Here is a 56,620-nt window from a genome sequence, read left to right as displayed (position 1 = left end):
TAAGGAAAATCTTTTATCATTTGAAGAACTTTTTATGTTTGTTAAGGTTTGTATTGATGAGGGGGTTAAAAAAATTCGTATTACAGGTGGTGAGCCTTTAGTAAGAAAAGATTTGCATAAATTTATTGCTATGATTAGTGAGTATAAGCAAGATATAGACTTAGCGCTTACCACTAATGCTTCTTTATTAAAACAACAAGCAAAAGACTTAAAACAAGCAGGCTTAAAAAGAATTAATATTTCTTTAGATACCTTAAAAGAAGAAGTAGCTTTTAAATTAGCCCAAAAAAATATACTTAAAGATGTGTTAAATGGTATTAATGAGGCTTTAGAATTAGGCTTTAATATTAAATTTAACACCGTAGCTCTTAAAGGGATTAATGATAGTGAATTTATCGATCTTTTAGAATTTGCCAAAGCACGCAAAAGCCAAATTCGCTTTATAGAATTTATGGAAAATTATCATGCTTATGGAGATTTAAAAGGCTTAAAATCAGCAGAAATTTTAAATATTATTGCTCAAAAGTATTCTTTTAAACAAGGACAAAAAAGTCCAAATGCACCTGCGACTATTTATGAACTTGAAGATGGATATGAGTTTGGCATCATTGATCCACATAGTCATGATTTTTGCGATAGTTGTAACCGTATAAGGCTTTCAGCCGAAGGGCTTTTAATACCTTGTTTGTATTATGATGAGGCTTTAAGCATTAAAAAGGCTATACGTAATAAAGACATAGTAGGTGCTTGTGAAGTTTTAAAAACCGTGATAAAAAACAAATCAGAAAAAAATAGATGGGCAGAAAATGAAGCCAATCAAAGTTCTACAAGAGCTTTTTATCAAACAGGTGGATAATGGAAGTTGTTGAAACTTTTTTAAGCTTGCAAGGTGAGGGAAAATATAGTGGAAATTTGGCTATATTTGTAAGGTTTGCTGGGTGTAATTTTAACTGCACAGGCTTTGGGGTAAAAAAAGAAAAAGATTCTAAAATGCTTTTGGGCTGTGATACTATAAGAGCTGTCTTTACCAAAGAATTTAAAACTTGTTATAAAACATATACTTCAACAAAGCTTTTTGATGAGGTTTTAAAACTAGCAAATTCACGCAAAGCTATAGTTGTCATTACCGGCGGTGAGCCTTTATTAAATTATCAAAATAAAGATTTTTTGTGTTTTGTTAATTTACTTTTAGAAAATGGTTTTAAGGTGCATTTTGAAACAAATGCAAGTATTGAAATTGACTTTGAAAAATACCCTTTGTATAAAAAATGCTATTTTGCTTTGGGTGTGAAGCTTAGCAATAGTGGTGTAAAAAAAGAAAAAAGGATTAATGAAAAAGCTTTGAAAGCTTTTAAACGCTATGCTAAGGATAGTTTTTATAAATTTGTTTTAGATAAGGATTTTTTACAAGAAAATAAAGCCTTAGGCGAAATCAATGAAATTTTACAAATTTGTGAAAATGAGGTGTTTTGTATGCCTATGGGGTCAAATGAAGAAGAAATTTCTAAAAATGCCTTAAGTGTTGCTGAATTTTGTATAAAAAATGGATATAATTACTCTGATAGATTGCATATTAGAATTTGGGGAGATAAAGAAGGCGTATGATTATTAGAAAAATGTTTGAATTTGAAAATGCTCATATTGTTAGATTTTGTAGCTCCAAGCGATGTAAAACAAGCATACATGGCCATTCTTATAAGGTAGAAATTTTACTTGAGAGTAAATACCTTGACAATGCTGGAATGGTGTATGATTTTGGCTTGTTAAAAGATGAGATAAAACAAATTATTGATAGTTTTGATCATGCTATTACGCTTTTTAAAGATGATGATAAAGTTTATTTAGAAGATATGAAAAAACATTCACAAAGATGGGTAAGTTTACCTGTGAATGTAAGTGCGGAAAATTTTGTACGCATATTTTTTATTTTGATAGATACCTTGCTTTTAAAGACTAAGATGGTCAATGGTGAGCAAGGTGTTAGTTTAAAAAGTATTATTGTGCATGAAACAAGAACAGGCTATGCACAAGGTTTTAGAGAAGATGCTTATAGTGAGTTTTTACCAAAGATTAATCTAGCAGATATTGAATTTTCACAAGCTATAAGTGACGAATGGAAAGATAAAGATTTTTTTAAAAAACTTCAAGATTCAAATTTTGTTTTTGTCAATCAAAAGGAGGTATGATGAAAAAGGTTTTATTGATTGTGCCATTATTGCTTTTTATAGCTTGTTCAAGCCAAGAAAATACAACCACAAAAAAAGAAGTACAAACTGAGCAAGTTCAAATTGAGCAAAGTGATTCTAATGTTATTATAGATGATGAAACGCTTCCTATACCCGTAGATGATGATATCAAAGATGAAAATAATACACAAGGACAGTGATGGATCAAAGTTATGAGTTTTTTTTAGCATTGCATGTGTATAGCCTATATGCAAATGGCTTTTTAATGTTGTTTTATTTATATCTAACTCAAAGTAGTTTTTCACAAGAGTTTATTTTTATAAAAAGAATTCGCCTATTTTTGCCAATTTATTATTTATTTTTAGCAATTACACTTTTTACAGGAAGTTTGCTTTGGGCTTTAAAGCATTTTGAGCTAAATCTCTATATACTTTCTATGTGGTTTTGCTGGATTTTGATTTTTGCTTTGGCTATTTATCAATTTGTTTTATTTAAAAAAGCAAGATTGTTTAAGCGTTATGCTAAATTTAGATTTTTAAGCTTTTTTATTTTGTGTTTGGGAATATTTTTACTTTTTGTGCCTTATTTGCTTCAAAGGTTTTATTTTTAATGCGATTTTTATATCACCCACAAAGTGGTGCTTTAAATTTAGAGCTAGAAAATGAAGCTTTTTTACACTTAAAAGCTAGAAGAATTAAAGTAGGTAATAAAATCATATTAAAAAATTTAAAAGATTTTTTTGCTTATACTTATGAATGCATAGAGCTTTCTAGACGCTCTTGCGTATTAAATTTACTTGATAAAAAAGAAGAAAAACAAGAATTAAAAACGCATTTGCATTTAGCTTTAGCGGTGATTGATCCAAAGATTATAGAAAAAACCTTGCCTTTTTTAAACGAGCTTGAAGTGGCAAAGCTTTCTTTTGTGTATATGGATTACTCACAAAAGAATTTTAAATTAGATTTTAAAAGAATGGAAAAAATTCTTATAGAATCATCCCAACAATGCGGTCGTGCTTCTTTAATGGAGCTTGAAAGCTTTGATGATTTTAAAAAATTTCAACAAGCTTATGAAAATATTGTTTTAATAGACTTTGAAGGTGAAGATTTGATGAGTTTTGAACCTAGTAAGCATGTATTTTTAATAGGCGCTGAAGGTGGATTTTCGCAAAAAGAAAGAGAAGAGAATTTAAAAAAAGCAAAATTACAAGCTAATTTCATACTCAAAGCGCAAACAGCTTTAGTAGGGGTTGCTTCAAAATTCATAATTTAAAAACGCGCTTAAATTTAGCTATTTTTTATATAAAAATCTATATAATTACGCCTTAATGTTTTGAAAAAGGATAAATAATGAAAAAAGAAATTCACCCAGAATATGTAGAATGCAAAGTTAGTTGTGCTTGTGGAAATTCTTTTACTACTAAGTCAAATAAACCAGAAATTAAAGTTGATATTTGCTCAAGTTGTCATCCGTTTTTTACAGGTAGTGAAAAAATCGTAGATGCTGCGGGTCGTGTAGAGAAATTTAAGAAAAAATACGCAATGCAATAATGTTATATTTTATTCCTACACCCATAGGAAATTTAAACGATATTTCTTTTCATTCTTTAGAAATTTTACAAAAATGCAAACTCTTTTTATGTGAAGATACGAGAGTTTGCAAATCTTTAGTCCATCTTCTTAATGAAAAATTTAATTTAGAAATAAAACCTGATAAATATCTAGCCTTGCATACTCATAACGAAAAAGATTTTTTAGCAAAAATAGATGGCGATTTTTTTGAACAAGATATTGCATATTTAAGTGATGCGGGTATGCCAGGTATTAGCGATCCGGGGCAGTTTTTAATTGAATATGCCATTAAAAATAATATTGATTATGAAGTCTTGGCAGGGTCAAATGCTGCTTTACTTGCATTAGTTTCAAGCGCGTTTTGTAAAAAAGAATTTATTTTTATGGGTTTTTTGACTAATAAAAATCCCCAAAGACAAAAAGATATTGAAAATTTAATGCTTAATCCTTATCCTAGTATAGTTTATGAAGCACCCACTAGAATACTTAATTTAGTAGAAGAAATTAGTAAAATTGATCCTTTAAGAGAAATTTTTATCATAAAAGAAGCAACAAAGAAATTTGAAACTAAATTTAGAGTAGGAGCCTTAGAGGTTTTAGAAAAATTAAAAACAATGGATTTGCGCGGTGAATGGTGTGTAGTCGTAAGTGCTAAAGAAAAGCAATTTCATCAAAATACCTTGTGTGAGCAAGATATTTATGAACTTGATTTGCCTTTAAAAACAAAGGCAAAACTTCTTTCAAAAATCAATGCAAAATCTCCAAAAGAAAATTATCAAAAACTGCTTTTAAGTTGAATTTGGTTATTATTTAAAAATGATAGTTTATGGTAAGCAAGTGTTTTTTTATATCTTAGAAAAGCACAAAGAAAAAATTAAAGAAATTTATTTAGCAAAAGAATGTGAAAAAGCTGATTTTTCAAAAATAGCAAAAGCTTCAAAAAAAATTAAAAAGCTTGATTTTAAAACCGCACAAAGCTTAGCAAGAGGTGGAAATCATCAAGGTTTTTTAATGGAAATCGATGAGTTTGAATTTAGCTCTTTTGAAAGTTTAAAAGAAAAAGATTTTATAGTTATTTTATATAATATTAGCGATGTTGGAAATATCGGAGCTATCGTGCGTAGTGCTTATGCTTTGGGTGCTGATGGGGTTATTTTGGTAGCTAAAAGTGTAGCTATGGATGGAGTAATCCGTGCAAGTAGTGGGGCGGCTTTAGATATGAAAATAGTTTTAAATGATGATATTTTAAGCATGATAAATGAATTAAAACAAAAAGGTTTTTATATCTATGCTAGTGCAAGCGGAGGTAGTGATATACATACTATCAAGGCCAAAGATAAAAAAGTTTTGATTATGGGAAGTGAAGGTTTTGGCATAGCGCCAAAGGTGCTTAAAAAATGCGATGAGTGCGTAGGTATAAAAATGCATAATGATTTTGATAGTTTAAATGTAAGTGCAGCATTTGCAATACTTTGCGATAGGATGAAAAATGGATAGTTGGAAAAAATTAGAAGATTTAAATTTATTAGAAGTTCAAAAAAGAACACAAATAGAAATAGCTTGTCTTGAATATATCATTAAAAAAGATTTTAAGTCTTTATCTCGCTTTAATGTAAATGGTTTTATTAAAATTTTACAAAGAGAGTATGAGCTTGATTTTTCTAATTTTTTAGAAGAATATCATGCTTATTTAGAGGAAAATGGTATTGAGAAAAAAAATCATGTGTATATTTCACCTAGAATGAACTCATATACCAAAGAAAGTTCGAGTGTATGGTATATTGTGATTATAGTAGTAGTGCTTTTGATAGTGGCTTTAGCTTGGGGTGTTTCAAGATTTTTCCAAAGTTCTACACTAGATGAGAATACTACTAACGTATTAAATCAAGAGCAGGTTGTTTTAGAAGAAAAAGTTGATGAAAATGAAACCCCAATTGTTAATTTTTTTGCTGATGATGTTATAGAAAATAATGAAACAAATACAACTATTTTAGAGCCAATAGATGAGAGTAATAATACTATAGAAGAAACATTAGAGGATAATGCTAGTTTAAATATGCCTGAAGAAAATATGGTTTTGCTTAAAGAAAGTATTATAAAACCAAGTGCAGAGCTTTGGCTTGGTATGGTGGATTTAAAAACTTTTAGAAAAAGTTCTTTAACTATTAAAAACGATTATGTTTTATCTTTAGATAAAGATATGCTTATTACCACAGGTCATGCTGCTTTTAGTTTGAATGATGAAAATAACAATACTTTAGAGTTTAAAAATGGTGTGTCTAAGTTTTTAATGATTAAAGATGGTAAAATTAAACAAATTACAAAAGCTGAGTTTATAAAAGAAAATAGAGGAAAATTATGGTAAGAATTTTAATATTTTCCATTTTTTTTACTCTTAATGCTTTTGCACTAAGTGCTTTAGAAGTTGCTAAGCATATTGTTAATGATAATTCTAAAGATGCAAAATTAGAGCTTTTATTTGCAAGAAATGATTATAAAGATGAGCGTGGAAATGTAGATATTTACACTATTTCTCAAATTTTAAAAACAAATTCTTTGGCAAATTTTATATTAAATGAGCCAAAAACTTTAACTTTTAGTTTTAAAGCCCAAGCTGATTCTGTTTTATTTTTTAAAACGATTAATGATACTTTAAACGAGCTAGGCTATGTGTATTTTATACCAACTGAGTTAATTTTAAGAGAAAATTATATTACTTATAAATTAGCTGTAGATTCTCAGTATATGCTTGATCCGGGAGTTTTTTATAAGGCTTTATTAGGTAGTTCTGTTTTTATTAAAGATATTTCTAAAATTTCAGAGCTAAATTATGAATATGAGCTAGATTTTTCAAAAGCAAAACCTAAAGTTAATACTCAAATTCCGCTAAATACTATTACTCAATTAAATAAACCTTTAAGAGAATATATTATTGACTTGCAAGGTGCAAAAAGTATGGAGCTTAGTGCACACAATCTTGATTCTTGGTTTTGTAAAATTCAGTTTTTAGATAAAAATTTAAATTTTATTCAAGGTGTAGAAAATACACACAAGCAAAATGAAGTAAATGTAAATATACCATTGGGTGCAAAATATGCTATTATGGGGGATATGTTTAGCCTTGATAACATAAAAAGGGGTTTAAAAATTTACTTAAGACGCTAAAAGGATGGACGATGTTTGAAGAAATTCATTTTAATACCATAGAAAGACTTCCAAATTATGTTTTTGCTGAAGTTAATGCGATTAAAATGGCAGCAAGAAGAGCAGGGGAGGATATAATAGATTTTTCTATGGGAAATCCTGATGGCAAAACTCCTCAACATATCATAGACAAGCTTTGCGAAAGTGCAAATAAAGACAAAACTTCAGGGTATTCTGCTTCGAGTGGAATTTATAAACTAAGACTTGCAATTTGTAATTGGTATAAAAGAAAATACGATGTTGATTTAGATCCTGAAAGTGAAGTAGTTGCAACGATGGGTTCTAAAGAAGGCTTTGTAAATTTAGCAAGAGCTGTTATTAATCCAGGAGATGTAGCTATTGTGCCTACACCTGCTTATCCTATACATACTCAAGCTTTTATCATAGCAGGTGGTAATGTAGCAACTATGAATTTTGATTTTAATGAAAATTATGAATTAAACGAAAATACTTTTTTTGAAAATTTACAAAAAACACTACATGAAAGCATTCCGCGTCCAAAATATGTAGTAGTAAATTTTCCGCATAATCCTACAACAGTTACAGTGGAAAAAAGTTTTTATGAGAGATTGGTTGCTATGGCAAAAAAAGAAAGATTTTATATTATTTCTGATATTGCCTATGCGGACTTAACTTTTGGTTCTTATAAAACTCCTTCTATTTTTGAAGTTGAAGGTGCTAAAGATGTAGCAGTAGAAACTTATACACTTTCAAAATCTTATAACATGGCAGGTTGGCGTGTGGGTTTTGTGGTGGGTAATAAACGCTTAATTGCGGCTTTGAAAAAGATTAAATCCTAGTTTGATTATGGTATGTATACTCCTATACAAGTTGCTGCTACTATAGCTTTAGATGGAGATCAAACTTGTGTTGAAGAGATTAAAGCAACTTACGCAAGAAGATTAGAAGTCTTGCTTGATTCGTTTTTTCAAGCAGGATGGGAGCTAAAAAAACCTAATGCAAGTATGTTTGTTTGGGCAAAACTCCCTCAAAGTAAGGCTCATCTTGGTAGTATGGAATTTTCTAAACAGCTTTTGCAAAAAGCAAATGTAGCAGTAAGCCCTGGAGTTGGCTTTGGCGAAGCGGGCAATGAGTATGTTAGAATAGCTTTAATAGAAAATGAAAACCGTATTCGTCAAGCAGCAAGAAATATAAAAAAATATTTAAGAGAATAAAATGAAAATAGCGATTTTAGGCTATGGCACGGTAGGAAGTGCCGTTGTAGAAACTTTGTTAAAAAATCAAGATTTAATCAAAGCAAGATGTGATGAAGAAATTATTCCAGTGATTGCTTTAGCAAGAAATCCAAAACCAAATGCATTAATTCCTGTGGTTAATGATATTGATGAAGTTTTAGAGCGTGAAGATATTGATGTATTTGTGGAGTTAATGGGTGGTATTGATTTACCTTTTGAGATAATTTCAAAGATTTTAAAAAGAAAAAAATCAGTAGTAACTGCTAATAAAGCTTTGCTTGCTTATCATCGTTATGAGCTTGAAAAATTAGCACAAGATACGGCTTTTGGTTATGAAGCAAGTGTGGCAGGTGGAATTCCTATTATTAAAATTTTAAAAGAGGGCTTGAGTGCTAATAATATTGTTTCTATTAAAGGCATTTTAAATGGCACAAGCAATTATATTTTAAGTAAAATGACTGAAGATAATGCTAAATTTCAAGAAGTATTAAAAAAAGCTCAAGATTTAGGATATGCCGAAGCTGATCCTACTTTTGATATAGAAGGATTTGATGCTGCACATAAGCTTTTAATTTTAGCAAATATTGCCTATGGATTAAGAGTAAAACCTGAAGATATCTTGATTGAGGGTGTTAGTAAGGTAAGCGATGAAGATATTTATTTTGCAAAGGAATTTGAATACACCATAAAGCATTTGGGTATTGCTAAAATAAAAGATGAAAAAATAGAACTAAGGGTTCATCCTGCTATGCTTAGTAAAGATAAAATACTAGCAAAGGTTGATGGAGTGATGAATGCTATTAGTGTTGATGGAGATATTTTGGGTGAAAGTTTATATTATGGCCCAGGAGCAGGTGGCAAGGCAACCGCAAGTGCTGTTATAGCTGATTTAATCGATATAGCAAGAAAAGAAAAAAATAGTGCTATTTTTGGATATTTAAATGATACTTCTTATAAGCTTTTAAATAAAGATGAAATTTATACAAGATATTATTTAAGATTAAAAGTATTAGATAAAATAGGGGTATTATCAAAAATTACACAATTAATGAGCGAACATCAAATTTCAATCGATACTTTTTTACAAAAGCCAAAAAAAGAAAAGCAAGATTATAGTACTTTATTTTTTATCACTCATCAAACTTATGAAAAAAATATACAAATTTTAATTCAAAAACTTAGAGAACAAGAATTTGTAAAAGATGATGTTTTTATGATGAGAATAGAAGATTAATGGCTTTATTGCAGTATCTTTTTGGTAAAAAAGGAGAGGATTTAGCATGCGAGTATTTAAAAACTCAAGGTTTTGAAATTTTAAAAAGGAATTTTCATTCTAAATTTGGAGAAATTGATATCATTGCTAAAAAAGATAAAATTTTACATTTTGTTGAGGTTAAAAGTACGCAAGGAGATTATGAAGTAGCATATAGATTAGATAATAAAAAATACAATAAAATCATCAAAGCTATAGAGTATTACTTTATGAAACACAAAAGTGATGAGAATTACCAAATAGATTTACTTTGTGTATATAAAGATGATATAAAACTTTTAGAGAACATTGGCTATTAAGAGAATATTTATTCTAATTTAATAAAATGTGAAAAAATAAAGGAGAAAAAAATGGGAAAATATATTGATTTAACTACAGAAAATTTTGCACAAGCAAAAGAAGGCGTAGCTTTAGTAGATTTTTGGGCTCCATGGTGTGGACCTTGTAGAATGCTTGCACCAGTAATAGATGAGCTTGCAAATGATTTTGATGGTAAGGCTAAAATTTGTAAAGTAAATACAGATGAGCAAGGCGATTTGGCTGCACAATTTGGTGTAAGATCTATCCCAACTATCATTTTCTTTAAAGATGGCGAAGTGGTTGATCAGCTAGTGGGCGCTCAATCAAAACAAGCTTTAGCAGACAAACTAAACTCACTTTTATAATCTTAAGCCACTTTTTGTGGCTTTTCTTCATATTTTTTACTATTTAATAATTTTTATTATTTATAATTAAAGAAAAATTTGTATAATACCTATAAATAAAACTACAAGGAAAATATTATGTTAGATTTAGCTATTATAGGTGGTGGCCCTGCGGGTTTAAGTGCCGGTTTGTATGCTACTAGAGGTGGATTAAAAAATGTTGTAATGTTTGAAAAAGGTATGCCTGGTGGGCAGATTACTTCAAGTTCAGAAATTGAAAATTACCCTGGAGTTGCTCAAGTTTTAGATGGAATTTCTTTTATGGCTCCTTGGAATGAACAGTGTATGCGTTTTGGTTTAAAACATGAAATGGTAGGTGTAGAGCAAATTAGCAAAAATGCTGATGGAAGTTTTAATATAAAATTAGAAGGTGGTAAAAACGAACAAGCAAAAGCTGTAATTGTATGTACAGGTTCTACACCGCGTCGTGCTGGTTTTAAAGGCGAAGATGAGTTTTTTGGTAAAGGTGTAAGTACTTGTGCAACTTGCGATGGATTTTTTTATAAAAATAAAGAAGTAGCTGTTTTAGGTGGGGGTGATACAGCTTTAGAAGAAGCATTGTATCTAGCTAATATTTGCTCAAAAGTATATTTAATCCACAGAAGAGATGAGTTTAGAGCAGCACCTTCAACAGTTGAAAAAGTAAAAAATAATGACAAAATAGAATTAATCACAAATGCAGTGATTGATGAGGTTTGTGGCGATAATATGGGTGTTAATAAAATTAAAATAGCATTTAATGATGGCTCTAAAAGAGAGCTTGATGTACCTGGAATATTTACCTTTGTTGGATTAAATGTAAGAAATGAAATCTTAAAACAAGATAATGGTGAGTTTTTATGTGCCATGGAAGAAGGCGGTCAAGTGAGTGTAGATCTTAAAATGCAAACTAATATTGCAGGATTGTTTGCAGCAGGTGATTTAAGAAAAGATGCGCCAAAACAAGTAATATGTGCAGCAGGTGATGGAGCGGTTGCAGCACTTAGTGCTTTAGCTTATATTGAAAGTTTGCATTAATCTTCACATAAATTTCACAAAAACTAATTAAGATTCTCCTATAAAAATTAAGGAGAATCTAAAATGAAAAAAATACTAACTCTAAGCATGGCTTTAGCACTAATGGCTAGTGCAAATATTACACAACAAAATACTAATTCATATCAACAAAATATGCCTCAACATAATCCTTATGCGCAAAATTATTATGGACTTTCTAAACCTATTATGGATAAAATTCAAAGTTCTTTTCCTGGAGCTTTTATTGTAGATGTAGATTGGGAAGAATTTGGATATGAAATTAAATTAAGCAATAATATGGAAATGTTTTTTGATAGAAATGGAAATTTTTTAGGGCAAAAATGGGATGATTAACTAAAAGCGTTATTTGCTTTTAAATAAATAAACGCTACAATTTTCCAAATTCTAAAAAGGCAGATTTTAAAATGATTAATATTGGAATTCATGGAAGTAATGGGCGTATGGGTACTCAAATAAGACTTTGCTTAGAAGATGATGAACAGGCAAAGGCTAGTGCGTTTTTTGATCAAGGATCAAATTATGAAGATTTTTTTAATAAATGTGATGTAATTATTGATTTTTCTACTCCAAAGGGTTGTGAGGATTTGCTTTTATACGCAAGAAGTAATCCTAAGCCTTTGGTGATAGGTACTACAGGTTTAGATGCTAAGCAAAATGAATTGATGCAAAGTGCAAGTATTACTATGCCTATTCTTTATGCAACTAATATGTCTTTAGGTGTGGCGATTTTAAAAAAACTTTCTTATTTAGCTAGCGAGGCTTTGAGAGATTTTGATATAGAAATACTTGAAATGCACCATAATAAGAAAAAAGATGCTCCAAGTGGTACTGCGATGACTTTAGCACAAAGTGTTGCAAAGGCTAGAAATTTAGACTTAGAAAAAGTTAGAGTAAGCGGTAGAGATGGGATTATTGGGCAAAGAAGCAAAGATGAAATTGCAGTGATGAGTTTAAGAGGTGGTGATATAGTGGGTTCACATAGGGTTGGTTTTTACAATGAAGGTGAATTTATAGAGTTAAACCATACGGCCACTTCAAGAGCTACTTTTGCAAAAGGTGCAATAAAATGTGCAAAATGGCTAGTTTCTCAAGAAAATGGCTTATATGATATAGATGATTGTTTAGGAATTTAAATGTGTGCAGTAGTTGGAGTAATTAATTCAAAAAATGCAAGCACGGTGGCTTATTATGCTTTATTTGCAATGCAGCACCGTGGACAAGAAGCAAGTGGGATTAGCGTAAGCGATGGTTTAAATATCAAAACTCATAAAGCTAAAGGTGAAGTAGGACAAATTTTTAATACACAAATTCTAGCAGGATTAAAAGGCGAGATAGCTATAGGACATAATCGTTATTCTACTGCAGGAAATTCTTCTTTGCATGATGCCCAACCTGTTGCAGCTACTTGTTCTTTGGGAGATATTTCTTTGGTGCATAATGGAAATTTGATTAATAAAGAAGAAGTTAGAAAAGAGCTAATTGATAATGGTGCTATTTTTCACTCAAATATGGATACAGAAAATGTGGTACATTTAATAGCAAAAAGTAAAAAAGAAACTTTAAAAGATAGATTTATAGAAAGTTTAACTCAAAGCAAGGGAGCGTATTGCTTTATGCTTGCTAGCAAAAATCAACTTTTTGTAGTAAGAGATCCTTATGGGGTTAGACCTTTATCTTTGGGTAGATTAAAAGATGGTGGATATATTGTAGCAAGTGAAACTTGTGCTTTTGATTTGATAGAGGCTGAATTTATCCGCGATGTAAAACCCGGTGAAATGCTAGTTTTTACTCAAGGTAGTGATGAGTTTGAAAGTATTCAAGTTTTTGATAAGATAGATCCAAGAATTTGTGCATTTGAATATATTTATTTTGCTAGACCTGATAGTATTATAGAAGGTAAAAGTGTATATGAAGTGCGTAAAAAAATGGGCGAAGCCTTGGCTAAAAAATTTAAAGAAAAAGTAGATTTTGTAGTGCCAGTTCCAGATAGTGGTGTGAGTGCTGCTATAGGTTTTGCACAGTATTTAAAAATTCCACTTGAAATGGCAATAGTGAGAAATCATTATGTTGGAAGAACTTTCATAGAACCAACTCAAGAAATGAGAAATTTGAAAGTAAAATTAAAACTCAATCCTATGAAAAAAGTTTTAGAAGGCAAAGATATAGTGGTGATTGATGATAGTGTGGTAAGAGGAACAACTTCTAAAAAAATCATCACGCTTTTAAAACAAGCAGGTGCAAGAAAAATCCATTTGGCTATAGCATGCCCAGAAATTAAATTCCCTGATATTTATGGTATAGATACGCCTACTTTTGAAGAGCTAATCTCAGCTAATAAAAGTGTTGAAGAGGTTAGAGAATATACAGGCGCAGATAGCTTGACTTTTTTGGATATTAATGAATTAGTTTCAAGTATAGGCGATGAAAGAAAATATTCTTTGATTAGTTTTGATGGGGATTATTTTATTAAATAATTCCTATTTGCATTTTAATTGTTTAAAAATTTTATAACTTTGAAAATGAGGTGGTAACCCCACTTCAAATGAAAAATCTTTATAAGTATGCCCTGGTAGATTTTTTGCGATATTAATATTATATGAAGCATCTCTTTGTTGTTGGCTTGCTCTTTTGATACTATCAAAATTTTGTTGATTAAAAATTTCACCACTTACTTCATGTTTTTTATTGTCATCGATTATTCTAAGTTCTAAAAAACATTCTGAAAGCTTAAAATTAGTATCGTTGGTAATTCTACCTTTGACTATAATACTTTCTGTTGCTAAGCGTCTGTAGGTTGAAAAATTACTCAAACTTGCTTTTTTGGTATATTGATCTATAGTTAATAGCAATGAAATGGTCAAAATCAAGGCGAGTATAAAACTCACTATGCAAAAAATAATCATATATTTTTTATTTTGAACTTTTAAGTAAAGTAAAACCCAAGTTAAACCTGTAGAAGCTAGCATAATGAAAATGATTAGAATATGAAAAAAAGTAAAATATCCCATTTAAAAACACTTTGAATGAATTTCGATGTCAAATTTTTGACCTTCTTTAAAATCGGAAAATTTAGTTTTTAAATTAATAGTTTGGTTGGGGTTTATTGTTTTTTCTATAATGGTAGATTTGCTTCTTAGAGGTTTTATAGTGTGTAATAAATTTTTAAAAGTGCTATTATCATCACTTTTTTTAAAGACTTCTACTTTTAATTTACAATATTTAAAACTTTTTTTAGAAGTGTTTGTTAAGCTATAATCAACGCTGAGCGAGTTGTCGTATACAAAAAATTGAGCATTATCTAAGCTGGTTATTCTTGATCTAACTTTAGTATCAATTAAAAAATATCCTAAATACGCAATACTAGTTGAGCATAAAATTCCTAAAAAAATAACCGTAAAAGCAAAGGCAGGTTTATTTCTAATAATTAAAGCAATAAATAAAGTGATAATGAAAAAAAATATAACCAAAGCCATTAGTAAAAAATCAATCAAGTGCAAATGAGTGGTATAAAAAATCATTTGCTCTCGAATGTGCTGGGCGTTCATTATCACTCTTTAATTTTAGTTTGCTACCGAGCTTGTTCTTTTGCTATCTTTACTATCAACCCAAATATTTGGCACAGCTCCACCAGGTGTTAAGAAAATTTTGGCATCTTTGTTAACTTTAAGTGCTTCGTTAAACTGTTTTTGAGTTTCAATTTGTTTTAAATCAAGCAAAGGATTATTTAAACTTTTTGCTATTTCTCTATTTGAATATGCTTGCGCATCAGCTTCTATTTTAACCGCACTTGCTCTACCTTTAGCGCTAATGATGGTTGCATTTGCCTCCCCTTCAGCTAAAGCTGCTTTTTTAAGTGCTTCTTGGTTAGCTCTTTCTACTTCGTATTTAGTTCTTTCAGCCTCTTGTTTGGCAATTTGTACTCTTTCGATTTGTTCTTTTACTTTTATAGGCAAGATGATCTCTCTAAGCTGAACTGCTTGAAGCTCAGCAGGCTCATTTGGTTGACTTTCTATAGTTTTTCTAATGCCTTGATCAATTTGCACGGCTATGGTGTTACGATTTGTTGGAAGCTCTTCTGCGGTATATTGACCTACCACATTTCTTACCACATCTCTTACAACCGGATCAATGATTTTATTTTCCCAATTAAGCCCCCAAGTAGCTATGGTTTGAGGAACTTGCAAAGGATTTAATCTATATTGAACGGTTACATCAATAGATACAGGCAAACCTCTTGAATCAAGTACCGAAATACTATTTTTATTTACAACTCCTGAGCCTATTTGTAAATTTTCATTTACGCCTTCAATAGAAGCATAATTAATTTGTCTTACTCTAGTATCTACTATAGTGATTTTTTGCAATACTGGCATAAAAAAATGAAGTCCTGGTTCAAGCGGAGTAGGGCTGTATTTACCCGTGGTAGATTTGATCCCCATTTCTCCTGAATTAACTATTGCAAAAGGTTTAAAAAGTGCAAAAACTAAAATAATCGCAATCGCACTATAAATTAATGGAGAAAATTTTCCAAAACCTTTGAAGTTAAATTCAGGAGCTTTGAAATTTAAATTTTGCTTATTGTTGTTTTGATTGTTTTTTTTGTTAAAATAATCATTCAAATCAGCTGGCATTTAGTTCCTTTGTTAAATATAAGTTAGCATAGAAGCGTATTTTTCATTGCGTCCATAAACTATATCAAAATACGCATTTTGGAGCTTTGTTGTTAGCTCACCTCTTTTTCCATTTCCTATAATTCTTGCGTCAATATTATTTATCGGAGTTATTTCTGCTGCAGTTCCTGTGAAAAATGCTTCATCAGCCACATAAACTTCATCTCTTGAAATTCTTTGGCGCACTACGCTTATACCCAAATCATGTGCAATTTTTAAAACAGTATCTTGAGTGATACTTTTTAATGAAAAATCATTTGGTGGTGTGATTAATTTTCCATCTTTAACCATAAAAAAGCACTCGCCTGTTCCTTCTGCTACAAAACCTTCTTCATCAAGCATTAAAGCTTCTTCATATCCTGCTTCTATAGCTTCATATTTAGCCATTTGAGAATTTAAATAATTTGCACTTGCTTTGGCTTTGCCTAGGCTAGATTTTACGCTATTTCTAGCAAAAGAAGAAATTTTAACCTTAATACCTTTTTCTAAGCCTTCTTCGCCCAAATAAGCACCCCATTCCCAAGCAGCAATAGCCACTCTCACAGGAGCTTTAGCATGATAAACTCCCATAGTTCCATCACCCAAAAAGATCAATGGACGCAAATAAGTGTTATTTTGAAAATCATTTGCTCTTAACAGTTCAACTTGCGCATTTTCAAGTTCTTCTTGAGAAAAAGGCGAGTTGATTAAAGTGATTTTTGCAGACTCTAAAAGTCTTTTGGTGTGTTCTTTTAATCTAAAAATTGCTAAACCATTTTGTGTTTTATAAGCTCTTGTTCCTTCAAAAACTGCATTTGCATAATGTAATGAATGTGTTAAAACATGAATTTTCGCATCATCAAAATCAATGATTTTTCCATCCATCCAAATTTTTTTTGCCCTAATCATGAGTAAGCCTTTATTGAAAATAAAACTAATTTTATCAAAAATATACTAATAATTGCTAGAATATAGTAAAATTCTTTATTTAAAGCAAGGAAAAACAATGCCTATTATTAATATCAAACTTGCTAAACCAGAATTTAGCAAAGCGCAAAAAGAAGAGTTGATAGCAGATATTACAGAGCTTTTGCATACAAAATATAATAAGCCAAAGCAAAATATAGTCATAATGCTAGAAGATATTGAACCATATAATATTGCTTTTGGTGGTGAAAGTGTAGAAAAATTAAGATTGAAAGGTAAAAAATGAAAGAATTACAAATTGGTGATAAAGCTCCGGTTTTTGAACTTTTAAATCAAGATGGGGTTAAAATTTCTCTAAGTGATTTTTTGGGTAAAAAAATTATTTTGTATTTTTATCCAAAAGATAATACCCCAGGTTGTACTACACAAGCTTGTGAATTTAGTCAAAGTTATGATGATTTTTTAGGGCAAAATGCTGTGATTATAGGTGTTAGTCCAGATAGTGTGAAATCACATGAAAATTTTATAAAAAAATATGATTTAAAACACACTTTATTAAGTGATGTTGAAAAGGAAATTTGTAAACTTTATGGCGCTTGGGGTTTAAAGAAAAATTATGGAAAAGAGTATGAAGGGCTTATAAGATCTACTTTTGTAATTAATGAGGAAGGAAATATCACAAAAATTTATAAAAATGTAAAAGCAAAAGATCATGCTTTTAAGGTGTTAAAAGAATTATGTTAGTTCATATTTGTTGTAGTGTGGATAGTCATTATTTTATACAAGAATTAAGCAAAGCCTATCCTGATGAGAAAATCATCGGGTATTTTTATGACCCAAATATTCATCCATACAGTGAACATGAGCTTAGATTTTTAGATGTTAAACGCAGTTGTGATAAACTAGGCATTAAACTTTATAAGGGTGAATATGAGTATGAAAAATGGCTTGAGAGTGTAAAGGGTTATGAGGATGAGCCTGAAAAAGGTGCAAGATGTCAAATTTGTTTTGATTTTAGAATGCATAAAAGTGTTGAATTTGCCCAAAAAATAGGAGAAAAAAAACTTACAACAACTCTTTTAACATCTCCTAAAAAAGATTTAGAGCAATTAAAATTAGCATTACAAAAAGAATGTGATAAATTTGGCATAGAGTTTTTAGCACCTGATTTTAGAAAAAATGGAGGCACGCAAAGACAATTTGCCCTAGCAAAGCAAGATATGCTTTATCATCAAAATTATTGTGGATGCATTTATGCACTTTCTAAACAAAAGGGTCAAAAAGCTTTTATAGATGAGCTTATGAGTCCTATTAATAAACAAATATTGCCTTCAAGTATAGAGGAAAAAATCAAATTTTATAACCAAGTAAAAAGTTTAGAAAAAAAAGGCATTAAATTTGAAATTCAAAGGGAGAAATTTTTAAATTATCGTTTGTTAAGAGCTTTGATAAAACAAAATAAACAAGCTATAAAAACTCATGTTTTATTTTACTCACATTTTAAAAATTCTTACACTAAATTTAGTATTTTAGATGAGGGTTTAAAGCATTATAAAAGTGCAAAGGATGAGATTAATTTATGGAGTTTTGATTATTTTAATAGCTTATGTAAAATGCGATTTAAAAATTACGAAGATTTTTTACAAAATCCTTTAAAAATAGAGCAAGAAATCAAAATAAGACAAAAGCATTTTGGTGCTTATGATCTTTCACCGGTAATTATTGTTGAAAATATTATTAAAGGTGCTTATGAATTTATGGCAAAAAGTGAAATTTATTTTGATAGCAAAGAAAAGATTGTGAAGTTATAAAACTTAATTAATTTATTAATATTTTTTTTGTAAAATCTGAATTTTGAATATATTTTAAGGCTAAATTTATGATAGATGTAATGCAAATTCAAAAAATTTTACCGCATAGGTATCCATTTTTACTTGTAGATAAAATCGTAGAATTAAAAAACAAAGAAATTGTTAGAGGTTATAAAAATATTAGTATAAGCGATCATGTTTTTATGGGGCATTTCCCAGATCATCCAATTTATCCAGGTGTGTTAATTTTAGAAGGTATGGCGCAAACTGGAGGGGTTTTAGCATTTGAAAGTATGGATGATAAAGTAGATCCAAGTACTAAGGTAGTATATTTTACAGGCATTGATAATGCAAAATTTAGAAATCCAGTGCGTCCTGGCGATAGACTTGATTATGAAATGAGTGTAGTAAAAAATCGTGGAAATATGTGGATTTTCCAAGGAAAAGCTTTTGTAGATGGACAATTAGTTGCAGAAGCTGAACTTAAAGCTATGATAGTAGATAAATGATGAGCAAAATTCATCCAAGTGCAGTTATAGAAGATGGAGCTATTATAGCAGATGATGTTGTAGTAGAAGCTTATGCTTATGTTGGTAAAAATGCTAACATAGGCGCAAATACTATCATCAAACAAGGTGCAAGAATTTTACCTAATGTAACTATAGGTGAGAATTCGAAAGTGTTTTCTTACGCTATAGTTGGAGATATCCCGCAAGATATATCTTATAAAGATGAGATAAACTCAGGTGTTATTATAGGAAAGAACGCGGTTATTAGAGAATTTGTTACTATTAACTCAGGTACAGCCAAAGGCGATGGCTTTACAAGGATAGGCGATAATGCTTTTATCATGGCTTATTCGCACATTGCGCATGATTGTTCTTTGGGAGATCACATCATCTTAGCAAATAATGCTACTTTGGCAGGCCATGTAGAACTTGGAGATTATACTGTGGTAGGTGGGCTTACTCCAATACATCAATTTGTAAAAGTAGGAGAAGGGTGTATGATAGCAGGTGCTAGCGCACTTTCTCAAGATGTGGTGCCATTTTGTTTGGCTGAGGGAAATCGTGCAAGCATTAGAAGCTTGAATTTAGTAGGCATTAGAAGACGCTTTGATAAAGAAGAAGTGGATGTTTTAAGCAAGGCTTTTAAATTTTTATTCAGACAAGGAAATTTAAAAGATAATGCTTTAAGTTTGCTAGAAAATACTTCTAGTGAAAATGTGAAAAAAATGTGTAATTTTATCTTAGAAACAAAAAGAGGAATTCCTATATATAAGGAAAAAAACCATGGTTAAAAGATGTAGTTTTTGCAATGAAATAGAAACAAGTGAAAGAAGAATTTTAGTAAATGATTATAATAATGCCTTTATATGTGAGTATTGTGCTGAAAGTGCTTGCAATATTTTCTTTGGAGAGGAAAAAGAGCTAAAAAATAAAGAAGTTGATAAAGAAAATTTTAAAGATATAACCCCTAAAGAATTAAAAGCATATTTAGATAAATATGTCATCGGACAAGATAGAGCTAAAAAAATCTTTAGTGTAGGTGTGTATAATCACTACAAAAGACTTTTTAGATCTGACTTAGAAGATGATGATACAGAATTAGCAAAATCAAATATTTTATTAGTAGGCCCAACAGGAAGTGGAAAAACTTTGTTAGCGCAAACTTTAGCTAGATTTTTAGATGTGCCTATTGCAATTTGCGATGCGACTTCTTTAACCGAAGCAGGTTATGTGGGAGAAGATGTTGAAAATATTCTTACTCGTCTTTTACAAGCTGCTGATGGAGATGTGCAAAGAGCCCAAAAAGGGATTATATTTATCGATGAGATAGATAAAATCGCAAGAATGGGTGAAAATCGTTCTATTACAAGAGATGTGAGTGGTGAGGGTGTGCAACAAGCTTTACTTAAAATCATTGAAGGATCTTTAGTAAATATTCCGCCAAAAGGTGGTAGAAAACACCCAAATCAAGACTTTATACAAATAGATACGACTAATATTTTATTTGTATGCGGTGGAGCTTTTGATGGTATTAGTGATATCATTAAAAGAAAACTAGGCGATAATGTCATGGGATTTTTTACTGATGATAAAAAGGATGAAAAAGAAGCCTTGCTTCAAAGATTAGAGCCTGATGATCTAGTGCATTTTGGGCTTATTCCTGAACTTATAGGAAGATTGCATGTGCTTGCTTCTTTAGAAGAACTTGATGAAGAAAGTATGGTGCGTATTTTGACAGAGCCAAAAAATGCTATTATTAAACAATATCAAAAACTTTTTGCTATTGATAATGTGGAATTAAAATTTGAAGATGAAGCACTAAGAGAGATTGCTAAGCTTTCATTAGAGCGTAAAACAGGAGCTAGGGGTTTAAGAAGTATTATTGAAGAGATGATGGTAGATTTGATGTTTGATTTGCCAGAGTATAATGGATATAGCATAGTAATTACTAAAGAAGTGATCAAAGAAGGTGCAAAACCTTTATTTATAAAAAATAAAAAAGTTAAAGGCTGAGAATGATTTTAGATCAAATAATTGGATTTTTTTCAAGTGATATGGGGATTGACTTAGGTACCGCAAATACTTTAGTTTTGGTAAAAGATAAAGGTATAGTGATTGATGAACCTTCGGTTGTTGCAGTAGAGCGTGAAAGATATGGTAGGGTTAAAATTTTAGCTGTTGGAAAAGAAGCTAAGGAAATGGTAGGAAAAACCCCAGGTAATATCGAAGCAATCCGTCCTATGAAAGATGGTGTGATTGCTGATTTTGATATGACTGAAAAAATGATCCGTTATTTTATAGAAAAAACTCATAGAAGAAAATCTTTTTTAAGACCTAGAATTATCATTTCAGTACCTTATGGTTTAACTCAAGTTGAAAGAAAAGCAGTTAGAGAAAGTGCTTTAAGTGCGGGTGCTAGAGAAGTATTTTTGATAGAAGAGCCTATGGCAGCAGCTATTGGTGCAAATTTACCAATCAGAGAGCCTCAAGGGAGCTTGGTGGTAGATATTGGTGGTGGTACAACTGAAATTGGCGTTACTTCTTTGGGTGGACTTGTGATTTCAAAATCTATCCGCACAGCTGGCGATAAACTTGATACTAGTATAGTAAATTATGTAAAAGAAAAATACAACCTTGTCATAGGTGAAAGAACGGGTGAGGAAATTAAAATCGCAATAGGCTCAGCAGTTCAACTTCCAAAAGAGCTTTCTATGGTGGTTAAAGGGCGTGATCAAGTAACAGGCTTGTTAAATAGAATCGAACTAACAAGTGAAGATGTAAGAGAAGCTATGCGCGAACATTTAAAAGAAATCGCTGATGCTTTAAAAATCGTTCTTGAAATGATGCCGCCTGATCTTGCAGCTGATATTGTTGAAAATGGTGTTGTTTTAACAGGAGGCGGAGCTTTAATACGCGGGCTTGATAAATATTTATCTGAAATTGTAAAACTTCCGGTATATGTAGCTGATGAGCCACTTTTAGCAGTTGCAAAAGGTACAGGTAAAGCTTTAGAAGAAATTTCATTATTACACCAGCTAACGAATGAAGAGTAAAATTCTTAGCGTTTTAATATTATCTTTTTTAGTATTTATTTCGTTTTATTATGGAGATGTAATAAAACGAAATGTTTTAGATTTAAATATTGCTATTGTTAATCAATTTTCTCAAAGTATTGATCTTTTAAAAAACAAATTCAACGAACATTTTAACCAAGCTGAAGAAATTAGAACTTTAAGAGAAAGAAATGCTGAGCTTGAAAAAAATAATATCTATATGAAAAACTTTGCTAATGAGTTAAATAATATTTTAAGCGATAAAAACTCAAGTTTTTATTATCCTAATGTGAGTTTAGTTAAAGCAACTTCTTATGCGCAAATTAGTGATTATCATAAGGTTTGGCTTGATGTTGATTATAAAGGAAAAATCAAAGGCTTAATTTATAATGGTTATACAGCAGGTATAGTCATAGAAAAAAATGGTAGAGCCTTGGGTCTTTTGCAAGGTGATGAAGAGTGTGTTTTTTCCGTATACATAGGTAAGGAACAAGCACCAGGTATAGCTCATGGAAGAAATGATTATGTTTTAGTTAAATATATTCCTAAATGGCTTGAGCTTAAAATGGGTGATAAGGTTTATACAAGCGGTTTAGATGAGATTTTCTTTTCAGGAATTCCGGTGGGAGAAATTTTTAAAATAGAAGAAGAGGGTGCTTATCAAAATGCTTATGTTAAACCTTATGTTAAAATGAAAATACCAAGTTATTTTTATATGGTAGAAAACTAATTTTTACTTATTTATTTTAAAAATTTCAACTTCTAAAAAACTTATATTTGTTATAATTTGGCTAAAAATTCAGCTTAGGAAAATACATGCCAAAAAGAACAGATATAAAAAATATATTATTAATAGGCAGTGGGCCTATCGTTATAGGTCAAGCTTGTGAGTTTGATTACTCAGGAACTCAAGCAGCAAAAACTCTAAAAGAGCTAGGTTATAGAGTAGTTTTGATCAATTCTAATCCGGCTACGATTATGACAGATCCTGAATTTGCTGATGCAACTTACATAGAACCAATTACTAAAGAAAGTATTTTAAGTATTATCAAAAAAGAAAAAATCGATGCGATTTTACCTACTATGGGTGGCCAAGTTGCTTTGAATGTTGCTATGGAAGTTTATGAAAGTGGCGAGCTTGCAGATGTCAAGTTTTTAGGTGCAAATCCTGAAGTGATAAAAAAAGGCGAAGATAGACAAGTTTTTAAAGAATGTATGAAAAAAATTGGCATGGATTTGCCAAAATCTATGTATGCGTATAATTATGAAGAGGCTTTAAAAGCTGTTGATGAGATTGGTTTTCCTTTGATGATTAGGGCTTCTTTTACTTTAGGTGGTGCAGGAAGTGGTGTAGTGTATAATATGGATGAGTTTGCAGAACTTGCAAATACTGCTTTAGCGCTAAGCCCTATCCATGAAATTTTAATCGAAGAAAGCTTGCTTGGTTGGAAAGAATACGAAATGGAGGTTATTAGAGATAAAAATGATAATTGTATTATCGTTTGCTCTATTGAAAATGTTGATCCTATGGGAGTTCATACGGGTGATTCTATCACTATAGCTCCTGCTTTAACTTTGACTGATAAAGAATACCAAGCAATGCGTAATGCTTCTTTTGCTATTTTAAGAGAAATCGGAGTAGATACAGGCGGATCAAATGTGCAATTTGCTATCAATCCAACTAATGGTAGAATGATAGTTATTGAAATGAATCCTAGGGTTTCAAGATCTTCAGCCTTAGCTAGTAAAGCAACTGGTTATCCTATAGCTAAGGTAGCTACGCTTTTAGCGGTTGGATTTAGTTTAGATGAGATTAAAAATGATATCACAGGAACTCCTGCTTCATTTGAACCAGTAATTGATTATATCGTAACTAAAATTCCTCGTTTTACTTTTGAAAAATTCCCAAATGCAAACACAGAGCTAGGCACTGCTATGAAAAGTGTGGGCGAGGTTATGGCTATAGGGAGAACTTTTAAAGAAAGTATTCAAAAAGCACTTTGCTCGCTTGAGAGAAATTTAAGTGGGTTTGATACTATAGAATGTGATAAAAATGAGCTTTTGGCAAAAATTCGCCAAGCTAATGAAAAACGTTTACTTTATATAGCACAAGCTTTTAGAGAAGGTTTTAGCACACAAGAGCTTTTTGAGCTTTGTAAAATAGATCCTTGGTTTTTAAATCAAATCAAAGAAATAGTGGAATTTGAAAATCAAATTGATATGGATATTTTAAGCAATAAACAACTATTAAGAAAAGCTAAAACCTTAGGTTTTTCAGATAAAAAAATCGCTAGCTTGATTAATCAAAAAGATAATCTTGAGTTAAGCCAAAATGATATTTATTATGCAAGAATTAAACATAAAATCATCGCTCAATATAGTGAAGTAGATACTTGTGCGGGCGAATTTGAAGCATTAACTCCGTATTTATACTCAAGTATTAATGCAAATGAAGCTACACAAGTAAAAGAAAGTAAAGATAAAAAAGATAAAAAAGTGATGATTATAGGTGGTGGGCCAAACCGCATAGGACAAGGCATTGAGTTTGATTATGCTTGTGTGCATGCTTCTTTTGCTCTAAAAGATATGGGCGTAAAAACTATAATGTATAATTGTAATCCAGAAACGGTTTCAACAGATTATGATACAAGTGATATTTTATATTTTGAGCCGATTGATTTTGAGCATTTAAGAGCAGTTATTGATAGAGAAAGACCAGATGGGGTGATAGTGCATTTTGGTGGTCAAACTCCACTTAAATTTGCAAAACGCCTTAGTGCTTTTGGAGCAAAGATCATAGGAACAAGTGCAAGGGTGATAGATTTAGCTGAAGATAGAAAGAAATTTGCTAAATTTATCGAAGATTTAGGCATAAATCAACCTAAAAATGGCACAGCTATAAGCGTTGAAGAAGCGATTATAAAAGCAAATGAGATAGGTTATCCTGTGCTTGTTAGACCAAGCTATGTTTTGGGTGGTCGTGCAATGCGTGTGGTGCATGGTGAGAGCGAGCTTAGACTTTATATGCAAGAAGCCGTAGATGTGAGTGATAAATCTCCGGTATTAATCGATCAATTCTTAGACAATGCAACCGAACTTGATGTAGATGCGATAAGTGATGGAAAAGAAGTTTATGTAGCAGGTATTATGGAGCATATTGAAGAAGCAGGAATTCACTCAGGCGATAGTGCTTGCTCTTTACCTGCTGTAAATATTGATGAAGCTATGCTTGAAATGATTGAGCAAAAAACAAAAGATATTGCTTTAAATTTAGGTGTAGTAGGGCTTTTAAATATACAATTTACTATCCATGATAATAAACTTTATATGATAGAAGTAAACCCAAGAGCTAGTAGAACTGTGCCTTTTGTAAGTAAGGCTACAGGAATTCCTTTAGCTAAGGTTGCAACACGCGTGATGTGGCAAGGAAATTTAAGAGAAAGTTTGAAATTTTATGATACCTTTAAAGTGGTAGAAGAAAAAAACGGAATTTTAAGAGCTAAAAAACCAAAACACATTAGTGTAAAATCAGTAGTATTTCCTTTTGCAAAGCTTAGCGGAAGTGACCTTGAGCTTGGACCTGAAATGCGTTCAACCGGCGAAGTTATGGGGGTAAGCAAAGACTTTGAAAACTCTTATGCAAAAAGCCAACTTGCTTCTTCAAATTTCTTACCAGAAAATGGCAATGTATTTTTATCACTAAGAGAGCAAGATAAAAAATATGCAGTAGATTTAGCTAATGAATACATTAAGCTAGGATTTAAAATCATTGCCACAAGTGGTACTTATAAAATTTTACAAGAAGCAGGTTTGGAGTGTGAGTTTGTGCATAAAATTTCTGAAGGGCGCCCAAATGTAGAGGATAAGTTAAAAAATTCTCAAATTCAACTTGCCATTAATACAAGCGATGAGCATAGTTTTAAAGGTGATACTAAAAAAATCAGAGCAAATATTTTACGCTTTAAAACTCCATATTTTACAAACTTAAGAGCAGCGTATGCAGGTGCTAAAGCGATTAAAGCTATACAAAATAAATCATGCCTTGAAGTAAAGAGCCTACAAGAATACTTAAAAGCATGATTTATCTTGCTCAAACTGATACAACAGCAGGGTTTTTAAGCAAGGACTTAAAAGCCCTTAATACTTTAAAAAAAAGGCCTTTAAGCCAAGATTGTTTGATTACCACAGCTAAATTTAGCGAGCTTAAAAAACTTACAAGAGTGCCAAATCATTTTAAAAACACTATTAGAAAATCCAAAAAAACTACTTTTTTATATCCTAATTCTAAAGCAATACGCGTCGTGAAAGATTGTGCTCATGAGGAATTTTTAAAAGAGTTTGATTGGCTTTATTCTACTTCTGCAAATCTTCATGGAAAAAAATTTGATGAAAAATGGGCTATGCAAAATGCAGATAAAATAATAGACGAAAAGTTTTTTGAGAGTGGAGCCTCAAAGATTTTTAAACTTCGAGGCGTTAAAAAAGTTAAGTTACGCTAATTATTTTCCAAGTGGCCAAAATACTTTTGGTTCTTCGCCGATTTTTGCTTGTCCATGATACATTCCAAGTTTATCTTTAGTCCAAGCATAGCCAACTTTTCCGTTTTTATCTATAGAGATGATTCCACCTGTGCCGCCAAGTTTAGCTACTTGTTTGATAGTTTCTTCGGCTGCTTTTTGTACCGAAAGTTTTTTGTATTTATACAAAGACGCAACTTCATGAGCTGCAGCTACTCTTATGTAAATATCGCCTGTTCCTGTGCAAGAAATCGCTACTGAGTCATTATTTGCATAGTTTCCTGCTCCTATGATAGGAGAATCCCCAATGCGTCCTGTCATTTTATTTGTAGTACCACCTGTGCTTGTACCTGCTGCTAGGTTGCCGTTTTTATCTAAAGCTATTGCACCTACTGTGCCTAAATATGGCTCAGTACTTACACCAAGATGAGCTTTTGCTTTATCACTATCTAATAAAACTTCTTTGCTTTTTTTAGCTTCTTGAAGCTGTTTGTATCTATATTCTGTAAAGAAATATTTTTGTCCTACTATTTCTAAACCATGTTTTTTGGCTAATTTATCAGCACCTTCGCCCGCTATTAAAGTGTGGGGTGTTTTTTCCATAACAAGTCTTGCTGCTTCGATAGGATTTTTAATCGTCCTAGCCATAGCAATTGCACCTGCTTTTAAATTTTTTCCATCCATTAATGATGCATCAAGTTCGTTAAATCCATCAGAAGTAAAAACAGCGCCTTTTCCAGCATTAAATTCGGGACTATCTTCCATGACTTTAATGGCAGCTATAACCGCATCAACCGAGCTTCCACCTTTTTCAAGTATGCTTTGACCTGCTTTTAAAGATTCTTTCATTACTTTTTCTCTTTTAGCAAATTCTTCTTTAGTAAGTCCTAAGCCACTTGTTCCACCATGTATAACGATAATAGGTTCAAAATCTTTTGCAAAAGTATTATTGCTTGTTAAAAAAGCTAAACTAGCTAATACCAATAAAGCCTTTTTGCTACCTGCTAAAAATTTCATATATTCTCCTTTTTTTGTAAACTGACTATTATATTAAATATAAATTAAATAAATATTAATTTATATTAGTAAATGTGCAAATTTAAAACAAATTTTTATTTTTTAAATTAATTTATTAATAAATACTAAGAAATTTTTAATAATTACATTACAATGTTTGTATATTTATGACAAATTTGGAGGTTTATTAATGTTTAAAACTATTATTGCAAGAAGAATATCTATACTTACGGCCTTAATTTTGCTTACAGGCTTTGGAATTTTTGTAGGTATAAATTATCATTCTTCTAAAAGAGATATTTTACAAAGTATTACTCATGGTAAGCAAGAAAGTGTTAAAAACGGAAAAAGTTTTGCTGAGCTTTATTTTAATTCAAGAAAAGAAAGTATTGAGAGAATATCTGAAAGTATTGTAGCTGGTAAAAATACAGACAAAGAGCATGTGGCTCAATTTTTAGAATATATTTTTTCTTTACATTCTTTTACAGCTATTTATGTAGGATATGAAAAAGATGGTAGTTTGATTGATGTTGATATTAATTCTAAAGGTAAGCATTTTATTTTAAATCAAGAAAAAGATGGTTTTGACGCTAGAGTAAGATCTTGGTATAAACTCACAAAGGATACTAGAAAAATCAATATTTCAGATCCTTTTGAAGATGTAGTAACCAAAAAAATGGTTGTATCTATAACAGCTCCCATAGAAATAGATGGAAAATTTATAGGTGTTTTAGCAGGTGAAATTTTTCTTGATGATATGCGAAAAGCTTTTGAGGAGTTAAAAATAACTCCAAGCAACAGTGTTTTTTTAATTAATAGTAATGGAAACTTAATTGCTCATTCTTCTGGGTATATTGATTTAAACAAAGAGACTGAAATAGCAAATGCGATAAAAATGTTTATTAGTGTTGCAAGTTTAATCCCAAATGAGCCAACAAATTTGATCGAGTATACTTTAAAAGGTGATCAGCGTGCAGCAGTATGTATAAATACTGTAAATGAAATGATGTTGTGTTCTGCGAATTCTTTAAAAGATTATGATGAGGTTTTTGATAAGCTCTTGATAACTCAAATTATTTTTGGAGTAATATTTGTATTGATAATTATAGCTATATTGGGTGGTATGATAGATTATTTTCTTAAAAAAATTATAGTGATCAAAAATACTTTAGAAAGTTTTTTTGATAGCTTAAATTATAAAAAGAAAATGGATTTAATAAAAATAGATCTTAAAGGAAATGATGAATTTGCAATTATTGCTCGTGAGATTAGCGAAAGTATTGTAAGCATTCAAAACAATTTACATAAAGACCAAGAAGCAGTTTCTGAAAGTGTGCAAAAAGTTAAAGAAATTGAACTTGGAAATTTATCAGTGAGATTAGATAAAAATCCTATTAACCCTCAACTTATAGAATTGAAAAATATTTTAAATGGTATGTTAAAAGTTTTAGAAGAAAAAATAGGTTCTAATATCAATGAACTTGATAGAGTGCTTGAAAGTTATAAGGCATTAGATTTTTCTATTCAGGTTCAAAACGCAAAAGGTAATGTAGAAATTACAACAAATGTTTTAGGTGATGAAATTAAAAAAATGCTTATTTCATCCTCTACTTTTGCAAAAGAACTAACTTTGCAAAGTGTAAAACTAGAAGAATCTATGCAAAAATTAGTAGATGGGACACACTCTCAATCTCAATCACTTGAAAAATCAATACACGCGGTAGATCAGATCAATATTTCTATGCAAAATGTGGGAGATAAAACAAAAGAAGTGGTAACACAAGCTGAAAATATCAAAGAAATTGTGAATGTAATTAAAGATATAGCAGATCAAACCAATTTACTAGCTTTAAATGCAGCTATTGAAGCAGCTCGTGCGGGTGAGCATGGACGAGGGTTTGCAGTGGTAGCTGATGAGGTACGTCATTTAGCTGAAAAAACAGAAAAAAGCTTAGGAGAGATAGAGGCTAATGTTAATATTTTAGTTCAAAGTGTTAATGATGTTTCTATATCAATGCAAGAGCAAACTCAAAGTATTACACAGATTAATGATGCTATAGTTAATTTAGAAGATGTTACAAAGGAAAATGTAGAAATCGCTAATTTTACAAACGAAGCTACCAAAGCCGTAGGAAACATCTCTCAATCTATATTAAAAGAGGTAGAAAGTAAGAAAATTTAACTTTATAGAGCTTATTGTTTTGTAATTTTAGTTATAATTTGCGCTTTTAAAAAAAGGTAGATTATGATAGAAAGAACAAAAATAAGCTCTAATTTTGGTTGGTTTATGGTTATTTTGGGTGGTTTGGTTGAGTGTTTTTGGGTGAGTGGTTTAAAATACTCTACTGAAATTTGGCATTATGTTTTAACAGCCATTGGGGTTTGTATATCTTTTACATGTTTTTTAAAAGCTTGTGAAAGACTTGAAGTAAGTATTGCTTATAGTGTTTTTGTAGGTATTGGCACGGTTGGTGTGGTGCTTAATGAGATGTTTATTTTCAATGAGCCAACTTCCATTACTAAGCTTGCTTTAATAGCCATTTTGCTTTTAAGTATCATAGGCCTTAAAATCATTAGCAAGGAAGCTAAATAATGGAATGGTTTTTTTTATTTTTAGCGACTGCTTTTGAAATTTTTGGTGTGATTATCATGAAACAACTTGTAAGCACTAAAAATAAGCTTTATCTTTTAGCTTTGATAGTGTGTTTTGCTTTTTCATTTGGATTTTTAAGCCTTAGTATGCAAAGCATTGCTATGAGTGTGGCTTATTCTATATGGACAGGAGCTGGAACTGCAGGTGGGGTTATCATAGGGGTGCTTTTTTATAAAGAAAGCAAAAGCTTTTTAAAGCTTTTTTTGATTGCTCTTATCATTGGTTGCACCGTGGGTTTAAAAATACTTTCATAGGTTTAAAATGAAAATATACATTAGCGGTATAGACACAGATGTTGGCAAAACTTATCTAAGTGCTAGACTTTGTAAGGAATTGGATTTTGATTATTTTAAGCTTATCCAAGCAGGCACGCCAAAAGATAGCGAGGTAGTAGCTGAGTTTAGTCCAAAAACTAAGATTTTTAAAGAAGGTGTGTTTTTACAAACCCCTGCTTCCCCGCACAAAGGTAGGATTTTAGAAAATTTAAGCTATAAAGCCTTTGATATACAAATTCCACAAAGTGATAAACTCATCATCGAGCTAGCTGGTGGGCTTTTTTCGCCACTTGATGATGAAAAAACAATGATTGATTATATGAGTGCGTTTAAGCACCCTACGATTTTAGTCGCAAAAGACTATCTAGGAAGTATCAATCACACGCTTTTAAGTATAGAAGCGCTAAAACAAAGAGATATTAAAATCCTTGCTTTAATCTTAAAAACTCAAGATACTTTTAGCAAGGATTTTATAAGCAATTACGCAAAAATTCCTATCATAGAATTTGATGATAAAGTGTGTGAAAAACTTTCAAAAATCCTTGAAAATCTCTCTTAAAGACTGCATGACATAAGCAATCTCATCTTCATTTATAACATATGGTGGCATGAAGTAAATTGTATTTGCAAGTGGTCTTAAAAGCAATCCTTTTTCTAAGGCTCTTTGAAAGACTTCAAGTCCTGCTCTTTGGTATTTACTTTTTTGTATATCAAATGCACTTACCATGCCTAAATTTCTAAAATTTCCTAAAAAATCAAATTCTTTTAAACTCTCCCATTGAGTTTTTATAAAAGCGCTTTTGATTTTATTTTTTGCGATGATATTTTCTTTTTCAAAAATATCCAAAGTTGCATTAGCCGCTGCACAAGCTAGGGCATTACCCGTGTAAGAGTGAGAGTGTAAAAAGGCCTTTTGGCTCTCATGGCTATCATAAAATTTCTCATAAATTTCATCTTTAGTAAGCACCACTGAAAGTGGTAAATACCCACCCGTGATAGCTTTAGAAAGACATATATAATCAATACTTTGTGAGCAATAATCAAGCGCAAACATTTCCCCTGTGCGTCCAAAACCTGTGGCTATCTCATCAAATATCACTTGCACACCATAATCTTTAGCAAGTTTAACCGCCTCATCTAAATACCCAAGCTCATACATATGCATATTGCCCGCACATTGAAGTAAAGGCTCAAGTATAAAAGCACAAATTTCATGATGATGATTTTTTAAAATACTTTCTAAAATTTCAAGTTCTTTTGCATAGTCCTTGCTTGTTGGCACAGGTGTTGTGATGCTTTTTAAAAGTAAAGGCTCATAGGTTTTTTTATAAAGTGCTACATCGCCAACGCTTAATGCACCTAAGGTTTCACCATGGTAAGAATTGCTAAGTGATAAGAATTTATCCTTTTTAGAGCCATTGTTTAAGTGGTATTGAAAGCTCATTTTTAAAGCCACTTCTATGGCTGAACTACCATTGTCTGCAAAAAAGCATTTATCAAAAGGCAAAAGCTCACAAAGTCTTTGTGAAAGCTTTATGATAGGCTCATGTGAAAAGCCTGCAAGCAAGACATGCTCTAAATTTTGAAGTTGATCTTTGATTTTTTCATTGATGTATTCATTACAATGGCCAAAGATATTTACCCACCAAGAGCTAATACAGTCTATGTAAGATTTTTCATCAAAATCATACAAATACACTCCTTTAGCCTTTTTTATAGGTATTAAAGGTAAAAACTCATGATCGCTCATTTGCGTGCAAGGGTGCCAAATGTGTTTTAAGTCTAGTTCTTTTAAATTCATTTTTACTTCTTTGATTTTTATTGCTAATGATACTACAATTTTTACTCAAATTTATGCTTTAAAATGAAAAAGGATTATTTAGAAAATATTTATATAATTAGCTTTTTTATTTTAAAATTCCAAAAGGAAAAATAATGAAAAAAATATTAATTGTTCTAACAATTTTATTTTTAAATTTTGCATACTCGCAAGAGGATTTTGTTGAAAAAGGGATTAAAGCTTATGATGGAGGTGATTCAGTTTTAGAGTATTTTAGAAAAGCTTGCAGTTTAAATAGTGGAGATGGTTGTTCTAATCTTGGAGTTATGTATGAAAATGGACATGGTTTAAAAAAGGATATTTTTAAAGCAGTTGAATTATTTAGAAAAGCTTGTGATTTGAATAGTAGTTTGGGTTGTTATAATCTTGGAGTTAAGTATGAAAATGGATTTGAAATAAAAAAGGATAATTTAAAAGCAGTTGAGTTGTATCAAAAAGCATGTGATTTAAATAATGGTTTGGGTTGTTTTAATCTTGGTTTTATGTATGCAAATGGATACGGTGTAAAAAAGGATAATTTTAAAGCAGTTGAATTATTTAGAAAAGCTTGCAGTTTAAATAGTGGAGATGGTTGTTCTAATCTTGGAGTTATGTATGTAAATGGCAAAGGCGTTAGAAAAGATACTTCTAAAGCTTTAGAATATTTTGGCAAGGCTTGTGATTTAAAAAGCGATGAGGGTTGTGAAAACTACGCAAGGCTTAAACAATAATGCAAATTGCACAAATTTTAGATGAGCTAAAACAACAAGATAATTTTAGAATTTTACGCTCATTAAGGCATGAGGGAAAATATGTCGTTTATAAAGGGCAAAAATTGCTAAATTTAGCGAGCAATGATTATTTAAATTTAAGCAATGAAAAAGCATTAAAGCAAGATTTTTTAACACATTTAAAAGAATTTGAATTTTCTAGTTCAAGTTCAAGAAGCTTGAGTGGAAATTATGCGATTTTTGATGAATTTGAAAGCTTTTTAGAAGCTAAATTAGGCAGAAAAATCTTGCATTTTAACAATGGCTATGCTTTAAATGTTAGCTGTTTGCAAGCTTTAGCAAGCATTAAAAATACTTTATTTTTAGCAGATAAACAAGTGCATGCAAGCATCATCGATGGTTTAAGGCTTGGTGGAGCTAAATTTATAAGGTTTAAACATAATGATATAAAGCATTTGCAAAGTTTAGTGCAAAAACACCATAAAGAATTTGAAAATATCATCATCGTAAGCGAAGCTTTATTTAGTATGGATGGAGATTTTGCACCTATAAAAGAATTCATAAATTTAAAAAAAGAATTTAAAAATATCAAAATTTATATTGACGAAGCTCATAGCATAGGGTGTTTTAATGATGATGGTTTGGGTTATGTGAAATTTTTAGGCTTAGAAAAAGAAGTGGATTTTTTAGTTTTTACCTTTGGTAAGGCCATAGCTTCCATGGGAGCTTGCATGATAAGTAATGAAAAAGATTTTTTTATCAACAAAGCAAGGGCCTTTATATACTCAACTGCTATTGCGCCCATCAATGTAGCTTGGACTTTACATGTTTTTAAGCATTTGCATGAATTTAATGCTCAAAGAAAAAAGCTTTTAGAGTTAAGTGCTTGGTTTAAAAATGCTTTAGCAAGTAAAGGTGCAGTTTTAGGTGAGGCTTATGTGATATCTTTTATTTTAGGGCAAAATGCACTAGCTAGTGAAATTTCACAAAAGCTTTTAGAAAATGGTATTTTTGCACCTGCTATTAAAGAGCCAACCGTGGCTAAAAATACAGCTAGAATTCGCTTTTCTTTGCATGCTGGTTTAGTGAAAAAAGACTTAGAAAAGGTTTTGGAGGTACTTTGAAAACTCATTTTTTACATGAAAATGCAAATTCATCTGAGTTGATTTTATTTTTTTCAGGGTTTTGCTCACATTTTAGCCATTTTGCGCATTTAAAAAGTGATGTAAATGTTTTAATGGTGTATGATTATACGAGTTTTGATCGGGAATTTGATCTTAATAAATTTGAAAAAATCACCCTTGTTGGCTTTTCTATGGGAGTTTGCGTGGCGAGTAAAATTTTAAAAGATATAAAATTTGATAAAAAAATAGCCATAAATGGCACAAATTTACCTATAGATGATGAATTTGGGATCAAAAAAGCCATTTTTAAACTTACGATGAAAAGATTTGCTTTGGAAGATTTTAAAGCAAATTTGCTTGAAAAAAGAATGAGTTTAAGTGATGAGTTTGACTTTGAAAAAAACGAGCATTTAAAAGCAGAACTTTTAAGCTTATATGAGTTTTGCACTAAAAACTTAAATGAAAATTTCACTTGGGATAAAGCCATAATTAGCAAAGTTGATAAAATCTTTCCACCAAAGCATGCTTTTAATTTTTTCAAAGAAAAGGTAATGTTTATTGATGAGCCACATTTTGCATTTTTTAAATACCACACTTGGGAAGAGCTTTGCAAACTTTCATAAGAGCAAAAGACACTTATAGCGCAAATACACCTGTGCAAAAAGACATGGCTAAAGAGCTTTGTAAAATGCTTAGTGAGAGTGATTTGAGCGATTTTGAAGCGGTGTTTGAGTTTGGCTGTGGGGTAGGGGTTTTTAGTAAGGCTTTGCAAGAATGCATTAAATTTAAGCATTATTTTTTAAATGATATTTATCCTTTTGAAAATCCTTGTAAATTTGATGAATTTGGTGTTTTTGATATGAATGAACTTAAAAATCATCATTTTTATATGAAAAAATTTGATCTTATAGCTTCCAATGCTTGCGTGCAGTGGCTAAAGATAGATGAGCTTTTAGAAAATCTTGCAAGCATGCTAAATAAAAATGGGATTTTGCTTTTTTCTACTTTTGGAGAAAAAAATTTTACTCAAATAAAACAAAGCACTAATTTATCACTTGAATATTTAACTTTAGAGCAAATTGCACAAAAGCTTTCTAAAAATTTTAAGATTATCAAGGCAAAAGAAGAGTTAAAAGAGCTAAAATTTGATGATACTTTAGAGCTTTTTAGGCATTTGAAATTAAGTGGGGTAAATGCTTTGAGTGAAAAATTTTTCATAAGCAAGGCATTTTTAAAAAACTATGAAAAAGAATTTCAAAATACCTTGACTTACCATCCTTTATTTTTTATGTGTCAAGTTTATTAAATTTGATAGATATTTTTTTGCTAATTCTTCTCTTAGATAAAGCTTGTTAAAATCACTTATATCCATACATAAAGCAAAAGCATAAATTTGATGAGTTTTTTTATCTTTTATAAAACCTACGATTTGTCCGTATTTTTCTTTTCCCCAGCCTGTTTTTGCAAAAAACTCATAATGGTTATTTTCCTTTAATTTAATGATATCAATCACTTCTTTTTGTATATTTTTAGGATAATCTAGTGTTAAATTTGCAAGTTTAAAAAGTAAAACAGATTGCTCTTTAGGACTAATTTGCAAAGAATCATCTATCCAAAATTCATCGATTTTACTTATTTTTTGATTACCATAATTAAGTTTATTTAAGTTTTTTTGCATTTTTTCTAAGCCTATTTTTCTAGCTAGTTCTTTATAAGCAGGTAGTTGTGATCTTTGCATAGCTAGGGCTAAGTTTGCATCGTTTTTCCAAGAGGGTAAAAATACTTTTTCACCTTTGTAATGATAAAAAAATTCATTAGTATTTTTCACAACGCTTTCATTAAGTGCGATTAGGGCATTGAAAATTTTAAAAGTAGAGGCAGGTAAAATGCGCTTGTTTGCTTTTTTAAAATCATTACTATAATAATTTTTGCCATCATAAGCTATAAAAACTCCACTTTCATTGTAATCTTTAAAAAGATCTTTTAAATTTTCATTTGCCAAAGCAAAAGAGCAAAAAAGACTAAAAAGTAAAAGTAATTTTTTCAATTTATTTCCTTTTTCATTAAAAAATTTTTCAATTCTTGTTGATCTCTTATAGCAATGTTTTCTTTGATGATTTTAAATCCTGCTCTTAAAAAGAAATTTTTAGCGCTAAGGCTAGCAAAAGTATAAATTTCACTATAAGGGTAGTTTTTAAGAGCAAATTCTAATAAAGCTTTGCCATAACCTTGATGAGCATAGCTTGCATGAGTAAAGCAAAGATCGAGCGTTTTTTCTTCTAAATTTATATTTATAAAAGATATGATTTGGCCTTTTTCTTCATAAACAAAGCCTAGTTGATTTTGAAATTTTCTTTCCCAAGCTTTTTGGTTTATATTAATCCATGCATGAATTTGTTCTTTTGTGTAATCATTTTTACAAAGAGTAGATACGCTTTGCTTAAAAAGCTTGATGCAAGAAGTTAAGTCTTTTATATCAAGCTTTCTTATCAAGCACTTTCCTTAAAGCCAAAGAAGCTAAAGCAAGTCCAAAAGAGGCTGTCACACCCATAAATGAGCCAAGATCTTTACAATGAGCTTCTTCATCTGAAAATACCACATCAAAATCCCCTTTAAAGCCTGATTTTCTAAGCTCATAACGGAATTTTTTAGCTAGGGCATCGCCATGTGTTTTAAATATACTTGTCGTTTTAATACGCGTCGGATCAAGCTTTCTAGCTCCACCAGTTGATGAGATAAAAATTTGCTTTTTTAAATCAACTAAATTAGCCAAAGCAACCTTAGCAGGTATATCATCAATCGCATCGATGATTAAATCAAACTCACTTAGATCAAAACTTTTTAAAAACTCATCATCGATTTTGCTAACTATACCTTTGGCATTGTAAATGCGTTCAAAAACCTTAGCTTTTTCTACGCCTATATTTTCACTATGAAGTTGGCGGTTTTGATTAGTAGTTTCAAATTTATCTGCATCGATTAAAGTTAGATTGCTAAAGCCACTTCTAAAAAGCGCGTCAACGCAAATTCCACCAACTCCACCCAAACCACAAACTAAAACTTTGGTATTTTGAAATTTAATAAAATTTTCTTCATTAACAAGCCATTTTATGCGCGTGTATCTATCCATTTTTCATCCATTTTTTGAGATTTTTCATTTGTTTATAAGCTGTTAGATCAAGCATTATAGGGGTTATTGTGGCATAGCCTTGTTTTAAAAGTGCTATGTCTGAGTCTTTTTCATTTTCATGATCAAGATTAGCAGCAGCTAGCCAGTAGTACTCTACACCTCTTGGATTTGTATTTGAGTGTGCTTCATAACTATAAATTCTTTTACCTGCTTTGCAAATTTTTAAGCCCTGAAAGGCTGTTTTGCTAGAAGGAAAGTTGATATTTAAAAATTCTTTTTTATCTAAAGGAAAGCCCTTTTCAAAGATATTTTTGACTATTTTTTTAGTAAGTTTTAAAGCAAGTTTATAATCAAGCTCTTTTTGACTATCTTTGTAAAATTGTGATAAAGCAATGGCAGGAATTCCATGAAGCACTGCTTCCATAGCACCTGCGCAAGTTCCTGAGTAGGTTATATCCTCGCCTATATTAGCACCTTTATTGATCCCACTTATGACAAGATCAGGCAAACGCTTTTTGTATAAAGCATGCAAAGCAAGATAAACGCAATCTGCAGGTGTGCCATCATCAAGCTTGTAAAATCTTTTACCAACCTTGTAAAATCTCAAAGGTTTGGTTAGTGTTATGGAGTGCGAGCATGCTGATTTTTCACTAGCAGGAGCTACTATGGTAATTTTAGCTTTAAAATGCTTTCTTAGCATTTTAATAAGCTTTTTTAAGCCTTCACTTTCATAACCATCATCGTTTGTTATTAAAATTTCTTTCATATTTTTTCCTTTTTTTAAATTTTAACACAAGTAATACAATATTTTTTATTGCTAAATTGTTTTTTCATTTTTTAAATATTAAAATTATAGTTTTGATTAATTTTTTTAAAGGAAAGAATGATGTCAAAACTTTTACTTTTTAGTGCTTCTGGTTATAAAGATAGTGCGTATTTAAGTCATACTAGAGAATTTATAGATGATTTTTTAAAAGAAAATTCTATGGTAGATGAAGAAATTCTTTTTATACCTTATGCGGGCGTTAGAAGGACTTATGATGCTTATGAGGCTAGGGTAAAAGAGGGCTTGAAAAAAGATAATATCAAATCATTGCACCATTTTAAAAATTTAAAAGAAGCGATTTTAAATGCAAAAGTTTTTTTAGTAGGTGGAGGCAATAGTTTTATGCTTTTGCATAAATTATATGAAAATGATTTGCTTGAAGTTTTAAAAGAGCGTATTGAAAAAGGGGCTTGCTATATAGGTTGGAGTGCAGGCTCAAACATAGTAGGTCTTAGCATAAAAACAACTAATGATATGCCTATTATTATGCCAAAAAGTTTTGATAGTTTAGGGGTTTTTCCTTATCAGATCAACCCACATTTTATTAGCGGGAAAATTCCTGGGCATAATGGAGAAAGTAGAGAGGAGCGCTTGGAGGAATTTTTGATAACTAATCCAAAAGACATTGTTTATGCTATACCGGAAGGTTCTGCATTAAAAGTGCAAGATAATAGCTTAAAAATCATAGGTTATCATGATGTGTTAAAGCTAAGTTATCCTTTTAATGTGGAATATTTAAAAGTCAATCAAACAACTAAAATCTAAAGGAGAAAAATGCAAACTTTTTATCTTTTAGCTGCGATTTTTGGTATTGTGGCTGTGGTTTATTTGCTTATTAAAAAAGTAGAAACAAAAACAGCTTTAATTAGTGTTGGTTTTATTTTATGCTTGATTTCACTTAAGCCCATTGAAGCTTTGAATGCTTTTACGCATGCTATGGTACAACCTGCCTTGATTAAGGCAATTTGTGCAAGTATGGGTTTTGCTTTTGTGATGAAAGTGACTAAATGCGATAAACATTTAGTTAAACTACTTACAACACCTTTGAAAAATGTAGGATTTTTCTTAATCCCGCTTGCTTTTATGGTAACTTTTTTTATTGCTATTGCTATACCTTCAGCAGCAGGATGTTCAGCTGCAGTTGGTGCGACTTTAATACCACTTTTAATGGCTTCGGGTATAAAACCTGCCATGGCAGCAGCAACAGTGCTTTGTGGAACTATAGGAGGAATTTTAAGTCCAGGTGTTTCTCATACTGCTTTGATTTCTGAAATTTCAGGGAAAAATATACAAGAAATTGTTTTAACTCAAACTCCAAATGCATTAACAGCAGGAGTGATAGTGATGATTTCTTTGATGATTATGGCAGTGATTTTTAAAGATTATCAAAAAGGACAAGTTTTTGAAGTGGCTAATCAAAATAAGACTGAAGATAATATTGAAAAAGTAAATGTATTTTATGCGCTTATGCCTTTAGTGCCTTTAATTGTACTAATTATAGGCGCAAGTCCTTTAAATGATTATGAGTTTTTAACATGGACAAAACAAGTTGGAGTTGCTGAAGCTATGCTTTTAGGGGCGATTATAGCTTTGGTAGTAACTATGAGTAAGCCTGATAGTATTTTTAAAGAGTTTTTTAATGGTATGGGAAAATCTTATGCAGAGATTATAGGGATTATCATAGCTGCTAGTGTTTTTGTTGCAGGTTTGAAAGCATGCGGGGTGATTGATATCATCATAGAATGGCTTAAAAATGAACAACATTATGTGCGTTTTGGTGGAACTTTTATACCATTTTTAATGGCTATGGTTACAGGTAGTGGTGATGCTGCTGCTATGGCATTTAATAAGGCTGTAACTATTCATGCTCAAGATCTTGGTTTTGATCAAGTTAAACTTGGTACCGCAGTGGCAATGTCAGCAGTGCTTGGAAGATACCTTTCGCCTATTTTAGGAGCTTGTATTATCGTTTCAGCTATCGCTGGGGTTAGCCCTTTAGAAATTGTTAAAAGAACTGCTTTAGGTTGTGTTGTTTCGGTGGTTGTAATTGCTTTTGTGTTGTTATAAATTTAAGCCTTAAAAGGCTTAAATTTATTTTGTAGCTAGGATGATGATTTCTTGTATAACTTTGCTTGCTGCTTTTAAAGATTTAACAGGTAAATACTCATAAATAGAGTGAAAATTATGTGCTCCGGTAAAGATATTTGGGCAAGGCAAGCCTTTTTCTGAAAGCACCGCTCCATCATATCCTCCACGCATAGGAATGATTTTAGTTTTGATATTTAAATTTTCATAAGCTTGCAAAGCAAGTTTAATAGGCAAAGATTCGGTTGTTTTTAGACTATTAAAGACATTTTTATAACGATCGTTAAGCTTAATGTTAATTCTTTCTTCTCCGTATAGCTTTTTAAAACTATCACTTAAATCTTGCAAAAATTGCATTCTTTGTTTGTATTTTTCATCATCAAATTCTCTAATATCTATTTTTAAAATAGTTTTAGCGCTATTTCCTTGGAGCTCTTTAACCCAAAAATATCCTTCTTTGTTTTCTGTATATTCAGGTGCTTCGCCATTTGGAAGCATAGAGATAAATTTATGTGCTAAAAGCAAAGAATTTACTAATTTTCCTTTAGCACTCATAGGATGAGCAGATTTTCCTATAAATTCTACTTCACAATCTCCTGCATTCCAATTTTCATAAATAAACTCTCCTATCTCACAACAGTCTAAACAATACCCAAAATCAGCATTAATTTCTTTTATATCAAAAGCTTTTGCCCCTCTTAAACCTTGCTCTTCGTCAGGTAAAAAGCAAGCATAAATATCGCCATGCTTAATATTAGGATTTTTAACAAAAAATTCAAGCATATCCATAATCGCCGCAATAGCTGCTTTATCATCAGCTCCAAGTAAGCTTGTGCCATCAGTATGGATAATATCATCTCCTATGTAGTTTTTAAGTTCTTTAAATTCACTTTCTTTTAGATAAAGATCTAAGTTTTTATTTAAGCATATATCCCCACCTTGATACTTAGTGATTTGTGCTTTGGTATCGTTAGTTTGCTCCATACTTGTATCTAAATGTGCAAAAAAAGCTATTTTAGGAGTATTTGGAGTGTTTGCTGGCAAAAGAGCTGTGGTGATGGTGTTTTCTCTTCTTTTGATGTCTTTTAAACCTAGTTCTTGTAGTTCTTTTTCGAGTAATTTTGCAAGCTCCATTTGATTAGGGCTTGATGGCATAATGCCTTTGGCACCATTTTCTCTACTTGTAGTGGTGTTAATCTTAGTGTAATTTATAAATCTTTGAACAATATCCATGATTTTTCCTTTTGTATTAAAAATTAATAAATTATAACAATTCATTTTTTAAATATTTGATAAAATTAATAAAAAAATATTAAATGATATTTTCTATCAAAATTTATTTAAAATTATGATAATATATTTAAATTTAAACAAAGGAGGAAAAATGCAAAAAATTAAATTTGTAATGATTCTAAGTATATTGATAACATTCTTTATAGGATGCTCTTCTAAAGAGCAATTTAATCCTTTGGGTCGTTCTTTGGGTGGTGTAAATGATATTGATCCTTTAAAAATAGGTAAAAATCCAACACCACCTGCTAAGCAAAAAACGCCAGCTTTGGTGGAAGGCAAAAAATTTCTAGCTATACCGCTTGAGCCACCGCTTATAACAACAAACACCTTTAAAGGAGATAATCCTATAAAAGGACCTTTACCAAGACTAACTTCGGATAATAAATTTGCCTCAAATGCTTTGTATGAAAATTCAGGTATTGCAAGTGATTTTGTAACTATCATGAATCCAAATGGTGCTGCATTAACTGTTTGGGCATTAAATCCAGGTAATTGGATATGGGGTTATAATTTATTTGATAGTAAGTCTTTTGGTGATGCAAGAGTGTGGCAGCTCATTGAATTTCCAAATAATAAAGTTATGATTAAAAATGCAAAAACTAATACTTGTTTAAATGCTTATGGTAATGGTATAGTGCATTATCCTTGCGATCAAAGCAATTTTACGCAATTTTGGAGACTTTATCCTATGAGTAATGGTGCCTATCAAATTCAAAATTATGCTACACAACAATGCATACAAACAACGGTTGCAAATGTAATGGAGGAATTTAATTTTGATTATTATAGTATATATTTAACACCTTGTTTGAAATCAAAAGAAAAAAATTTAGACAGACAATGGAGCATAAGCGCACCTGCTTTTCAAACAAGATCACCTTATGCTGAAGGAGGAGTATTTTGAAAAAGATAATATTTTTAGTTTTAGGTTTTAATTTATTATTTGGAGCTTTAGAAAATTACAATAGTGGAACTTGGAATTTACAAGGTTCATCAGCTTCTACTGAAAGTAAATGGAATATTAGCATTAGACAGCTTGTAACGGGTGCTAATCCTATGGATATTTTGGCTGTTCAAGAAGCAGGAACTCTACCTAGTACCGCAGTAATGACACCAAGACAAGTTCAGCCTGTGGGTGTTGGAATTCCTATTCATGAATATGAATGGAATTTGGGCTCATCAAGCCGTCCAAATTCTGTTTTTATTTATTATTCAAGAGTTGATGTTGGGGCAAATCGTGTAAACATGGCTATAGTAAGTAGAGTGCAAGCTGATGAGGTTTTTGTTTTGCCACCTCCAACTGTTGCTTCAAGACCTATTATAGGCATTCGTATAGGAAATGACGCGTTTTTTAGCATACATGCTTTAGCAAGCGGAGGTAATGATGGCGGAGCTATTGTGAGTGCTGTAGATCAATTTTTTAGAAATAGACCAGAGATTAATTGGATGATTTTGGGTGATTTTAATAGAGAATCAGGAGCTCTGGTTTCTTTGCTTGATGCAGATTTAAGAGCACGTACACGCGTGATCCCTCCAAATACTAATACTCAAACTAGCGGAAGGATCATTGACTATGCTATCACAGGAAATTCAAATACAGCTTCTTTATATAATCCACCTCCAATCATTGCTCTTTTAGCTGTAGCAGGACTTAGGACTTTTTTAGCTTCTGATCATTTTCCTGTGAATTTTAGAAGACCTTAGGAGTAAATAATGAAAAAAATTTGTATTTTATTTTTTATGACTTTGAGTTTTTTAAGAGCTGAGGTTAGTTTAGATGAATTAGAAGATTTTACACCTATGTTTGCCATAAGATCTTTAGAAACGGGAATTTCGCTAAGTCCTTTTAGATATAGCTCTGAAATACTAGAAGAGCAAAATTGGTTTTTAAAAGAAATAATACTTAGCGATGAGTTAAAAGAAAAAGATAGATATGCTGTGCAACGCCCTTTTGGTTATGTGCAGTTTATAAACCCTAGAGGTGCTGATGTGTGTTTAGCTGTTTTAGATGAAAAAACTTTTGGAACAAAATCTTGCAAGCAAGATTTACAAGATGGACAAATGCAAACGGTTTTTTCTATCATGCCTACGACAAGCTCTGCTGTGCAAATTAGATCTTTAACGCACGGTGGAGTAAAATGCATGAGTACTTTTTATGAAGCACGCGTGCCTATAGAAAATCGTTTTGGTCTAGATGATTGCACTGTAAATCCTTCTGTGCCTATAGAGTTAAAAGAATTATTTTTCTTTGCTCCTGCTATCGTTGAAGCAACTCCGGTTTATTAAATTAAACCCGCTTTTGCGGGTTTAAACTCTAAGTTAAAATTTGTTAGAATGTCTTTTTAGTTTTTGTTAGGGATAAAAATGATTTTTGAAAAGCAAGAATACCAAGAAAAATGCATAAATAACATTATAAACCTTTTGAAAGATTTTGATTTTAAAAAGCAAGATAATCTAAAAGAATGTTTGCAAGAATTTTATAAAACCACAAATTTGCCGGTGCAAAATATCACCGATAAGTTAAATTTAGATGTTTTAATGGAAACAGGCACAGGAAAAACTTTTACTTATCTAAATTTGATTTTTGAGCTTAATAAAATTTACAAACAAAACAAATTTATCATTTTTGTTCCAAGAAAAGCAATCTTAGAAAGCGTAAAGCAAAACATAGATCTCACTAGGGAATATTTTTATGTACAGTATAAAAAACACATAAAAGCTTATTTTTATACAGATACAAAAAGTCAAAATTCTATCATCAACCATTATATAAAAAATCAAGATGAGCTTTCGGTTTTGATTTTGACAAATAGTGCTATTGATAAAAAAGATAATATTTTAAATAAAACTAATGAAATTTTATCAAAAAGTATTTTTGAAAATATCATAGATCTAAAGCCTATTAGTATCATAGATGAGCCACATTTGCTTAAAGGTAAAGCTTTTAATGAGTATTTTTCTAGATTAAATTCTATTTATTTTCGTTTTGGGGCTACTTTTCCAAAAGAAAAAGATTATGAGCTTAGTAATTTAGTATATTGTCTTGATTCTATATCTGCTTTTAAAGAGTATTTGGTAAAGCAAGTTAAAGTGCATACTTTAGGAACAAATTCAAATAATATTTTTTTAAAAGAATATAAAAACAAAAAGGCTATTTTTTCTTATACACAAAATGGCATAGAACAAGAAAAAATTTTAAAACTTAACGATAGCTTTGATTTATTGAAAAATGCCACTTTAACAAAGGTTGAAAAAGACAAAGCTTATTTTAGCGATAAAACTATCATAGAAAAAAAAGAAAATTATGTTTTAAACCAAGATGAGATAAAAAATCTTTTAAAAACAGCTATTAATTTGCATTTTGAAAAAGAGGAAGCATTATTTAAAAAAGGTATAAAAGCTTTAAGTTTATTTTTTATCCCAAGCGTAGCTGATTTTAGAGGCGATGAGCCTTTTATCAAAAACACCTTTGAAGAGCTTTATAAAGCAAAACGACAAGAAATTTTAAAAACAAATTTAGATCAAAATTACAAAGCCTATTTAGAAAAAGATTTTGATGATAAAGGAAATTTGGTCGTTCATCAAGGTTATTTTAGTGGAGATAAAGGAAGTATTGATGAAAAAGAAGCCTATGGAGTAAAGCTTATTTTAGAAGATAAAGAAAAATTACTTTCTTTTGATACTTCTTTGCGTTTTATTTTCAGCGTATGGGCTTTGCAAGAAGGTTGGGATAATCCAAACATTTTTACCTTAACCAAGCTTTCAAATTCTTCTTCACAAATTAGCATACACCAGCAAGTTGGTCGTGGGCTTAGACTTTGTGTAAATAACAAAGGCAAAAGAATTACGTATAATTTTTTATCATACAATGATGATGAGTTTTATAATATAAATTATCTAGATATTTTAGTAAGTGCTAGAGAAGTAAATTATATAGAAAATTTACAAAAGGAAATTCTTGATTCTAGTTTTGTTTTAAATGAAAATATTTTAAATTCTCAATGTCTTAGAAACTTAAATTTAAATGATTATCAAGTATCTGCAATTTTATTTTATTTAGTAGATCAAGAAATATTAAAATTTTCAGAAGAGAATAATAACTATATTGTATTAAAACCTTTATATGATAGTATAAAAGATGATGAAAAAGTGAAAAAGCTTTTAGGTGATAAATTTGAAGTTTTATTAAAAGCACTTGAAAGCTCTCAAAACAAGCACCAGCAAATCATCAACGCAAACAAAAACAAAAATGAAATCAAAATCAAAACTAATCTAGCTAAAGAATTTAAAGAGCTTTGGGATACTATCAACAAAAAAGCAAATATCGTTTATAAAAATCTTTGCGAACAAGAACTTATAGACAAAATAGCACAAATTTTTAATACCACAAACATAGAAAAAGAAAATACTTTTTATGAAATAAAAAAATTCGACAAAACCATGGATAGCATAATCACCGAGTTTAAAAAAGCAGAGCAGATAAACTATAAGGCAACTCTTTATCAAGATATACAAAATTTATTATTAAGCTTTTGCAAAGATGAAAAGTTACCTTTGAAATTTGTATTGAGTATTTATAAAAAGCTTGATAAAACTAAATTTGAAATTTCGCCTAAAAAAGCATTTAAAAATTTAATAATCATCATAAAAGATCAAATTCATCATAATTTATTACAATGCTTATCTTATGAATTTTCTACTAATGTCTTTTCAACTTCTTATAGAAATTTAATCGACAATGGTCAAATCAAAGAAAGCATAGATATGCAAAAACTAGGGCGTTATATAGATTATGATGTGCCAGCACATAATTATCTTTATGAAAATATAATTTATGATTCTAATATAGAAAAAGAAATCATAAAAGAAAATTCACAAAAGTTAGATCAAAACACCATAGAAGTTTTCGCAAAATTGCCAAAATTTTCTATACCAACTCCGTATAAAAACTACGAACCTGATTTTGCTTACTTTTTAAAAAACCAAAATGGAGCAAAGATATTTTTTATCTGCGAAAGCAAAGGCTATGATAATGAAAAAGATATTTCACCAAATGAAATAAAAAAGATAGATTATGCGAAAGTATTTTTTAAAAATTTAAACGAAAGTCTAAAAGATGAAAATATAAAAATAGTTTTTAACACAAGAATAAACAAACAAGAACTAATAAATTGTATAAATGAAGCTTTAAAGGAAAACAATGCTTGATATAAACAAAATCAAAAAAGAAAATTTAATCAACACTAGCACGACAACAAACGAGCTTTTAGAATACCTTAAAAAAAATTATCCCCAAACCATAAGCGATAATGCTCCAAATTTAAATGCTATCGCACAACTTTTAGGTTTAAATACCAAAAATCAAGGCTATGAGCTAAATTTTACCGGAAAACCTTTGGCAAATGCTTTATACAACACGCCAAACACTAAAGAAATAAAATTTCATCAAGATTATAGTAAGGATACTCAAAACACTAAAAATATCATCATAAAAGGCGACAACCTTCATGCTTTAAAGCTTCTAAAACAAAGTTATTATGAAAAAATAAAAATGATCTACATCGATCCACCTTATAACACAAAAAACGATAAATTTATCTACAATGATGATTTTGTAAAAGAGCATAGAAAGTTGTTATTACAAACTGGACTTTTAGAAATTGATGATGAGGGTAATGAAATAAGAAGCGAGACTTTAAATTTTTTCATCAACCAAAAAGGCGATAGAATTCATAGTGCTTGGCTTTCTTTTATGCTTCCACGACTTAAACTTGCTAGAGATTTGCTTCGTGAAGATGGAGTGATATTTATAAGTATAGATGATAATGAACAAGCAAATTTAAAAATACTTTGTGATGAGATTTTTGGAGAAGAGAATGTAGAAACATATATTTGGAACCTTTCAGATTTTGAAGAAACTTCTTTTACGAAAACTGCATCCAAAACGGTTCGTTTTGAACATGAATATATTATCGCTTGTTTTAAAAATATAAAATCCCTAGGAAGATTTAAAGAATATCGCTTTAGTGATAGAGAAGATTTTACAAACCCAGACAATGATCCAAGAGGGGATTGGATGTCAGGAAATATTTCTAGAAATGGCATTACTTCAACAAATGGTTCGAAATATTATACAATCACTTCTCCCAAGGGCATTGAATATACAAGAAACTGGACTGTTAGTAAGGAAGAATTTGACAAGCTTATTAAAGATAATAGAATATTTTTTCCAAAAAATGGCGAAGGTGTTCCACGATTAAAAATTTTTCAAAATGAAGAAAGCTACTCTATACAAAGTTCTATTTTATCAGGCTTAAAGACTTCAGTTACCGGAAAAAAGCAGATTGTGACCTTATTTAATAAAGATGTTTTTTCTTTTCCAAAACCCACTTTTCTTATTCAGAGGTTTTTAGAAATTGCAACTTGTAAAACAGAAGATGACTATATTCTAGACTTTTTTGCAGGAAGTGGCACAACAGCACAAGCAGTTATGGAATTAAATGCACAAGATAATGGAAATCGCAAATTTATCCTAGTGCAACTTGATGAAAGTATAGATGAGAAAAAAAGCAAAGTTGCTTATGATTTTTGTAAAAATGAGTTAAATAGCAAAAATCCAGTCATTAGCGATATAACCATAGAAAGAGTTAAAAGAGCAGGCGAAAAAATAGCAAAAGAAAATGCAGATAAAAATTTAGACCTAGGGTTTAAGGTATTTTCTATGGTAGAAAAACCAGAGCTTGTATGTGATGATAATGAGAGTTTAAACTTGATAAATCATGCAAAATTAAGTCCGTATGAAAAGGCCTTAAATTTGGCTTTGCAAGATTGTAAGTGCTTGGATGATGATATAAAAGTCATTTTTAAAGATAGGCTTTATCAATGCGAGCAAAGCTTTTATGTGATAAATTTTGATGATGAGGTTTTAAATTTTTTGAAAAATACTCATGATGAAAATGTATATATCAATGGTTTTGATGATATAGATTTAGAAATTTATTTAAATTTAGAAAGCTTTTTAAAAGAACGCTTGAAAGTGGTGTATTAAGGAAAGATTATGATAGATAGCATAGAAATTAAAAATTTTAAGGGTATAAAAGAACTAAAGCTTGAAAATTTTTCAAAAGTAAATTTTTTTGTAGGAAGAGCAAATACTGGAAAAACTTCTATTTTGGAAGCATTATTTGCTTTTTTACTTAAAAATCCAAATGATATTATTCAACTTTTAGATGTTAGAAAAATACATGTAGATGATGATGCTTTTGAAAGTTTTTTTTATGATTACGATTTAAACAAAAAACCGATTATAAAGGTTGGAAATGAAGAATTAGAAATTAATTGTGATGAAAAATCTCATTACTCAAATGTTCCTATAGATAACAAAAATAATTTAATGATAAATATTGATAATGGTATAAATCACATAAATTTTATATACAAAAATGATCAAGGTGTTAAAACACTAAGTATTAAAAAAACATTTCCAAATTTAGGACAAATACAATTTCAACATTCTATTAATTTAGAAACTTCTGAAAATGGTCTTATGATATTTCCAGAAATTAATAATGTTGATTTTATATATCAAGGTAGTTTTTATGACAATAACTTAAGAGAATGTTTAGCAGATATTGTAGAAAAAAAAGAGAAAAAAGAAAAACTAAAAAAAATATGTGGCGAATTCTCACATGATATAGAAGAACTTTATTTTTCAAGAGAAAAAATAGTCATACAAAAAAAAGGCTTAAATAGTGCAATTAATTTTAAACTTTTAGGTGAAGGCTTTAAAAAGTATATTTCTATAATGGCTTCTATTATTTCTGATAAAAAATATATTTTAATAGATGAGCTTGAAAATGGTCTTCATTATGAAGGTATTGAAAAACTAGTCAAAACTATTTTAAATTCTGAAAGCGATGTGCAGTTTTTTATCACAACACATAATCAAGAGATACTAGAGAAGATGAGTGAAATTTTAGAATATGAAAAAGAAGATAAAGTATCTGTATTTAATATTTATGAAGATGATGAAAAAAATATAAAGTCAATTCGATTTTCACAGGAAAAGTTTCTCGTAAATATAGATAATGCTAATGAGTTAAGGAATTGACATGGTTTTTTATATAACCGATAATAAAGAAAGTTTAGTTTTTGTATCTGCATATTGCAAAACACTAAATATCACAATAGATCGCAAAAATTTTATTTTAATTAAAGATAAAAATAAACTAGAAGATTACATGGCGTATATTCAAAAAGGAACACGAATTAAAATGCTATTTAGTTCCGAAAATGAAACAACCGAACAAATAAAAGAGAATATAGAAAAACAATTAGGGTCTATATTATTTAAAAAATGTAAAATTTTTATTTTCTCGGATGATAAAAAATGTAAAAATATAGACTCATTGTTTGAGGATGTGGTTGTCAATAAAGAACTATGGAATATTTGTAAAGAATTTGTTAAAAAACTTAACAATATCAATGATAGTAAATATTCAATTTTACGCACTTATTTAGAATATTTTGATAAAGATAAAGATAGTAGAAAAATAATTTTAGAAGATAAACATTTTGATTTTAACCATGAAAATTTAAAACCTTTAAAAGAGTTCTTATTGCAATGAAAACCTTTTTAGTTTGTGCTTTAGAGCCTTCAGCAAATTTGCATTTAAAAGAAGTTTTAAAAGCTTATAAAAATGAGTATAAAAAATTTGATTTAGTAGGAATTTATGATGAGAGTTTATGTAAAGAATTTAGTCTAAATTCCAAGCCACTTTATAGCTCACATGAGTTTAGTGCTATGGGTTTTATAGAGGTTTTGCCACTCATTTTAAAAGCCAAAAAAGCTATAAAAGAGCTAGTAAATTTAAGCCTTACTCAAAAGATTGATGCGATTTTATGTATAGATTCTCCTGCTTTTAACATACCTTTTGCAAAAGCTTTAAAAAAAGCAAATTCCAAAGCAAAAAGAATTTATTATATCTTGCCTCAAGTTTGGGCGTGGAAAAAAGGTCGTATACCTATCATAGAAAGTCATTTTGATGTGTTAGCTTCTATCTTGCCTTTTGATGGTGAGTTTTTTAGCAAAAGCACTTATGTAGGTCATCCGCTTTTAGATAAAATAAAAGAGTTTAAAAATCAAGAAGATATAAATTCTATACTTTCAAAAAATGATGATGAAAAAATTATCGCTTTCTTACCTGGTTCAAGAAAAAGTGAAATAAAGCGTTTAATGCCTATTTTTAGAGAATTAAGCATTAAATTTAAAGGTAAAAAAATCCTTTGTGTGCCTGAGTTTAATTTAAAAAGATTAGATCTTTATGGGGATATAAATGATTTTGAAATTCAAACTAACACCCCAAAAGTGCTTAAAAATGCTGATTTTGCTTTTATTTGTAGTGGTACAGCTACACTTGAAGCAGCTTTGGTTGGCACGCCTTTTGTGCTTGCTTATAAGGCTAAAGCTATTGATGTATTTATCGCAAGATGTTTTGTAAAACTCAAACACATAGGCCTTGCAAATATCTTTTTGGATTTTGCAGGAAAAAGCGAGCTTAATCCTGAATTTTTACAAGAGCAAGTGAATGTGGAAAATTTATATCAAGCTTATCTTAAATACGATTATAAGGCATTTTTTGATAAAGTAGATTTTTTAAAAGAATATTTGCAATTTGCAAGTGCAAAAAATTTAGCTAAAATACTTTATGAAATCAAATAAGGATAAATCATGCAAAAAGAACCTATGAGTAAATATGGCTATGAGAAATTAGAAAAAGAATTAGAACATTTAAAAAAAGTTGAACGCCCAAAAGTAGTAGAAGAAATAGACATAGCAAGAAGTCATGGAGATTTAAAAGAAAATGCAGAATATCACGCAGCTAGAGAAAAGCAAGCTTTTATAGAAGGAAAGATAGCTGAACTTGGGGATTTGATCTCAAGAGCACAAATCATCGATCCATCTTCTTACGAGCATGATAGTGTGAAATTTGGCTCAACTGTTGTTGTAGAGGATTTAGAAAGTGAAAAACAAAGCACTTATACTTTGGTAGGGGTAAATGAGGGAAATTTAGAAAAAGGCTATATTTCCATTAGTTCGCCTATTGCTAAAGCAATGCTTGGTAAAAAAGAAGGCGATGATTTTAAAGTGCGTTTGCCAAAAGGCGAGAGTGAATTTGAAATCATTTCTATAGAATACAAAGCTTTGGAATTTTAATTTTTGCAAAAAATAATTATAAAAGAAAATGCTATTTTCATCGCTGATGCGCATGAAAATGAGAATAGGCGTGGTTTTTGGGATTTTTTGCAAGCCTTAAAAGATAAAAAAATTCAAACTCCACAGCTTTTTTTAATGGGTGATATTTTTGATCTTTTGATTTATGAAGTAAAAGCTACTCATGGCTTTGCAAAATCTTATATAGATTTACTCGAAGAACTTGCTAATGAAATTGAAATCATTTATTTAGAAGGTAACCATGATTTTAATTTAGCTAAATTTTTTAAAAAAGTGAAGGTCTTTAGCATAAAACAACAACCCTTGCTTTGCGAATTCCAAGATAAAACCTTAGTAAAATTAGCCCATGGGGATGTTTTTTTAAAACCTTTTTTGCAATTTTGCTTAAAAAGTTTAAGAAATCATTATTTGCTATTTTTTTTAAATTTTTTGAATGTTATTAGTAAAGAAAAAATTACTCAAAAAATTCTAAAAAATCAAAACAAAAAACAACTTATTAGAAAAATTCCCCATTTTTCTGCCTTAGCAAAAGAGCGTTTAAAGCACTATAATATAGGTTTTGTAATAGAAGGTCATTATCATCAAGATGTGTTTTTAGAATACGAAAATATAAAATATTTAAATTTAGCTACTTTTGCATACAAGGAAAGTTTTTTTGTAGTAAAATATGAGCCAGAAATCAGATTTCACAAAATAGAACTTAAGGAGGCATAATGTTTGATGAGAATGTCGTTAAAACAGGTTCAAATGAAATGGAACTTGTTGATTTTCGCATCTTTAAGCAAGGCCACGATAAAGTCTATGAGGGAATTTATGGTGTAAATGTTTCTAAGGTTAGAGAAATCATTAAAATTCCTTTTTTGACTGAAATTCCAGGGGTACCTGACTATGTGGAAGGTATTTTTGATCTTCGTGGTGTGGTGATTCCTGTAATCAACCTAGCAAAATGGATGCAAATTCAAGAACCAGAAATGACAAATATAAAACCTAGGGTAATCATTACTGAATTTAGTAATGTTTTAATTGGTTTTATTGTGCATGAAGCAAAAAGAATTCGTAGGATTAATTGGAAAAATATAGAACCAGCTACTTTTGCAACAAGTGCAGGAAGTTTAGATAAGGGTAAAATCACCGGTGTGACTAAAATCGAAGGAGATGAGGTTTTACTTATCCTAGATTTAGAAAGCATTGTGCAAGAGCTTGGAATTTATACTCCACAAACTGATATTGAAGATGATAAAATCCAAAAAATCGAAGGTATGGCTTTAGCGCTTGATGATAGCTCTACTGCAAGAAAACTTGTTAAAGATTTACTTAATAAAATCGGCTTAAAAGTTGTAGAAGCAAAAGATGGTGTTGAAGGTTTACAAAAACTTCAAGAACTATATGGGGCATATGGTGATGATTTAAATAAACATCTAAAGATTATCGTAAGTGATGTTGAAATGCCTCAAATGGATGGTTTCCACTTTGCAGCTAAAGTAAGAGAAGATGAGAGATTTAAAAATATTCCTATCGTGTTTAACTCTTCTTTATCAAATGAGTTTATGAGTGATAAAGGTGTTAAAGAAGCAGGTGGTGAGGGGTATTTGGTTAAATTTAACGCAAGTGATTTCTTTGCTGAAATTTCTCGTGTTATTAAAAAACATGAAAAAGGTGAGGAGTAAAAATGGAAGATATTCAAGAAATACTTGAGGATTTTTTAGTTGAAGCCTTTGAATTAGTCGAGCAAATTGACCATGATTTGGTTGAATTAGAAGCAAATCCTGAAGACTTAGAACTATTAAATAGAATTTTCCGTGTTGCGCACACTGTTAAAGGATCATCAAGCTTTTTGAATTTTGATGTTTTAACAAAACTTACTCATCACATGGAAGATGTTTTAAACAAAGCAAGACACAATGAGCTTAAAATTACTCCTGAAGTAATGGATGTGGTTTTAGAGTCTATTGATATGATGAAAACCTTGTTAAATTCTATTAGAGATAATGGAAACGATACAGCAATAGGACTTGACATAGCTCCAATTTGTGCAAGATTAACTGCTATTTCAGAGGGTGAAAGCTTAGAGTCTGTTGCACCGGCTAAAGCTGAAGAGCCAAAAGAAGAAGTAAAAGAAGAACCAAAAGCTGAAGAGCCTGAAGTTGATGTTAATAAGCTTAGCGATGATGAGGTTGAGGCTGAAATTGAAAGGCTTTTAAAAGTAAGAAAAGCTGAAGATCAAGCAAGACGTGCTGAAAAGAAAAAAACACAAGAAGCAAACCCAGCTTCAAGTAAACCAGCCACTCAAGCACAAAATGCAACTGCTGAGAAAAAAGTTCCTGCAGCAGGTGGTGGAAGTAGTGGTGCGAATATGGATCAAACCATTAGGGTTGAAGTTAAAAGACTTGACCATCTGATGAACTTAATTGGTGAGTTAGTACTAGGTAAAAACCGCTTGTTGAAAATTTATGATGATGTTGAAGAAAGATATGATGGAGAAAAATTCTTAGAAGAATTAAACCAAGTAGTATCGCAACTTAGCATTGTCACTACAGATATTCAATTAGCAGTTATGAAAACAAGAATGCAACCTATTGCAAAAGTTTTCAACAAATTCCCAAGAGTTGTACGTGATTTGGGTCGTGAGCTTGGTAAGCAAATGGAGCTTGAAATTTCAGGGGAAGAAACTGAGCTTGATAAGTCTATTGTAGAAGAAATTGGCGATCCTATTATGCACATGATTAGAAACTCATGTGATCATGGTATAGAAGATCCAGCAACGCGTGTAGCTAATGGTAAACCAGAAAAAGGAACCGTTAATCTTAAAGCATACAATGAAGGAAACCACATTGTAGTAGAGATTGCTGACGATGGTAAAGGGCTTGATGCTGATGTATTAAAAGCAAAAGCTATGGAGAAAAATCTAATCACAGAACGTGAAGCTGATCAAATGAGTGATAAAGAAGCATTTGCGTTGATTTTCAAACCAGGTTTTTCAACTGCGAAAAAAATTACTAATGTTTCAGGTCGTGGCGTTGGAATGGACGTTGTTAAAACCAATATTGAAAAATTAAATGGTGTGATTGAAATCGACAGTGAACTTGGAAAAGGCACTGTGATGAAACTTAAAATCCCACTTACCTTGGCGATTATTCAATCGTTGCTTGTAGGTACGCAAGAAGAATTTTATGCTATTCCACTTGCAAGCGTTCTTGAAACAGTTAGAGTACCAATTGATGATATTTATACTATTGAAGGTAAAAATGTACTACGCTTAAGAGATGAAGTGTTATCTTTGGTAAGACTTTCAGATGTATTTGGTGTAAAACAAGTGCTTGAAAATACCGATCAAACTTATGTAGTTGTTATTGGTGTAGCAGAAAGTAAGCTTGGTATTATAGTAGATACTTTAGTAGGTCAAGAAGAAATCGTTATTAAGTCTATGGGTGAATATTTACAAAACATCCAAGGTATAGCAGGAGCGACGATTCGTGGTGATGGTAGAGTTACTTTGATTATTGATGTTGCTGCTATGATGGATATAGCTAAAGAGATCAAAGTAGATATTAAAGCACAAATTGAAGCGCAAGCTAAAAAAGTTGTGAAAGAAAAACCAAGTGATTATACAGTACTTATAGTGGATGATTCTAAGATGGATAGAAATATCATGCAAAAATCACTAGAACCACTAGGTGTGAGTATTATAGAAGCAACTAACGGCGTTGAGGCATTAAATACAATTAAATCAGGTGAGCATGATATTGATGCAGTGCTGATTGATATTGAAATGCCAAGAATGGATGGTTATACCTTAGCAGGTGAAATTAGAAAATATTCTAAATATAAAAACCTTCCACTTGTTGCGGTAACTTCAAGAACTAGTAAATCAGACCGTCTAAGAGGTGTGGAAGTAGGAATGACTGAGTATATTACTAAGCCTTACTCTCCAGAGTACTTAGAAAATGTAGTTAGAAAAAATTTAAAACTAGGATAAGAAGATGAATGATAAATTAAGCCAGGTTTTGCAAAAACAACAAGCACAAATTGCAGAACCTGATGTAGATAAAGAAGAGGATATTATTCAGCTTGTTGGTTTTGTGGTTGGAGATGAGGAATATGCTATTCCTATTCTTAATATCCAAGAAATTATTAAACCTATAGAATATACTAGGGTTCCAAGTGTGCCTGATTATGTTTTAGGTGTGTTTAATATGAGGGGTAATGTTATGCCTTTGATTGATCTTGCAAAAAGATTTAATCAAGGTAGTTCTAAAATGACACCTCAAACTAGATATATTGTTTTAAAGGGTATGGCAAATGGCAATCAAACTCCTGCAGGTAATGCGGGTTTTGTGATAGATAGATTAACAGAGGCTATCAAAATTCACAGAAGCAGGATTGATCCACCACCTGAAACTTTACTAAAAGAAAAAGGTATGATTTTTGGTATAGGTAAAAGAGAAGAAAATATCTTGACTATATTAAAAGCTGAAGCTTTATTAAAGCGTGAGTTTTAATGATAAAGCTTTGTGCCTTTGACTTTGATTCTACGCTAATGGATGGAGAAACCATCGATATTTTAGCGCAAGAGTATAAAGTTGGTGATGCTGTAAAAGCAATCACCAACAAAGCAATGAATGGTGAGCTTGATTTTTTTGAAAGCTTAAGCGCTAGAGTAGCCTTACTTGAGGGAATGCCTATTGATCAAGTAAGAAAGTGCTGTGAAAATTTACCCTTGATGAATGGCGCTAAAGAATTATGCGAGTATTTAAAAAATAAAAACATAAAAATAATTGTTTTTAGTGGCGGGTTT

At 30.6% G+C, this 56,620-nt stretch carries 62 protein-coding genes and 3 pseudogenes (1 of these 65 cut by a window edge); 54 read left to right on the top strand and 11 right to left on the bottom strand.

The annotated features are described in order from the left end of the window. The 19 genes and pseudogenes from moaA to purF all read left to right on the top strand — a co-directional run. Positions 1–856: the 3' portion of a GTP 3',8-cyclase MoaA gene (moaA, locus tag CAMP18497_RS03135; RefSeq protein ID WP_263674945.1), read on the top strand. Its footprint begins 113 nt before the window's first position; the window shows 856 of its 969 coding nt (coding positions 114–969); its start codon lies beyond the left edge, outside the window; its stop codon occupies positions 854–856. Beyond that, complete coding sequence (locus CAMP18497_RS03130) at positions 856–1,605, top strand: 7-carboxy-7-deazaguanine synthase QueE (RefSeq protein WP_337212439.1); 750 nt, start codon at positions 856–858, stop codon at positions 1,603–1,605. The genes moaA and CAMP18497_RS03130 overlap by 1 nt, the downstream gene beginning before the upstream one ends. Further along, positions 1,602–2,186, top strand: a complete 585-nt coding sequence (locus CAMP18497_RS03125; RefSeq protein ID WP_257936213.1) for a 6-pyruvoyl trahydropterin synthase family protein — start codon at positions 1,602–1,604, stop codon at positions 2,184–2,186. Before CAMP18497_RS03130 ends, CAMP18497_RS03125 begins: the two co-directional genes overlap by 4 nt. After that, the gene (locus CAMP18497_RS03120; protein ID WP_337212438.1) at positions 2,186–2,386 is read left to right on the top strand and encodes a hypothetical protein; all 201 of its coding nucleotides are present in this window, start codon (positions 2,186–2,188) and stop codon (positions 2,384–2,386) included. Before CAMP18497_RS03125 ends, CAMP18497_RS03120 begins: the two co-directional genes overlap by 1 nt. Further along, the gene (locus CAMP18497_RS03115; RefSeq protein ID WP_214099233.1) at positions 2,386–2,796 is read left to right on the top strand and encodes a hypothetical protein; all 411 of its coding nucleotides are present in this window, start codon (positions 2,386–2,388) and stop codon (positions 2,794–2,796) included. The genes CAMP18497_RS03120 and CAMP18497_RS03115 overlap by 1 nt, the downstream gene beginning before the upstream one ends. After that, positions 2,796–3,458: a 16S rRNA (uracil(1498)-N(3))-methyltransferase gene (locus CAMP18497_RS03110; RefSeq protein WP_337212437.1), complete on the top strand. Its 663-nt coding sequence runs from the start codon at positions 2,796–2,798 to the stop codon at positions 3,456–3,458. Before CAMP18497_RS03115 ends, CAMP18497_RS03110 begins: the two co-directional genes overlap by 1 nt. A gap of 77 nt (positions 3,459–3,535) precedes the next feature. Further along, complete coding sequence (rpmE, locus tag CAMP18497_RS03105) at positions 3,536–3,736, top strand: 50S ribosomal protein L31 (protein WP_012662118.1); 201 nt, start codon at positions 3,536–3,538, stop codon at positions 3,734–3,736. Beyond that, positions 3,736–4,554: a 16S rRNA (cytidine(1402)-2'-O)-methyltransferase gene (rsmI, locus tag CAMP18497_RS03100; protein ID WP_337212436.1), complete on the top strand. Its 819-nt coding sequence runs from the start codon at positions 3,736–3,738 to the stop codon at positions 4,552–4,554. Before rpmE ends, rsmI begins: the two co-directional genes overlap by 1 nt. 19 nt (positions 4,555–4,573) lie before the next feature. Then, the gene (rlmB, locus tag CAMP18497_RS03095; RefSeq protein WP_263692565.1) at positions 4,574–5,254 is read left to right on the top strand and encodes a 23S rRNA (guanosine(2251)-2'-O)-methyltransferase RlmB; all 681 of its coding nucleotides are present in this window, start codon (positions 4,574–4,576) and stop codon (positions 5,252–5,254) included. After that, on the top strand, positions 5,247–6,122 hold the full coding sequence (locus tag CAMP18497_RS03090; RefSeq protein WP_337212435.1) for a hypothetical protein: 876 nt from the start codon (positions 5,247–5,249) through the stop codon (positions 6,120–6,122). Before rlmB ends, CAMP18497_RS03090 begins: the two co-directional genes overlap by 8 nt. Further along, a complete protein-coding gene (locus CAMP18497_RS03085) occupies positions 6,116–6,922 on the top strand; it encodes a hypothetical protein (protein ID WP_337212434.1) in 807 nt (268 codons plus the stop codon). The genes CAMP18497_RS03090 and CAMP18497_RS03085 overlap by 7 nt, the downstream gene beginning before the upstream one ends. Before the next feature lie 11 nt (positions 6,923–6,933). Continuing rightward, positions 6,934–8,136, top strand: a pseudogene (locus tag CAMP18497_RS03080) (LL-diaminopimelate aminotransferase). Between the two features lies 1 nt (position 8,137). Further along, entirely contained in the window at positions 8,138–9,391 is a 1,254-nt protein-coding gene (locus tag CAMP18497_RS03075; protein WP_337212433.1) for a homoserine dehydrogenase, read from the top strand. Beyond that, the gene (locus CAMP18497_RS03070) at positions 9,391–9,729 is read left to right on the top strand and encodes a YraN family protein (protein WP_039619300.1); all 339 of its coding nucleotides are present in this window, start codon (positions 9,391–9,393) and stop codon (positions 9,727–9,729) included. Before CAMP18497_RS03075 ends, CAMP18497_RS03070 begins: the two co-directional genes overlap by 1 nt. Positions 9,730–9,780: 51 nt before the next feature. Next, the gene (trxA, locus tag CAMP18497_RS03065) at positions 9,781–10,095 is read left to right on the top strand and encodes a thioredoxin (RefSeq protein ID WP_039619298.1); all 315 of its coding nucleotides are present in this window, start codon (positions 9,781–9,783) and stop codon (positions 10,093–10,095) included. A 117-nt stretch (positions 10,096–10,212) separates the two neighbouring features. Then, entirely contained in the window at positions 10,213–11,151 is a 939-nt protein-coding gene (gene trxB, locus CAMP18497_RS03060; protein WP_337212432.1) for a thioredoxin-disulfide reductase, read from the top strand. A 63-nt stretch (positions 11,152–11,214) separates the two neighbouring features. Next, positions 11,215–11,505, top strand: coding sequence for a PepSY-like domain-containing protein (locus CAMP18497_RS03055; protein WP_337212431.1), 291 nt, complete (start codon positions 11,215–11,217; stop codon positions 11,503–11,505). Positions 11,506–11,576: 71 nt separating this feature from the next. Next, on the top strand, positions 11,577–12,305 hold the full coding sequence (gene dapB, locus CAMP18497_RS03050) for a 4-hydroxy-tetrahydrodipicolinate reductase (protein WP_047208648.1): 729 nt from the start codon (positions 11,577–11,579) through the stop codon (positions 12,303–12,305). Further along, a complete protein-coding gene (gene purF / locus CAMP18497_RS03045) occupies positions 12,306–13,646 on the top strand; it encodes an amidophosphoribosyltransferase (RefSeq protein ID WP_337212430.1) in 1,341 nt (446 codons plus the stop codon). A gap of 3 nt (positions 13,647–13,649) precedes the next feature. Here the strand turns inward: purF and CAMP18497_RS03040 are convergent, their stop codons facing one another. From CAMP18497_RS03040 to ilvE, 4 genes are read right to left on the bottom strand one after another with little or no spacing between them, the layout of a single operon-like run. Next, positions 13,650–14,180: a DUF2393 domain-containing protein gene (locus CAMP18497_RS03040; protein ID WP_263677342.1), complete on the bottom strand. Its 531-nt coding sequence runs from the start codon at positions 14,178–14,180 to the stop codon at positions 13,650–13,652. Further along, entirely contained in the window at positions 14,181–14,717 is a 537-nt protein-coding gene (locus CAMP18497_RS03035) for a DUF2393 family protein (protein WP_337212429.1), read from the bottom strand. Positions 14,718–14,732: 15 nt separating this feature from the next. Continuing rightward, complete coding sequence (locus CAMP18497_RS03030) at positions 14,733–15,803, bottom strand: prohibitin family protein (RefSeq protein ID WP_039619283.1); 1,071 nt, start codon at positions 15,801–15,803, stop codon at positions 14,733–14,735. 12 nt (positions 15,804–15,815) lie between these two features. Then, positions 15,816–16,730 carry a branched-chain-amino-acid transaminase gene (gene ilvE / locus CAMP18497_RS03025; protein ID WP_012662102.1) on the bottom strand — a complete coding sequence of 305 codons (915 nt, stop codon included), beginning with the start codon at positions 16,728–16,730 and terminating at the stop codon, positions 15,816–15,818. A gap of 97 nt (positions 16,731–16,827) precedes the next feature. On the opposite strand from ilvE, the gene CAMP18497_RS03020 reads away from it, so the two are divergent. The 10 genes from CAMP18497_RS03020 to CAMP18497_RS02975 all read left to right on the top strand — a co-directional run bounded on the left by CAMP18497_RS03020 (position 16,828) and on the right by CAMP18497_RS02975 (position 26,620). Further along, a complete protein-coding gene (locus CAMP18497_RS03020) occupies positions 16,828–17,034 on the top strand; it encodes a tautomerase family protein (RefSeq protein ID WP_039619281.1) in 207 nt (68 codons plus the stop codon). Then, complete coding sequence (gene bcp, locus CAMP18497_RS03015; RefSeq protein ID WP_263684011.1) at positions 17,031–17,492, top strand: thioredoxin-dependent thiol peroxidase; 462 nt, start codon at positions 17,031–17,033, stop codon at positions 17,490–17,492. Before CAMP18497_RS03020 ends, bcp begins: the two co-directional genes overlap by 4 nt. Further along, the gene (locus tag CAMP18497_RS03010; RefSeq protein ID WP_257942018.1) at positions 17,486–18,559 is read left to right on the top strand and encodes an epoxyqueuosine reductase QueH; all 1,074 of its coding nucleotides are present in this window, start codon (positions 17,486–17,488) and stop codon (positions 18,557–18,559) included. Before bcp ends, CAMP18497_RS03010 begins: the two co-directional genes overlap by 7 nt. 68 nt (positions 18,560–18,627) lie before the next feature. Then, complete coding sequence (gene fabZ / locus CAMP18497_RS03005; protein ID WP_263728649.1) at positions 18,628–19,068, top strand: 3-hydroxyacyl-ACP dehydratase FabZ; 441 nt, start codon at positions 18,628–18,630, stop codon at positions 19,066–19,068. Beyond that, the gene (lpxA, locus tag CAMP18497_RS03000; RefSeq protein WP_337212460.1) at positions 19,068–19,859 is read left to right on the top strand and encodes an acyl-ACP--UDP-N-acetylglucosamine O-acyltransferase; all 792 of its coding nucleotides are present in this window, start codon (positions 19,068–19,070) and stop codon (positions 19,857–19,859) included. The genes fabZ and lpxA overlap by 1 nt, the downstream gene beginning before the upstream one ends. Then, the gene (clpX, locus tag CAMP18497_RS02995; RefSeq protein ID WP_039619273.1) at positions 19,852–21,081 is read left to right on the top strand and encodes an ATP-dependent Clp protease ATP-binding subunit ClpX; all 1,230 of its coding nucleotides are present in this window, start codon (positions 19,852–19,854) and stop codon (positions 21,079–21,081) included. The genes lpxA and clpX overlap by 8 nt, the downstream gene beginning before the upstream one ends. A 2-nt stretch (positions 21,082–21,083) precedes the next feature. After that, on the top strand, positions 21,084–22,121 hold the full coding sequence (locus CAMP18497_RS02990) for a rod shape-determining protein (RefSeq protein ID WP_012662095.1): 1,038 nt from the start codon (positions 21,084–21,086) through the stop codon (positions 22,119–22,121). Beyond that, the gene (mreC, locus tag CAMP18497_RS02985; RefSeq protein WP_337212428.1) at positions 22,111–22,851 is read left to right on the top strand and encodes a rod shape-determining protein MreC; all 741 of its coding nucleotides are present in this window, start codon (positions 22,111–22,113) and stop codon (positions 22,849–22,851) included. The genes CAMP18497_RS02990 and mreC overlap by 11 nt, the downstream gene beginning before the upstream one ends. 86 nt (positions 22,852–22,937) lie before the next feature. Next, on the top strand, positions 22,938–26,201 hold the full coding sequence (gene carB / locus CAMP18497_RS02980) for a carbamoyl-phosphate synthase large subunit (protein WP_337212427.1): 3,264 nt from the start codon (positions 22,938–22,940) through the stop codon (positions 26,199–26,201). Beyond that, a complete protein-coding gene (locus tag CAMP18497_RS02975) occupies positions 26,198–26,620 on the top strand; it encodes a Sua5 YciO YrdC YwlC family protein (RefSeq protein ID WP_337212426.1) in 423 nt (140 codons plus the stop codon). The genes carB and CAMP18497_RS02975 overlap by 4 nt, the downstream gene beginning before the upstream one ends. Here the strand turns inward: CAMP18497_RS02975 and CAMP18497_RS02970 are convergent, their stop codons facing one another. Further along, entirely contained in the window at positions 26,621–27,655 is a 1,035-nt protein-coding gene (locus CAMP18497_RS02970; protein WP_263677332.1) for an isoaspartyl peptidase/L-asparaginase family protein, read from the bottom strand. 190 nt (positions 27,656–27,845) lie between these two features. On the opposite strand from CAMP18497_RS02970, the pseudogene CAMP18497_RS08330 reads away from it, so the two are divergent. The 5 genes and pseudogenes from CAMP18497_RS08330 to bioD all read left to right on the top strand — a co-directional run. Then, a pseudogene (locus CAMP18497_RS08330) lies at positions 27,846–28,505 on the top strand (cache domain-containing protein); the annotation flags it as partial. A gap of 933 nt (positions 28,506–29,438) precedes the next feature. Then, positions 29,439–29,837: pseudogene (locus tag CAMP18497_RS08325) on the top strand (methyl-accepting chemotaxis protein); the annotation flags it as partial. Between the two features lie 63 nt (positions 29,838–29,900). Further along, positions 29,901–30,248, top strand: coding sequence for a DMT family transporter (locus CAMP18497_RS02960; protein ID WP_337212424.1), 348 nt, complete (start codon positions 29,901–29,903; stop codon positions 30,246–30,248). After that, the gene (locus tag CAMP18497_RS02955) at positions 30,248–30,562 is read left to right on the top strand and encodes a DMT family transporter (RefSeq protein WP_337212423.1); all 315 of its coding nucleotides are present in this window, start codon (positions 30,248–30,250) and stop codon (positions 30,560–30,562) included. The genes CAMP18497_RS02960 and CAMP18497_RS02955 overlap by 1 nt, the downstream gene beginning before the upstream one ends. Before the next feature lie 7 nt (positions 30,563–30,569). After that, positions 30,570–31,142 carry a dethiobiotin synthase gene (gene bioD / locus CAMP18497_RS02950; RefSeq protein ID WP_337212422.1) on the top strand — a complete coding sequence of 191 codons (573 nt, stop codon included), beginning with the start codon at positions 30,570–30,572 and terminating at the stop codon, positions 31,140–31,142. Here the strand turns inward: bioD and CAMP18497_RS02945 are convergent. Further along, positions 31,116–32,384, bottom strand: coding sequence for an adenosylmethionine--8-amino-7-oxononanoate transaminase (locus tag CAMP18497_RS02945; RefSeq protein ID WP_337212421.1), 1,269 nt, complete (start codon positions 32,382–32,384; stop codon positions 31,116–31,118). The two genes, bioD and CAMP18497_RS02945, sit on opposite strands and share 27 nt — an antisense overlap. A gap of 134 nt (positions 32,385–32,518) precedes the next feature. On the opposite strand from CAMP18497_RS02945, the gene CAMP18497_RS02940 reads away from it, so the two are divergent. Genes CAMP18497_RS02940 through bioC form a run of 4 tightly spaced genes read left to right on the top strand, consistent with a single transcriptional unit; the run spans position 32,519 to position 35,563 of the window. Further along, positions 32,519–33,133 carry a tetratricopeptide repeat protein gene (locus CAMP18497_RS02940; RefSeq protein WP_337212420.1) on the top strand — a complete coding sequence of 205 codons (615 nt, stop codon included), beginning with the start codon at positions 32,519–32,521 and terminating at the stop codon, positions 33,131–33,133. Next, positions 33,133–34,257 carry an aminotransferase class I/II-fold pyridoxal phosphate-dependent enzyme gene (locus CAMP18497_RS02935; protein ID WP_337212419.1) on the top strand — a complete coding sequence of 375 codons (1,125 nt, stop codon included), beginning with the start codon at positions 33,133–33,135 and terminating at the stop codon, positions 34,255–34,257. Before CAMP18497_RS02940 ends, CAMP18497_RS02935 begins: the two co-directional genes overlap by 1 nt. Then, positions 34,254–34,880, top strand: a complete 627-nt coding sequence (locus tag CAMP18497_RS02930) for a pimeloyl-ACP methyl esterase BioG family protein (protein ID WP_337212418.1) — start codon at positions 34,254–34,256, stop codon at positions 34,878–34,880. The genes CAMP18497_RS02935 and CAMP18497_RS02930 overlap by 4 nt, the downstream gene beginning before the upstream one ends. Further along, positions 34,865–35,563, top strand: a complete 699-nt coding sequence (gene bioC, locus CAMP18497_RS02925) for a malonyl-ACP O-methyltransferase BioC (protein ID WP_337212417.1) — start codon at positions 34,865–34,867, stop codon at positions 35,561–35,563. The genes CAMP18497_RS02930 and bioC overlap by 16 nt, the downstream gene beginning before the upstream one ends. Here bioC and blaOXA read toward each other — a convergent pair. The 4 genes from blaOXA to surE are packed head-to-tail and all read right to left on the bottom strand — an operon-like array spanning position 35,537 to position 38,153. Next, positions 35,537–36,304 carry an OXA-493 family class D beta-lactamase gene (blaOXA, locus tag CAMP18497_RS02920; protein WP_337212416.1) on the bottom strand — a complete coding sequence of 256 codons (768 nt, stop codon included), beginning with the start codon at positions 36,302–36,304 and terminating at the stop codon, positions 35,537–35,539. The genes bioC and blaOXA overlap by 27 nt on opposite strands. Next, the gene (locus CAMP18497_RS02915; RefSeq protein WP_337212415.1) at positions 36,301–36,750 is read right to left on the bottom strand and encodes a GNAT family N-acetyltransferase; all 450 of its coding nucleotides are present in this window, start codon (positions 36,748–36,750) and stop codon (positions 36,301–36,303) included. The genes blaOXA and CAMP18497_RS02915 overlap by 4 nt, the downstream gene beginning before the upstream one ends. Next, positions 36,734–37,387, bottom strand: a complete 654-nt coding sequence (locus tag CAMP18497_RS02910; protein ID WP_214099256.1) for a ThiF family adenylyltransferase — start codon at positions 37,385–37,387, stop codon at positions 36,734–36,736. Before CAMP18497_RS02910 ends, CAMP18497_RS02915 begins: the two co-directional genes overlap by 17 nt. Then, complete coding sequence (gene surE / locus CAMP18497_RS02905) at positions 37,380–38,153, bottom strand: 5'/3'-nucleotidase SurE (protein WP_337212414.1); 774 nt, start codon at positions 38,151–38,153, stop codon at positions 37,380–37,382. The genes CAMP18497_RS02910 and surE overlap by 8 nt, the downstream gene beginning before the upstream one ends. A 120-nt stretch (positions 38,154–38,273) precedes the next feature. On the opposite strand from surE, the gene pepE reads away from it, so the two are divergent. Continuing rightward, entirely contained in the window at positions 38,274–38,978 is a 705-nt protein-coding gene (pepE, locus tag CAMP18497_RS02900) for a dipeptidase PepE (protein WP_337212413.1), read from the top strand. 9 nt (positions 38,979–38,987) lie between these two features. Beyond that, the gene (dcuC, locus tag CAMP18497_RS02895; protein WP_337212412.1) at positions 38,988–40,280 is read left to right on the top strand and encodes a C4-dicarboxylate transporter DcuC; all 1,293 of its coding nucleotides are present in this window, start codon (positions 38,988–38,990) and stop codon (positions 40,278–40,280) included. A 24-nt stretch (positions 40,281–40,304) separates the two neighbouring features. Here dcuC and pepT read toward each other — a convergent pair whose 3' ends face one another. After that, positions 40,305–41,531: a peptidase T gene (gene pepT / locus CAMP18497_RS02890; protein ID WP_337212411.1), complete on the bottom strand. Its 1,227-nt coding sequence runs from the start codon at positions 41,529–41,531 to the stop codon at positions 40,305–40,307. Positions 41,532–41,682: 151 nt separating this feature from the next. On the opposite strand from pepT, the gene CAMP18497_RS02885 reads away from it, so the two are divergent. The 14 genes from CAMP18497_RS02885 to CAMP18497_RS02820 all read left to right on the top strand — a co-directional run. Then, positions 41,683–42,495, top strand: coding sequence for a cytolethal distending toxin subunit A/C (locus CAMP18497_RS02885; protein WP_337212410.1), 813 nt, complete (start codon positions 41,683–41,685; stop codon positions 42,493–42,495). Then, complete coding sequence (locus CAMP18497_RS02880; RefSeq protein ID WP_337212409.1) at positions 42,492–43,295, top strand: cytolethal distending toxin subunit B family protein; 804 nt, start codon at positions 42,492–42,494, stop codon at positions 43,293–43,295. Before CAMP18497_RS02885 ends, CAMP18497_RS02880 begins: the two co-directional genes overlap by 4 nt. A 9-nt stretch (positions 43,296–43,304) precedes the next feature. Further along, positions 43,305–43,877, top strand: a complete 573-nt coding sequence (locus CAMP18497_RS02875) for a cytolethal distending toxin subunit A (protein ID WP_337212408.1) — start codon at positions 43,305–43,307, stop codon at positions 43,875–43,877. Between the two features lie 78 nt (positions 43,878–43,955). Next, complete coding sequence (locus CAMP18497_RS02870; protein WP_337212407.1) at positions 43,956–46,799, top strand: restriction endonuclease; 2,844 nt, start codon at positions 43,956–43,958, stop codon at positions 46,797–46,799. Continuing rightward, positions 46,792–48,639 (top strand): site-specific DNA-methyltransferase, encoded by a 1,848-nt coding sequence (locus tag CAMP18497_RS02865; protein ID WP_337212406.1) that lies wholly within the window; start codon positions 46,792–46,794, stop codon positions 48,637–48,639. The genes CAMP18497_RS02870 and CAMP18497_RS02865 overlap by 8 nt, the downstream gene beginning before the upstream one ends. A gap of 9 nt (positions 48,640–48,648) precedes the next feature. Further along, positions 48,649–49,701: an AAA family ATPase gene (locus tag CAMP18497_RS02860; RefSeq protein ID WP_257939350.1), complete on the top strand. Its 1,053-nt coding sequence runs from the start codon at positions 48,649–48,651 to the stop codon at positions 49,699–49,701. Position 49,702: 1 nt separating this feature from the next. Next, the gene (locus tag CAMP18497_RS02855) at positions 49,703–50,218 is read left to right on the top strand and encodes a hypothetical protein (RefSeq protein ID WP_257939351.1); all 516 of its coding nucleotides are present in this window, start codon (positions 49,703–49,705) and stop codon (positions 50,216–50,218) included. Then, positions 50,215–51,312, top strand: a complete 1,098-nt coding sequence (gene lpxB, locus CAMP18497_RS02850) for a lipid-A-disaccharide synthase (RefSeq protein ID WP_337212405.1) — start codon at positions 50,215–50,217, stop codon at positions 51,310–51,312. The genes CAMP18497_RS02855 and lpxB overlap by 4 nt, the downstream gene beginning before the upstream one ends. A 9-nt stretch (positions 51,313–51,321) precedes the next feature. Continuing rightward, positions 51,322–51,807, top strand: coding sequence for a transcription elongation factor GreA (gene greA / locus CAMP18497_RS02845; RefSeq protein ID WP_039619215.1), 486 nt, complete (start codon positions 51,322–51,324; stop codon positions 51,805–51,807). Between the two features lie 3 nt (positions 51,808–51,810). Then, positions 51,811–52,539: a UDP-2,3-diacylglucosamine diphosphatase gene (locus CAMP18497_RS02840; protein ID WP_442867767.1), complete on the top strand. Its 729-nt coding sequence runs from the start codon at positions 51,811–51,813 to the stop codon at positions 52,537–52,539. After that, entirely contained in the window at positions 52,539–53,492 is a 954-nt protein-coding gene (locus tag CAMP18497_RS02835; RefSeq protein ID WP_337212404.1) for a chemotaxis protein, read from the top strand. Before CAMP18497_RS02840 ends, CAMP18497_RS02835 begins: the two co-directional genes overlap by 1 nt. Before the next feature lie 2 nt (positions 53,493–53,494). After that, positions 53,495–55,801 carry a hybrid sensor histidine kinase/response regulator gene (locus CAMP18497_RS02830; protein ID WP_337212403.1) on the top strand — a complete coding sequence of 769 codons (2,307 nt, stop codon included), beginning with the start codon at positions 53,495–53,497 and terminating at the stop codon, positions 55,799–55,801. Between the two features lie 4 nt (positions 55,802–55,805). Continuing rightward, positions 55,806–56,324: a chemotaxis protein CheW gene (locus CAMP18497_RS02825; protein ID WP_039619209.1), complete on the top strand. Its 519-nt coding sequence runs from the start codon at positions 55,806–55,808 to the stop codon at positions 56,322–56,324. Further along, positions 56,324–56,620 (top strand): HAD-IB family phosphatase (locus CAMP18497_RS02820; protein WP_337212402.1); only part of this gene is annotated, 297 nt, incomplete at its 3' end. The genes CAMP18497_RS02825 and CAMP18497_RS02820, both read left to right, overlap by 1 nt.

It is taken from the genome of Campylobacter sp. W0066.1, from assembly GCF_024723635.1.
GTDB lineage: Bacteria > Campylobacterota > Campylobacteria > Campylobacterales > Campylobacteraceae > Campylobacter_D > Campylobacter_D lari_C.
This window is presented reverse-complemented; position numbering and strand designations above follow the sequence as displayed.

Bases quoted from the DNA above. Each gene is read 5' to 3' on its own strand.
- CAMP18497_RS03130 (WP_337212439.1), top strand. From the start codon at position 856: ATGGAAGTTGTTGAAACTTTTTTAAGCTTGCAAGGTGAGGGAAAATAT.
- CAMP18497_RS03125 (WP_257936213.1), top strand. From the start codon at position 1,602: ATGATTATTAGAAAAATGTTTGAATTTGAAAATGCTCATATTGTTAGA.
- CAMP18497_RS03120 (WP_337212438.1), top strand. From the start codon at position 2,186: ATGAAAAAGGTTTTATTGATTGTGCCATTATTGCTTTTTATAGCTTGT.
- CAMP18497_RS03115 (WP_214099233.1), top strand. From the start codon at position 2,386: ATGGATCAAAGTTATGAGTTTTTTTTAGCATTGCATGTGTATAGCCTA.
- CAMP18497_RS03110 (WP_337212437.1), top strand. From the start codon at position 2,796: ATGCGATTTTTATATCACCCACAAAGTGGTGCTTTAAATTTAGAGCTA.
- rpmE (WP_012662118.1), top strand. From the start codon at position 3,536: ATGAAAAAAGAAATTCACCCAGAATATGTAGAATGCAAAGTTAGTTGT.
- rsmI (WP_337212436.1), top strand. From the start codon at position 3,736: ATGTTATATTTTATTCCTACACCCATAGGAAATTTAAACGATATTTCT.
- rlmB (WP_263692565.1), top strand. From the start codon at position 4,574: ATGATAGTTTATGGTAAGCAAGTGTTTTTTTATATCTTAGAAAAGCAC.
- CAMP18497_RS03090 (WP_337212435.1), top strand. From the start codon at position 5,247: ATGGATAGTTGGAAAAAATTAGAAGATTTAAATTTATTAGAAGTTCAA.
- CAMP18497_RS03085 (WP_337212434.1), top strand. From the start codon at position 6,116: ATGGTAAGAATTTTAATATTTTCCATTTTTTTTACTCTTAATGCTTTT.
- CAMP18497_RS03075 (WP_337212433.1), top strand. From the start codon at position 8,138: ATGAAAATAGCGATTTTAGGCTATGGCACGGTAGGAAGTGCCGTTGTA.
- CAMP18497_RS03070 (WP_039619300.1), top strand. From the start codon at position 9,391: ATGGCTTTATTGCAGTATCTTTTTGGTAAAAAAGGAGAGGATTTAGCA.
- trxA (WP_039619298.1), top strand. From the start codon at position 9,781: ATGGGAAAATATATTGATTTAACTACAGAAAATTTTGCACAAGCAAAA.
- trxB (WP_337212432.1), top strand. From the start codon at position 10,213: ATGTTAGATTTAGCTATTATAGGTGGTGGCCCTGCGGGTTTAAGTGCC.
- CAMP18497_RS03055 (WP_337212431.1), top strand. From the start codon at position 11,215: ATGAAAAAAATACTAACTCTAAGCATGGCTTTAGCACTAATGGCTAGT.
- dapB (WP_047208648.1), top strand. From the start codon at position 11,577: ATGATTAATATTGGAATTCATGGAAGTAATGGGCGTATGGGTACTCAA.
- purF (WP_337212430.1), top strand. From the start codon at position 12,306: ATGTGTGCAGTAGTTGGAGTAATTAATTCAAAAAATGCAAGCACGGTG.
- CAMP18497_RS03040 (WP_263677342.1), bottom strand. From the start codon at position 14,180: ATGGGATATTTTACTTTTTTTCATATTCTAATCATTTTCATTATGCTA.
- CAMP18497_RS03035 (WP_337212429.1), bottom strand. From the start codon at position 14,717: ATGAACGCCCAGCACATTCGAGAGCAAATGATTTTTTATACCACTCAT.
- CAMP18497_RS03030 (WP_039619283.1), bottom strand. From the start codon at position 15,803: ATGCCAGCTGATTTGAATGATTATTTTAACAAAAAAAACAATCAAAAC.
- ilvE (WP_012662102.1), bottom strand. From the start codon at position 16,730: ATGATTAGGGCAAAAAAAATTTGGATGGATGGAAAAATCATTGATTTT.
- CAMP18497_RS03020 (WP_039619281.1), top strand. From the start codon at position 16,828: ATGCCTATTATTAATATCAAACTTGCTAAACCAGAATTTAGCAAAGCG.
- bcp (WP_263684011.1), top strand. From the start codon at position 17,031: ATGAAAGAATTACAAATTGGTGATAAAGCTCCGGTTTTTGAACTTTTA.
- CAMP18497_RS03010 (WP_257942018.1), top strand. From the start codon at position 17,486: ATGTTAGTTCATATTTGTTGTAGTGTGGATAGTCATTATTTTATACAA.
- fabZ (WP_263728649.1), top strand. From the start codon at position 18,628: ATGATAGATGTAATGCAAATTCAAAAAATTTTACCGCATAGGTATCCA.
- lpxA (WP_337212460.1), top strand. From the start codon at position 19,068: ATGAGCAAAATTCATCCAAGTGCAGTTATAGAAGATGGAGCTATTATA.
- clpX (WP_039619273.1), top strand. From the start codon at position 19,852: ATGGTTAAAAGATGTAGTTTTTGCAATGAAATAGAAACAAGTGAAAGA.
- CAMP18497_RS02990 (WP_012662095.1), top strand. From the start codon at position 21,084: ATGATTTTAGATCAAATAATTGGATTTTTTTCAAGTGATATGGGGATT.
- mreC (WP_337212428.1), top strand. From the start codon at position 22,111: ATGAAGAGTAAAATTCTTAGCGTTTTAATATTATCTTTTTTAGTATTT.
- carB (WP_337212427.1), top strand. From the start codon at position 22,938: ATGCCAAAAAGAACAGATATAAAAAATATATTATTAATAGGCAGTGGG.
- CAMP18497_RS02975 (WP_337212426.1), top strand. From the start codon at position 26,198: ATGATTTATCTTGCTCAAACTGATACAACAGCAGGGTTTTTAAGCAAG.
- CAMP18497_RS02970 (WP_263677332.1), bottom strand. From the start codon at position 27,655: ATGAAATTTTTAGCAGGTAGCAAAAAGGCTTTATTGGTATTAGCTAGT.
- CAMP18497_RS02960 (WP_337212424.1), top strand. From the start codon at position 29,901: ATGATAGAAAGAACAAAAATAAGCTCTAATTTTGGTTGGTTTATGGTT.
- CAMP18497_RS02955 (WP_337212423.1), top strand. From the start codon at position 30,248: ATGGAATGGTTTTTTTTATTTTTAGCGACTGCTTTTGAAATTTTTGGT.
- bioD (WP_337212422.1), top strand. From the start codon at position 30,570: ATGAAAATATACATTAGCGGTATAGACACAGATGTTGGCAAAACTTAT.
- CAMP18497_RS02945 (WP_337212421.1), bottom strand. From the start codon at position 32,384: ATGAATTTAAAAGAACTAGACTTAAAACACATTTGGCACCCTTGCACG.
- CAMP18497_RS02940 (WP_337212420.1), top strand. From the start codon at position 32,519: ATGAAAAAAATATTAATTGTTCTAACAATTTTATTTTTAAATTTTGCA.
- CAMP18497_RS02935 (WP_337212419.1), top strand. From the start codon at position 33,133: ATGCAAATTGCACAAATTTTAGATGAGCTAAAACAACAAGATAATTTT.
- CAMP18497_RS02910 (WP_214099256.1), bottom strand. From the start codon at position 37,387: ATGGATAGATACACGCGCATAAAATGGCTTGTTAATGAAGAAAATTTT.
- surE (WP_337212414.1), bottom strand. From the start codon at position 38,153: ATGAAAGAAATTTTAATAACAAACGATGATGGTTATGAAAGTGAAGGC.
- pepE (WP_337212413.1), top strand. From the start codon at position 38,274: ATGTCAAAACTTTTACTTTTTAGTGCTTCTGGTTATAAAGATAGTGCG.
- dcuC (WP_337212412.1), top strand. From the start codon at position 38,988: ATGCAAACTTTTTATCTTTTAGCTGCGATTTTTGGTATTGTGGCTGTG.
- pepT (WP_337212411.1), bottom strand. From the start codon at position 41,531: ATGGATATTGTTCAAAGATTTATAAATTACACTAAGATTAACACCACT.
- CAMP18497_RS02885 (WP_337212410.1), top strand. From the start codon at position 41,683: ATGCAAAAAATTAAATTTGTAATGATTCTAAGTATATTGATAACATTC.
- CAMP18497_RS02875 (WP_337212408.1), top strand. From the start codon at position 43,305: ATGAAAAAAATTTGTATTTTATTTTTTATGACTTTGAGTTTTTTAAGA.
- CAMP18497_RS02870 (WP_337212407.1), top strand. From the start codon at position 43,956: ATGATTTTTGAAAAGCAAGAATACCAAGAAAAATGCATAAATAACATT.
- CAMP18497_RS02865 (WP_337212406.1), top strand. From the start codon at position 46,792: ATGCTTGATATAAACAAAATCAAAAAAGAAAATTTAATCAACACTAGC.
- CAMP18497_RS02860 (WP_257939350.1), top strand. From the start codon at position 48,649: ATGATAGATAGCATAGAAATTAAAAATTTTAAGGGTATAAAAGAACTA.
- CAMP18497_RS02855 (WP_257939351.1), top strand. From the start codon at position 49,703: ATGGTTTTTTATATAACCGATAATAAAGAAAGTTTAGTTTTTGTATCT.
- lpxB (WP_337212405.1), top strand. From the start codon at position 50,215: ATGAAAACCTTTTTAGTTTGTGCTTTAGAGCCTTCAGCAAATTTGCAT.
- greA (WP_039619215.1), top strand. From the start codon at position 51,322: ATGCAAAAAGAACCTATGAGTAAATATGGCTATGAGAAATTAGAAAAA.
- CAMP18497_RS02835 (WP_337212404.1), top strand. From the start codon at position 52,539: ATGTTTGATGAGAATGTCGTTAAAACAGGTTCAAATGAAATGGAACTT.
- CAMP18497_RS02830 (WP_337212403.1), top strand. From the start codon at position 53,495: ATGGAAGATATTCAAGAAATACTTGAGGATTTTTTAGTTGAAGCCTTT.
- CAMP18497_RS02825 (WP_039619209.1), top strand. From the start codon at position 55,806: ATGAATGATAAATTAAGCCAGGTTTTGCAAAAACAACAAGCACAAATT.